48 protein-coding genes (2 of these 48 running past the window's edge) are annotated in these 57,671 nt (G+C 49.7%); 18 read left to right on the top strand and 30 right to left on the bottom strand.

Going from position 1 to position 57,671, the window contains the following annotated elements; genetic code table 11:
* The 5 genes from HH301_RS17035 to HH301_RS17015 all read left to right on the top strand — a co-directional run.
* Positions 1-195: the 3' end of an ABC transporter ATP-binding protein gene (locus tag HH301_RS17035; RefSeq protein ID WP_169570247.1), read on the top strand. It extends 522 nt beyond the left edge of the window; the window shows 195 of its 717 coding nt (coding positions 523-717); its start codon lies off the left edge, out of view; it ends in the stop codon at positions 193-195.
* Positions 196-354: 159 nt separating this feature from the next.
* Complete coding sequence (gene acs, locus HH301_RS17030) at positions 355-2,295, top strand: acetate--CoA ligase (protein WP_169570246.1); 1,941 nt, start codon at positions 355-357, stop codon at positions 2,293-2,295.
* A 196-nt stretch (positions 2,296-2,491) separates the two neighbouring features.
* Entirely contained in the window at positions 2,492-2,869 is a 378-nt protein-coding gene (locus tag HH301_RS17025; protein ID WP_169570245.1) for a response regulator transcription factor, read from the top strand.
* Positions 2,870-2,898: 29 nt separating this feature from the next.
* Positions 2,899-3,177, top strand: coding sequence for a hypothetical protein (locus HH301_RS17020; RefSeq protein WP_169570244.1), 279 nt, complete (start codon positions 2,899-2,901; stop codon positions 3,175-3,177).
* On the top strand, positions 3,167-5,923 hold the full coding sequence (locus HH301_RS17015) for a sensor histidine kinase (RefSeq protein WP_169570243.1): 2,757 nt from the start codon (positions 3,167-3,169) through the stop codon (positions 5,921-5,923). Before HH301_RS17020 ends, HH301_RS17015 begins: the two co-directional genes overlap by 11 nt.
* 6 nt (positions 5,924-5,929) lie before the next feature.
* Here HH301_RS17015 and HH301_RS17010 read toward each other — a convergent pair whose 3' ends face one another.
* Entirely contained in the window at positions 5,930-6,700 is a 771-nt protein-coding gene (locus tag HH301_RS17010) for a sulfite exporter TauE/SafE family protein (protein WP_169570242.1), read from the bottom strand.
* Between the two features lie 187 nt (positions 6,701-6,887).
* Here HH301_RS17010 and HH301_RS17005 point away from each other — a divergent pair, with 187 nt between their 5' ends.
* Positions 6,888-7,739, top strand: a complete 852-nt coding sequence (locus HH301_RS17005) for a fumarylacetoacetate hydrolase family protein (RefSeq protein WP_169570241.1) — start codon at positions 6,888-6,890, stop codon at positions 7,737-7,739.
* Between the two features lie 37 nt (positions 7,740-7,776).
* On the top strand, positions 7,777-8,997 hold the full coding sequence (locus HH301_RS17000; protein ID WP_169570240.1) for a serine hydrolase domain-containing protein: 1,221 nt from the start codon (positions 7,777-7,779) through the stop codon (positions 8,995-8,997).
* A 15-nt stretch (positions 8,998-9,012) separates the two neighbouring features.
* Here HH301_RS17000 and HH301_RS16995 read toward each other — a convergent pair whose 3' ends face one another.
* The 4 genes from HH301_RS16995 to HH301_RS16980 form a co-directional block, all read right to left on the bottom strand.
* Complete coding sequence (locus tag HH301_RS16995) at positions 9,013-12,195, bottom strand: PAS domain S-box protein (RefSeq protein ID WP_169570239.1); 3,183 nt, start codon at positions 12,193-12,195, stop codon at positions 9,013-9,015.
* Positions 12,196-14,136 (bottom strand): ATP-binding protein, encoded by a 1,941-nt coding sequence (locus tag HH301_RS16990; protein WP_169570238.1) that lies wholly within the window; start codon positions 14,134-14,136, stop codon positions 12,196-12,198.
* A gap of 116 nt (positions 14,137-14,252) precedes the next feature.
* A complete protein-coding gene (locus HH301_RS16985) occupies positions 14,253-15,278 on the bottom strand; it encodes a glycosyltransferase (RefSeq protein WP_169570237.1) in 1,026 nt (341 codons plus the stop codon).
* Between the two features lie 47 nt (positions 15,279-15,325).
* On the bottom strand, positions 15,326-16,528 hold the full coding sequence (locus tag HH301_RS16980; RefSeq protein ID WP_169570236.1) for a urate hydroxylase PuuD: 1,203 nt from the start codon (positions 16,526-16,528) through the stop codon (positions 15,326-15,328).
* 135 nt (positions 16,529-16,663) lie between these two features.
* On the opposite strand from HH301_RS16980, the gene HH301_RS16975 reads away from it, so the two are divergent.
* A complete protein-coding gene (locus HH301_RS16975; protein WP_169570235.1) occupies positions 16,664-17,569 on the top strand; it encodes a LysR family transcriptional regulator in 906 nt (301 codons plus the stop codon).
* Positions 17,570-17,578: 9 nt separating this feature from the next.
* Here HH301_RS16975 and HH301_RS16970 read toward each other — a convergent pair whose 3' ends face one another.
* The 10 genes from HH301_RS16970 to uraH form a co-directional block, all read right to left on the bottom strand.
* A complete protein-coding gene (locus HH301_RS16970) occupies positions 17,579-18,004 on the bottom strand; it encodes a group III truncated hemoglobin (RefSeq protein ID WP_169570234.1) in 426 nt (141 codons plus the stop codon).
* Between the two features lie 74 nt (positions 18,005-18,078).
* Positions 18,079-19,101 (bottom strand): adenosine deaminase, encoded by a 1,023-nt coding sequence (locus HH301_RS16965; RefSeq protein WP_169570233.1) that lies wholly within the window; start codon positions 19,099-19,101, stop codon positions 18,079-18,081.
* Between the two features lie 84 nt (positions 19,102-19,185).
* Positions 19,186-20,265: a BMP family ABC transporter substrate-binding protein gene (locus HH301_RS16960; protein WP_169570232.1), complete on the bottom strand. Its 1,080-nt coding sequence runs from the start codon at positions 20,263-20,265 to the stop codon at positions 19,186-19,188.
* 39 nt (positions 20,266-20,304) lie between these two features.
* The gene (locus HH301_RS16955; protein ID WP_169570231.1) at positions 20,305-21,231 is read right to left on the bottom strand and encodes an ABC transporter permease; all 927 of its coding nucleotides are present in this window, start codon (positions 21,229-21,231) and stop codon (positions 20,305-20,307) included.
* Complete coding sequence (locus HH301_RS16950) at positions 21,228-22,304, bottom strand: ABC transporter permease (RefSeq protein ID WP_206378398.1); 1,077 nt, start codon at positions 22,302-22,304, stop codon at positions 21,228-21,230. Before HH301_RS16950 ends, HH301_RS16955 begins: the two co-directional genes overlap by 4 nt.
* Positions 22,294-23,847, bottom strand: a complete 1,554-nt coding sequence (locus tag HH301_RS16945) for an ABC transporter ATP-binding protein (RefSeq protein WP_169570230.1) — start codon at positions 23,845-23,847, stop codon at positions 22,294-22,296. The genes HH301_RS16950 and HH301_RS16945 overlap by 11 nt, the downstream gene beginning before the upstream one ends.
* Positions 23,848-23,944: 97 nt before the next feature.
* Positions 23,945-25,009 (bottom strand): xanthine dehydrogenase accessory protein XdhC, encoded by a 1,065-nt coding sequence (xdhC, locus tag HH301_RS16940; protein WP_169570229.1) that lies wholly within the window; start codon positions 25,007-25,009, stop codon positions 23,945-23,947.
* Positions 25,006-27,342, bottom strand: a complete 2,337-nt coding sequence (gene xdhB, locus HH301_RS16935; RefSeq protein WP_169570228.1) for a xanthine dehydrogenase molybdopterin binding subunit — start codon at positions 27,340-27,342, stop codon at positions 25,006-25,008. The genes xdhC and xdhB overlap by 4 nt, the downstream gene beginning before the upstream one ends.
* Entirely contained in the window at positions 27,335-28,801 is a 1,467-nt protein-coding gene (gene xdhA, locus HH301_RS16930) for a xanthine dehydrogenase small subunit (RefSeq protein ID WP_169570227.1), read from the bottom strand. Before xdhA ends, xdhB begins: the two co-directional genes overlap by 8 nt.
* A gap of 44 nt (positions 28,802-28,845) precedes the next feature.
* Positions 28,846-29,199: a hydroxyisourate hydrolase gene (gene uraH, locus HH301_RS16925; protein WP_169570226.1), complete on the bottom strand. Its 354-nt coding sequence runs from the start codon at positions 29,197-29,199 to the stop codon at positions 28,846-28,848.
* 347 nt (positions 29,200-29,546) lie between these two features.
* Here uraH and HH301_RS16920 point away from each other — a divergent pair, with 347 nt between their 5' ends.
* Genes HH301_RS16920 through HH301_RS16900 form a run of 5 tightly spaced genes read left to right on the top strand, consistent with a single transcriptional unit; the run spans position 29,547 to position 33,265 of the window.
* Complete coding sequence (locus tag HH301_RS16920; RefSeq protein ID WP_169570225.1) at positions 29,547-30,287, top strand: GntR family transcriptional regulator; 741 nt, start codon at positions 29,547-29,549, stop codon at positions 30,285-30,287.
* Between the two features lie 9 nt (positions 30,288-30,296).
* Positions 30,297-31,211, top strand: a complete 915-nt coding sequence (gene puuE / locus HH301_RS16915) for an allantoinase PuuE (RefSeq protein ID WP_169570342.1) — start codon at positions 30,297-30,299, stop codon at positions 31,209-31,211.
* Positions 31,211-31,723 carry a 2-oxo-4-hydroxy-4-carboxy-5-ureidoimidazoline decarboxylase gene (gene uraD, locus HH301_RS16910; protein ID WP_169570224.1) on the top strand — a complete coding sequence of 171 codons (513 nt, stop codon included), beginning with the start codon at positions 31,211-31,213 and terminating at the stop codon, positions 31,721-31,723. The genes puuE and uraD overlap by 1 nt, the downstream gene beginning before the upstream one ends.
* Before the next feature lie 35 nt (positions 31,724-31,758).
* Positions 31,759-32,763, top strand: a complete 1,005-nt coding sequence (alc, locus tag HH301_RS16905; RefSeq protein ID WP_169570223.1) for an allantoicase — start codon at positions 31,759-31,761, stop codon at positions 32,761-32,763.
* A gap of 7 nt (positions 32,764-32,770) precedes the next feature.
* Positions 32,771-33,265: an ureidoglycolate lyase gene (locus HH301_RS16900; RefSeq protein ID WP_169570222.1), complete on the top strand. Its 495-nt coding sequence runs from the start codon at positions 32,771-32,773 to the stop codon at positions 33,263-33,265.
* A 3-nt stretch (positions 33,266-33,268) separates the two neighbouring features.
* On the opposite strand, the gene HH301_RS16895 is transcribed toward HH301_RS16900, so the two are convergent.
* Entirely contained in the window at positions 33,269-34,006 is a 738-nt protein-coding gene (locus tag HH301_RS16895; protein WP_169570221.1) for a GNAT family N-acetyltransferase, read from the bottom strand.
* A gap of 67 nt (positions 34,007-34,073) precedes the next feature.
* Here HH301_RS16895 and HH301_RS16890 point away from each other — a divergent pair, with 67 nt between their 5' ends.
* Both HH301_RS16890 and hrpB read left to right on the top strand, forming a co-directional pair.
* A complete protein-coding gene (locus HH301_RS16890; protein WP_169570220.1) occupies positions 34,074-36,206 on the top strand; it encodes an MMPL family transporter in 2,133 nt (710 codons plus the stop codon).
* Positions 36,207-36,248: 42 nt separating this feature from the next.
* Entirely contained in the window at positions 36,249-38,780 is a 2,532-nt protein-coding gene (gene hrpB / locus HH301_RS16885) for an ATP-dependent helicase HrpB (protein ID WP_169570219.1), read from the top strand.
* 5 nt (positions 38,781-38,785) lie between these two features.
* Here hrpB and HH301_RS16880 read toward each other — a convergent pair whose 3' ends face one another.
* From HH301_RS16880 to cobA, 4 genes are read right to left on the bottom strand one after another with little or no spacing between them, the layout of a single operon-like run.
* A complete protein-coding gene (locus HH301_RS16880; RefSeq protein ID WP_169570218.1) occupies positions 38,786-39,571 on the bottom strand; it encodes an adenosylcobinamide-GDP ribazoletransferase in 786 nt (261 codons plus the stop codon).
* A gap of 2 nt (positions 39,572-39,573) precedes the next feature.
* Positions 39,574-40,092 (bottom strand): bifunctional adenosylcobinamide kinase/adenosylcobinamide-phosphate guanylyltransferase, encoded by a 519-nt coding sequence (cobU, locus tag HH301_RS16875; protein WP_169570217.1) that lies wholly within the window; start codon positions 40,090-40,092, stop codon positions 39,574-39,576.
* Positions 40,076-41,419 (bottom strand): cobyrinic acid a,c-diamide synthase CobB, encoded by a 1,344-nt coding sequence (locus tag HH301_RS16870; RefSeq protein ID WP_206378397.1) that lies wholly within the window; start codon positions 41,417-41,419, stop codon positions 40,076-40,078. Before HH301_RS16870 ends, cobU begins: the two co-directional genes overlap by 17 nt.
* A complete protein-coding gene (gene cobA, locus HH301_RS16865) occupies positions 41,416-42,210 on the bottom strand; it encodes a uroporphyrinogen-III C-methyltransferase (RefSeq protein WP_169570216.1) in 795 nt (264 codons plus the stop codon). Before cobA ends, HH301_RS16870 begins: the two co-directional genes overlap by 4 nt.
* A 69-nt stretch (positions 42,211-42,279) precedes the next feature.
* On the opposite strand from cobA, the gene HH301_RS16860 reads away from it, so the two are divergent.
* Positions 42,280-43,368: a cobalt-precorrin-5B (C(1))-methyltransferase gene (locus tag HH301_RS16860; protein WP_169570215.1), complete on the top strand. Its 1,089-nt coding sequence runs from the start codon at positions 42,280-42,282 to the stop codon at positions 43,366-43,368.
* On the top strand, positions 43,358-44,113 hold the full coding sequence (locus HH301_RS16855; RefSeq protein WP_169570214.1) for a cobalt-precorrin-6A reductase: 756 nt from the start codon (positions 43,358-43,360) through the stop codon (positions 44,111-44,113). Before HH301_RS16860 ends, HH301_RS16855 begins: the two co-directional genes overlap by 11 nt.
* Here HH301_RS16855 and cobM read toward each other — a convergent pair.
* From cobM to HH301_RS16825, 6 genes are read right to left on the bottom strand one after another with little or no spacing between them, the layout of a single operon-like run.
* Complete coding sequence (gene cobM / locus HH301_RS16850) at positions 44,091-44,855, bottom strand: precorrin-4 C(11)-methyltransferase (RefSeq protein ID WP_169570213.1); 765 nt, start codon at positions 44,853-44,855, stop codon at positions 44,091-44,093. The genes HH301_RS16855 and cobM overlap by 23 nt on opposite strands.
* Positions 44,852-46,681 carry a precorrin-3B C(17)-methyltransferase gene (gene cobJ / locus HH301_RS16845; protein WP_169570212.1) on the bottom strand — a complete coding sequence of 610 codons (1,830 nt, stop codon included), beginning with the start codon at positions 46,679-46,681 and terminating at the stop codon, positions 44,852-44,854. Before cobJ ends, cobM begins: the two co-directional genes overlap by 4 nt.
* Positions 46,672-47,376, bottom strand: a complete 705-nt coding sequence (cobI, locus tag HH301_RS16840) for a precorrin-2 C(20)-methyltransferase (protein ID WP_169570211.1) — start codon at positions 47,374-47,376, stop codon at positions 46,672-46,674. Before cobI ends, cobJ begins: the two co-directional genes overlap by 10 nt.
* Positions 47,373-48,581: a precorrin-6y C5,15-methyltransferase (decarboxylating) subunit CbiE gene (gene cbiE, locus HH301_RS16835; protein ID WP_169570210.1), complete on the bottom strand. Its 1,209-nt coding sequence runs from the start codon at positions 48,579-48,581 to the stop codon at positions 47,373-47,375. Before cbiE ends, cobI begins: the two co-directional genes overlap by 4 nt.
* Positions 48,578-49,210 carry a precorrin-8X methylmutase gene (locus tag HH301_RS16830; protein WP_169570209.1) on the bottom strand — a complete coding sequence of 211 codons (633 nt, stop codon included), beginning with the start codon at positions 49,208-49,210 and terminating at the stop codon, positions 48,578-48,580. Before HH301_RS16830 ends, cbiE begins: the two co-directional genes overlap by 4 nt.
* An 8-nt stretch (positions 49,211-49,218) precedes the next feature.
* Entirely contained in the window at positions 49,219-50,268 is a 1,050-nt protein-coding gene (locus HH301_RS16825) for a sirohydrochlorin chelatase (RefSeq protein ID WP_169570208.1), read from the bottom strand.
* A gap of 111 nt (positions 50,269-50,379) precedes the next feature.
* Between HH301_RS16825 and cbiB the strand changes: the two genes are divergently transcribed.
* Positions 50,380-51,378, top strand: coding sequence for an adenosylcobinamide-phosphate synthase CbiB (gene cbiB / locus HH301_RS16820; RefSeq protein ID WP_169570207.1), 999 nt, complete (start codon positions 50,380-50,382; stop codon positions 51,376-51,378).
* Here the strand turns inward: cbiB and HH301_RS16815 are convergent.
* The 4 genes in view from HH301_RS16815 to cobW are tightly spaced (at most 2 nt apart) and all read right to left on the bottom strand, a layout consistent with a single transcriptional unit that may run on beyond the window.
* Complete coding sequence (locus HH301_RS16815; RefSeq protein WP_169570206.1) at positions 51,375-52,832, bottom strand: cobyric acid synthase; 1,458 nt, start codon at positions 52,830-52,832, stop codon at positions 51,375-51,377. The genes cbiB and HH301_RS16815 overlap by 4 nt on opposite strands.
* Entirely contained in the window at positions 52,832-53,467 is a 636-nt protein-coding gene (cobO, locus tag HH301_RS16810; protein ID WP_169570205.1) for a cob(I)yrinic acid a,c-diamide adenosyltransferase, read from the bottom strand. Before cobO ends, HH301_RS16815 begins: the two co-directional genes overlap by 1 nt.
* Positions 53,464-57,207 carry a cobaltochelatase subunit CobN gene (gene cobN, locus HH301_RS16805; protein ID WP_169570204.1) on the bottom strand — a complete coding sequence of 1,248 codons (3,744 nt, stop codon included), beginning with the start codon at positions 57,205-57,207 and terminating at the stop codon, positions 53,464-53,466. Before cobN ends, cobO begins: the two co-directional genes overlap by 4 nt.
* A gap of 2 nt (positions 57,208-57,209) precedes the next feature.
* Positions 57,210-57,671: the 3' portion of a cobalamin biosynthesis protein CobW gene (gene cobW, locus HH301_RS16800; RefSeq protein ID WP_169570203.1), read on the bottom strand. 576 nt of this gene lie beyond the right edge of the window; 462 of the gene's 1,038 nt are visible here — the last part of the coding sequence; its start codon lies beyond the right edge, outside the window; the stop codon is at positions 57,210-57,212.

The raw sequence follows: 57,671 nt of genomic DNA, 5'->3' as shown, positions 1-57,671 counted from the left end.
GAAGAAATTGAGCGCATCCTGATGGAAGTGCGGAAATTGGGCATCACCACGATTATTGTGGAGCAAAATGCGGTCGCTGCTCTTCAGCTTGCGGATAAGGCACTTATTCTTGATATGGGTAAGATCGCGTTTAGAGGAACAGCGAAAGAAGTTCTGGATGATCAGGAACTTCGCCATGAATATCTGGCAATTTGACAATTTGTCAGCAATTTCAAGGGTGAAGATAATCCTATTATTAATCCGGAGAGTTTGACAAACCATTTCGAATTGATACGAATAGACACTTAACAGGTCTAAAAATGCGAAAATCAGGGAGAACCTGAAGCGCGTTATAGGGAATCAGGGAAACAGGAAATGTCCACGAACGAAGTATATCCAGTGTCTGACGAAGTTGCCAAATCCGCCTGGATTGACAACGCTAAGTATGAGGAAATGTACAAGGCATCCGTTGAGGATCCGGAAGGTTTCTGGGCCGAGCACGGAAAGCGGATTGACTGGATCAAGCCTTATACGAAGGTCAAGGATGTGTCCTATGATGCCAAGGACCTCCATATTCGCTGGTTTTATGATGGAACGTTGAATGTCAGTGCCAACTGTATCGACCGCCATCTAGCAACCAAAGGGGACCAGCCAGCGATCATTTGGGAGGGCGATGAGCCAACCGATGACAAGACCCTGACATACAAGGAACTGCATCGGGAAGTCTGCAAGCTTTCAAACGCCATGAAAGCGCAAGGCGTCAAGAAAGGCGATCGCGTCACCATCTATATGCCGATGATCATTGAGGCAGCTGTCGCAATGCTGGCCTGTACCCGGATTGGTGCCGTTCATTCTGTTGTGTTTGGTGGTTTCTCCCCGGATGCATTGGCTGGCCGGATTAAGGACTGCGAATCCAATTGCATCATCACGGCTGATGAAGGTGTGCGCGGTGGCCGCATTATTCCGCTCAAGGTCAATACGGATGAAGCCCTCAAAAGCTGTCCTGATTGCACGACCTGTATCGTTGTCAAACGGACCGGGAATGATATCAACTGGGTAGAGGGGCGTGACGTCTGGTATCACGATATTATGGAAGCTGCCTCCGACGACTGTCCACCTGAAGAGATGAATGCCGAAGATCCGCTGTTCATTCTTTATACTTCAGGGTCAACAGGTCAGCCTAAAGGGGTGATGCATACGAGCGGTGGATACCTGGTCTATGCGTCCATGACCCATCAGTATGTGTTTGATTATCATGATGGGGATATCTACTGGTGTACAGCTGATGTGGGCTGGGTGACCGGGCATAGCTATATCCTCTATGGTCCGCTCGCTAATGGTGCAACTACCCTGATGTTTGAAGGGGTGCCCAATTACCCGAACATGTCCCGTTTCTGGGATGTATGCGATAAGCATAAAGTCAATATTTTCTACACCGCGCCAACAGCTATTCGGGCTTTGATGCAGGCCGGTGATGACCCTGTTAAAGCGACATCCCGAAAATCCATCCGCCTGTTGGGTTCGGTTGGTGAGCCAATTAACCCAGAAGCCTGGAGATGGTATTACGAGGTCGTTGGTGAGAAACGCTGTCCAATTGTTGATACTTGGTGGCAAACCGAAACTGGCGGCATTTTGATTACGCCGTTGCCAGGGGCGACAGACCTTAAACCAGGCTCTGCCACTCGGCCGTTCTTCGGGGTTGATCCCGTGATGGTGGATAATGAGGGCAAAGTCCTCGAGGGTGAATGCGAGGGTGTTCTGTGTATCAAGGACAGCTGGCCAGGTCAGATGCGGACTGTTTATGGTGACCATGAACGGTTTATCCAGACATATTTCTCCAACTTCCCTGGTAAATATTTCTCCGGTGACGGGGCTCGCCGCGATGCCGATGGCTATTACTGGATTACCGGCCGTGTGGATGACGTGATCAATGTATCCGGTCACCGGATGGGAACGGCTGAAGTGGAAAGTGCTCTTGTCGCTCATCCGAAAGTTTCGGAGGCAGCGGTGGTTGGATACCCACATGACATCAAGGGACAAGGTATTTACGCCTATGTCACGTTGGGTGTCGGTGCGGAGCCAAGCGAAGAGTTACGTAAAGAACTGGTAACTTGGGTGCGTCAGGAAATTGGACCTATTGCCTCGCCAGATCTTATTCAGTGGGCACCTGGCCTGCCGAAAACCCGGTCGGGCAAAATTATGCGGCGGATTTTGCGGAAAGTCGCAGAAAATGACTATAAGTCACTAGGAGATACATCAACACTTGCAGATCCTGCTGTTGTCGATGAACTGATTGAGAACCGGATGAACCGTTAAGAATTCCGGCTCAAATTCAAGCTTGTATGTATACTGATTGTATCGGGCTTGGCTAAACCTTGGATAATGAGCTACACTCGCACGCGTGTGAGTGTAGTGGCTTTTGGCTGACCGATGATTTGAGAAAATCCATTGGATGACAAATTGAGGTCAGATGGGGGTCATGTCGCTGTGTCTTGGGAGGGAACGCGACAGAATGTCAAATACAGTGCTGGTTGTCGAGGATGAGCCAAATATCGTCCTGTCCCTGCAGTTTATTATGCGCCAATCCGGATATACTGTGCGGGTTGCGTCTGATGGAGAGCAGGCCTTGAAGGCGGTGGAGGAATATGTTCCGGATCTCGTTCTCTTGGATATTATGCTGCCCAAGCGGGACGGCTTTGCTGTTTGTGAGGAAATCCGGAATAATCCAGCGTGTAAAAATGTGAAAATCATCATGCTCTCGGCTAAGAGCAGAGAGGCTGATCGAGACAAAGCAATGAAACTGGGGGCTGACCGGTTTGTGACGAAGCCGTTTTCAACGCGTGAATTGGCAGACACGGCCAAACAGCTGTTGAAGGTTGAACTTTCCTGACAGCGAGGCCGGACCAGGAGTAAACAGTTATGCAAAGGACGGGACGCAAAAAGGAGTGGGCCATTCTGGTGTTTTGCCTGTTCCTGCTTGGTATTTTCCCACCCTTGATTAAGGTCTTTGATCTTCCGGATCTGATTTTCAGTTATCCCCTCAGTTTTTTATATTTATTTGGCTTCTGGGCCTTGATGATTTTGTTTGTGGCCATTGGTGCGCGGCGACGCCAGCCAGAACCTACAACCCCTGTCGTCTTGCCAACCCCTTCTAACGATACATTGGACCAGCAGTCGGAGAAGCTGGATGTCCAGTAGTGTCGTTATTACCGCCTCTTTCCTCTATCTGGGCTTGTTGTTTGCGATCGCGCATTATGTGGATAGCCGGAGCAGCATAAAAAACGTCCTTTCTAGAAATCCTTATATTTATACCCTCTCTATCGCTGTCTTTTGTACATCCTGGACCTATTACGGTAGTGTGGGGCGGGCTGCGACCTCTGGTCTGGACTTCCTGCCGATTTACTTAGGGCCTACTCTGGTATTTGTGCTCTGGTCCTTTGTCTGGATCAAAATCATCCGGATTTGTAAACAGAACCGCATTACCTCAATCGCTGACTTTATAGCTTCTCGCTACGGCAAGCGTTCAGCCCTTGGCGGGCTTGTGACTATTATCGCTGTTGTGGGAACCATGCCCTATATTTCCCTGCAGCTGAAATCCATCGCGACCAGTTTTCGGATCCTGATCACCTATTCCGGTGGGGGGACTATTCCCGAAATTCCGATTGAACCGATCTTCTTTCTTGATACGACTTTAATTGTTGCGATTGCGCTAGCCCTGTTTGCGATCCTTTTCGGCACGCGCCACATTGATGCCAGCGAGCATCATGAAGGCTTGGTTGCAGCCATCGCATTTGAATCCGTTGTCAAGTTGGTGGCGTTTCTTTGCGTTGGGGTGTTCGTGACTTATGGCATCTTTGATGGATTTGCCGATATTTTCCAACGGGCTTCCGTGAACCCGGAGCTGAGGACACTTTTCACGGTATCGGATGATGCGGATTACAGCCTTTGGATCACCATGACGATCCTCTCCATGGCCGCGATTATCTGTTTGCCGCGGCAATTTTATATCACTGCTGTGGAAAATCCCGATGAAGACTATTTGCGAAAGGCCGCATGGTTGTTCCCGGCTTATCTGTTGGTCATAAATATCTTCGTGTTGCCAATTGCCCTCGGGGGTCGGCTAGCATTTTCAAGCGCTCCAGCGGATGCAGATATGTTCGTGCTGACCGTTCCGCTTTACTATGACAAGGGGATTATATCCCTGATCGCTTTCCTTGGTGGATTGTCCGCGGCAACCTCCATGGTGATTGTGGCTGCAATCGCCCTTGCGACAATGGTTTGTAATGACCTTGTGATGCCGTTGCTTTTGAGATGGCGCTGGGTGAATGTGACTAAAAATGCGGATCTGACTGGTCTGCTTCTCAGCATTCGCCGGGCCAGTATTCTGCTGATCCTGATCCTTGGCTATGGCTATTACCGATTTGCCAGTGAGTCCTATTCTCTCGTGACTATTGGTCTCGTCTCTTTTGCGGCTGCGGCGCAGTTTGCACCGGTGATCATTGGCGGAATTTTCTGGCGAAACGCCACCTTTAGCGGGGCCCTTGTCGGTCTGTCACTTGGCACTTTGGCCTGGCTCTATACTTTGCTGCTTCCCTCATTGGCGCAATCTGGTTGGTTGCCGATCAGCTTTATCGAGGAAGGACCGTTCGGGATTAGTTGGCTAAAACCCTACACCCTTTTTGGGCTGGACGGATTTGACCGACTGACACATGCCATGATCTGGAGCATGTTCCTCAATATTGGGGCCTATTGGGTGATCTCACTCCTCAGTCATCAGAGCACCATTGAACGCATTCAATCCCGATTGTTTGTGGACGTGTTCAAGCTAACGGAAAAAAGTGGTGATAGCAGTTATTGGAAAGGCACGGTAACCGTTGGAGAGCTGCAAGCCCTCGTCGGGCGGTTTGTTGGTGTCGGCCGCGTTGATGAAGCTTTTCGGGAGTTTGCAGACGATCGGATGCTGAACTTGCGTAAAAGCCAGGTCGTAGATCCTGCCCTTCTGGAATACGCAGAACGGTTATTGGCAGGGTCGATTGGTTCTGCGACGTCAAGGGTGTTGATCGGATCTATTGTTAAGGGGGACATTGTTAGCCTTGATGAGGTTTACAAGATCCTCGATGAAACCAGTCAGGTCATTGAATATAGCCATCAGTTGGAACAGAAATCTGCTGAGCTTGAGGAAGCAACACAGCAGTTGCAGTTAGCCAATGCCCGCTTGAAAGAGCTGGATAGCCTGAAGGATGACTTTCTATCCATGGTTAGTCATGAACTGCGAACGCCGCTTACCAGCCTTCGCGCCTTTGGGGAGATCCTGTCCGATAATCCGCAAGTCTCGGTGGAGGATCGAACCCGGTTTCTGGGGATCATTATTAACGAAAGTGAGCGACTAACCCGCTTGATTGATCAGTTGCTGGACCTTGCCAAGATGGAAGCGGGCCGGATGGATTGGTCCCTTGAGGATGTGGATCTTTCCGCGACCATTGAGGAGGCGGTTTTTGCACTTAACGGCCTGATCAAGGAGAAGGGGATTGATCTTCACATGGAGGTGGAAGAAGATTTGCCGGCTATTCAGGCCGATCGGGATCAGTTAATTCAAGTGATCATTAACCTGATTTCCAATGCCATCAAGTTTTGCAATCAAAACCAGGGTGAAATCATACTTAAAGCGGGTCATCAGGACGGGGAGGTTTGGGTTTCAGTTCAGGATAATGGGCTTGGAGTTCCGGCTCCCTTAAAAGAGAAAATCTTTGAACGCTTTCATCAGTCTGTCTCACCAATTGGTCATAAACCGCAAGGATCTGGTCTCGGACTTGCGATTTGCCGGCAGATCGTAACCTATCTTGGGGGGCGGATTTGGGCAGAAAATAGCAATGAAGGCGGAGCTATTTTCACCTTTACGCTGCCCATCGAGCGGGCAGAAATTCTGGCGGAAACCGGAGACTAAATCGGATTAAAAGCCGATTGTGGATCGATAAATCATTGAGATCCCAATTAACAGGATCAGGGAAAGAACAACTTTCCGAAAGAGATCCTGATCAACGCGTTTACGAAGCTGGGTTCCCACCCAGATGGCGATGACAATAGGGATCATGCCCAATATCCCATAAACCCCTTCCAACAGGCCGAGGTGATCCGTCCGTTGTAGACTGATTGCCAGCAACGTGCTGCCGGAGAATAAAAGCACACTAACCGCAGAAACGAAGCGGTCTTTCTCAATTCCAAGGGCCACTAGGAAGAAGATTGGCATGATGGCAAATAGGGATGTCATCCCGCCAATAATGCCGGAGAAGACTCCAATTGCAGGGGCGACAAAAGCTTCTTTGGTCTTAACAAAAGAAAGGCTGATGCCCAAAAGTTCCAGAGACGTTACAAGAATTAGAACTGCACCCAGAATAATGGACAGCGTGTTTGTATCTGCAGAGGACAGGAAATACACGCCAATTGGCAGAGTTGCCAGTACTGACAAGTAGAGGCTCCAGTGCCGCTGGATTGACCCTTTGATATTCCCTGAAATCATCATTTGATAAAAGTTGCTGAGGACGAGCGGGACAGCCAGTATTGAAATAGCCGTCGGTAAGGGCAGGGCAAAAATCAAGATTGGAATTGAAACCGTCGGCAAACCAAAGGAAGAGATCCCCTTGACCAGTCCGCCCAGACTAAAAGCGAGGCAAATCAGTCCGAAATGATAGACATTAAAGTCATTTATTATTTGATCGATCATGAGGTCAGTATCGCCTAAGGCTGGTTCTTTTCTTTTCTCAGAAGCCTACTCCAAACTTTGCTCTTCTGAACAGTCTTAATCTCAGAAGTTTTCACAAGGTGGGATGAGAGCATCTTACGCTGTCGTGAAATAGTGCTATAACGGATGGACAAAATTTGGTGGGGCCTGCAAAGAAAAGGAAGAACTGATGAAGTTATTGCGATATGGGCCAGTTGGCGCGGAAAAGCCTGGTGTGCTGGATGAAAATGGGGTAATCCGGAGCCTGGAAGGTATTGTGGATGATATCGACGGATCTGTATTGACTGATGAAGGGCTGGCCAAGCTCAAAGCAGTTGATGTGGCTGCATTGCCAGAGGTGAGCGGCGATCCTCGTATCGGTCCTTGTGTCGGCAGTGTTGGGAAATTCATCTGTATAGGATTGAATTATTCAGACCATGCGGCAGAAACCGGAAACCCGATCCCGAATGAGCCAATCGTCTTTATGAAGGCAACAACGGCCATTTGCGGTCCGAATGACGATGTAGAAATTCCTCGCAACTCAGAAAAAACCGACTGGGAAGTTGAGCTTGGCGTTGTGATCGGCAAGCGGGCCAAATATGTCTCGAAAGAGGATGCGCTGGATTACGTGGCTGGCTATTGCACCATCAACGATGTTTCTGAACGGGCATTTCAATCAGAGCGGTCCGGCCAATGGGTTAAGGGTAAAAGCCATGACACATTCGGTCCAATTGGCCCATGGATGGTGACCAAGGATGAGGTTGGTGATACAAGCAACATCCCAATGTGGCTAGAAGTGGATGGTCATCGCTATCAAAGTGGAACAACTGCCACGATGATTTTTGACGTTCCGACAATTATTGCGCATTTGACTGAGTTTATGACTTTGGAGCCAGGTGACATTATCTCGACAGGAACACCACCTGGTGTGGGAATGGGTATCAAGCCTGATCCAATATATCTGAAACCGGGTCAAACAATGACGCTTGAGGTCGAAGGCCTTGGACGTCAAACACAGAAAACAGTTCCTGCGAAGCCGTAAAAAGGCATAATAAAATAAAAACAAAGGGGGACTTCAGATGGAATTGACAGACAAACCAGAAAAACTGGGCTTTTCAAGTGCGCGGCTTGAAAACATCACTGACTGGATGCAGCGATATGTGGATGCGGGAAAACTTCCCGGTGCCCAAACGCTGGTCGCCCGGGGTGGGGAGACTGTCTATTTCAACTGGACCGGTAATCGGGATGTGGAGGGGCAAAAGCCTTGGCAAGGGAATACTATTGCCCGCTTTTATTCCATGACTAAGCCGATTACCTCCATTGCTCTGATGACCTTGTATGAAAAAGGGCTTTTCCACCTGGATGATCCGGTGGAAGCCTTTATCCCTTCCTTCAAGGATATGCGGGTTGTTCGGAAAAACGCTCAGTCTGTTGAGGATACGGAGCCTTGCCAGACACCGCCGACGATCCATCATTTGCTAACTCACTGCTCCGGCTTGACCTATGATTTCAATCTAGGCGTTTTGGAAAGCCTTTACGCAGAAGAGAAAATGAATTTCGGGCCCCTGGCGAAAGGGGGCTTGGCTGCTCAGGTAGACCGCCTGGCTGAAATGCCCTTGAAGTTTGAGCCTGGCTCACGTTGGAACTATGGCGTTTCCACCGATGTGGTCGGGCGCCTGGTCGAGGTTATTTCTGGGCAAAGTCTTGATCAGTATTTGCAGTCAGTCATCCTGGATCCTTTGGGCATGACAGACACATCTTTCGACATCAGTGCGGATAAACAGGCGCGACTTGCGAATAGTTATACACCTGATGAAAACGGTAAGATGAAGCTGGTGGATGCAGCTGAAAACTCCATTTATATGTCTGGGAAGGTTTCCTGCCTGTCAGGTGGTGGTGGCCTGCTTTCAACAGTTGGAGATTACCTGAAATTTGCCGATATGATCCGCCGCCGTGGACAAGTTGGAAGTGATCGTATTCTGGGTAGTCGCACTGTTGATTTCATCACCAGCAACCATATGCCGGGTGATTTAGCGTCTATGGGGCAACCTGTGTTTTCAGAGGTTTCATTTGCTGGCGTTGGTTTTGGCCTTGGTGGTTGGGTCATGCTGGAGCCCGCAAAAGCCCAGATGATGGGCTCTCCCGGTGATTTTGGCTGGGGTGGCATGGCAAGCACGGTTTTTTGGGTTGATCCGCTTGAGGATCTCGTGGTGCTTTTTGCCACGCAGTTATTGCCCTCTAGCTTCTATCCACTTCGAAAAGAGCTGCGTGCTCTTGTCTATCAGGCCATGGTGGATTAAGCGGATCGTCGATCTCTAGCTCGTAAAAGTCAGGTAACTGGGCAGGATAATCCGCGCACGGGTTCCTTTCCCGGGTGTACTTTGCATCGTGACCGTTCCATTTGATTGATGGGCAAAGCCATAAATCATGCTCAGGCCAAGGCCGGTTCCTTTGCCTACTTCTTTGGTTGTAAAAAACGGCTCAAATACTTTTTCAAGTGTTTCCTCACTCATACCCTTACCGCTGTCCTCAACTTCCAGCCAGCTATAGGTGCCGGGTTTCAGTTCTGAATATTCTGCGGCGGTGGTTTCGGTCAAGGTCATGGAACCGGTCCGGATTTCCAGCCAACCGCCATCGGGCATAGCATCACGGGAATTGATGCAAAGGTTCATCAGGGCGTTTTCCAATTGATGGGAGTCTGCAAAAACTGGCGGAATATCAATGGAGAAATGAGTGCTTATTCGGATGGTTTCACCGAGGAGCCGGTCAATTAGCGTCAGAATATCTTTAACAAGCGAGTTCAGTTGGATTTCGACAGGCCGCAGTTCCTGCTTTCGGGAATAGGCCAGCAGACGTTCTGTAAGCTGGGCACCCTTCAATGCAGAATTTTCAATTGCCCTGAGATGGCGGTTCAGCTGGGTGTCTTTCTCCAGTTTTTCATTGGCAAGTTCCACATTGCCAAGGATTACAGCCAGAATGTTGTTGAAGTCATGGGCAACGCCACCTGTGAGTTGTCCGATAGCTTCCATCTTTTGGGATTGGTGAAGTTTTTCTTCCATCTCACGTGCTTGCTCTTCAGCCATCTTCTCATGGGTGATATCTCGGCCAGCGCCCCGATATCCCTTAAAATTTCCGAGATGGTCATGTATGGGAATCCCACTGATGGAGACATAGAATATCTCCCCGTCTTCACGCGAAATGGAGTATCTGAAATCGCGGAATGGAAGATGTTTAAGGAGAGTTTCCTTGTGATCAGCGAGCTCTCCATCAAGACCAATTCTGTCAACTACACTGAAGCGCTGTTGTCCCAGAACCTCCTCCCGGCTGAGGCCTGTCATTTCAGTAAAGCGATCGGACAGATGGTTAAATCGGAGGTTTTCATCGGTTCCCCAAAACCAGTCTGAAGCAGAGGTTGCAAAAGCTTCGAACTGTTCTTCGCTTTTCCGAAGGGCAGTTTCGATCTTTCGTCTTTCCTGAATTTCAGCCTCAAGTTCTTCAGTTCTTTCCTGGACCCGTTTTTCCAGCATTTCATGAGATTCTCTCAAGACGGCTTCCGCTTCTTTGATTTGAGAGATATCGTTCAGCCAAAATACAATCTTCTTTTGATTGTCAATTTTGATCCCTGTCCAGCTGATCAGAACCCAGATAGGTTCACCAGTATAGCGCTGGATTAGCATCTCCTGGGGCTTAACTTTTCCTGTTTCCCTAAATTCCTTGACGAAAGCGTCCCTGTCTTCCTGGTTTCTCCAGAACTGGAAGGTGGTATTTCCAATCAGTTCAGCCTCAGGTATTCCCAGAAGACGACAAAGGCTTTCATTGACGAGAGAAATTTCGCCGGATTGCACATCTGAAATACCCAACGCAACGGGGCTGACGGCCAACATTTCGCGTAAAGCTTTTTCACTGTTTTCAATTTTTTCGAGGATCTGCTTTTCTTCTGTCAGATCAACGACCCAGAAAACGATATATTCCGCATCTTCGCGATCCAGGATTTTGCCATAGATTTTGCCAGGGAAAACTTCCCCGTTAAATCGGACAAGTTCAACTTCACTGAACTCAAAATTTCCATATTTTCGAATATTCTTAACGAAGATTTTTTGATCTTCTATGTTCTTCCATCGGTCGGTCGCGAGCTTACCTACTAGGGAATTTTCCCCTCCACCGAACTGATCTACCAGAGCCTGGTTTTCCATGGTAATGACACTGGACTTCAGGTCTGCAACCCCTACGCCAATGGGACTAATGGACAGGATTTCATGGATATTCTGTTCCGCTTGTTTACGGGTTTTGACCTCTTCAGAGAGCTCCTTGGTTCTCAGGTTAACCTGCTCTTCCAGATTATCAGCGGCTAGCTGCAGTTGATCTTCGGCATTCTTGAGATCCGTGATATCAGTTGCGATGCCGGCGACACCAATAATCTCATCATTTTGATCCAGAAGCGGAAATTTGACGGTCAAATAATGAATAGTTGAGCCTTGATAAGGAAGGTTAGTTCGCTCTGTGATTGGTTTCTTGGACCTTATAACCTCCTTATCATTCTCTATGAAACTTTTGGCGATTTCAGGAGGAAACAACTCGTCATCATTTCGGCCAACCATGACCTTAGTTTCAACATCGAGCTTTTCAACCAGTTCATCACTGGCAAGTTGATAGATACCGTTGAGATCTTTGATGAAAATATGGGCGGGACTGTGGTCGATGACTGCCGTTAGAAGGTTCTTTGTTTCTTCAAGCTGCCGCTCGACATCTTTGCGTTTAGTGATATCCAGACTAATTCCGATCAGTCCAAGTGGGTTCCCCTCACTGTCATTGATAACGGACTTGTGGAACATCACGTCGCAAACGACACCGTCCACTCGCTGTGTCTGGGTCTCGTATATTTGTCGGCCACCACGCGCAAACAGTTCTTCATCTGCCTCTCGAAAAACTTTTGCCATATTTTCCGGTGCAACCTCAAAAACGTTCTTCCCAATAACATCTTCACGTTTGAACCCATGGAACTGAAGAAACTCTTCATTGCAGGCTGTATAGATATGATTTGCGTCTTTACAGAACACGGGTGCGGGAATTGTTTCCAATAAGGAATGGACCAGGGCGGAAGAGCCAATCCCGCGAAACATGTCCTTTGTGATTTCAGCTTCTACATCCAATTTCAGGATGAAAAATTCCTGAAAAGCAGCCAGTGACGCTTCTCGTACATCCCATGTCTGTGTTTTGGCCGTAAATTTGGCATTTTGCACCGTGAGAGGGGCGTGGAGCTGCCTATTTTTAAGGTAAGCGTCGATTTTTGAGCAGGTTTCCGGATCCAGGAACTCTTGAACAGAATGGTTCTGTAATCCTTGCCCATTTGAATTTACGAGTGTTTCAAACGCAAGGTTTCCAGCTTCAATCTGCAAGTTGGGGGTTACCAGGCAGGCAGGGCTTGAGATTAGGTGGAGCAAATTATGAACTTGCTCAAGGTCTATTCCAGAGTGGGGGCGAACTGGGGACTGTGACATCTACTTGATATTCTCAGAGGTTTCTAAAGTTTCCGTATTAGTGAAAGTTTGCTCGTTGGAGGGGCGGGGATAGTCATTTGGTGACTTCGAGGGCAGATAGAGACTTATCTCTGTTCCCTTTCCAAGCTCACTTTTAATGCGAATATTCCCGTTGGACTGCGCCACAAACCCGTACACCATTGCCAGGCCCATACCGCTACCCTTACCAACGTCCTTGGTGGTAAAAAATGGTTCCATAGCTTTTTCAAGCGTTTCTTGATCCATGCCACATCCAGTATCTGCAACTGTTACCTCTGTGTAGGTACCGGATGGCATCATACCGGCTAGTCCCTCTATGGACCTTTTTAGCGTGTAGTTTTGTGTTTTGATCTTAAGGTGCCCGCCATCGGACATGGAATCCCTTGCATTGATCGCTAAGTTCAACAGGGCATTTTCAAATTGAGCCGGATCCACATAGCTTTCAATGAGAGAGCTATCCAGATCTGTTTCTATATCAACTGTTTCGCCGAGCGTTCTTTTTAGCATTTCTACCATTTCAGAGACTAACTCATTACAATTGATATAAGTTGGATTTAGCGATTGTTTACGTGAGAAAGCGAGCAATTGTTGGGTCAGGGTTGCTCCCTTCTCACTAGACGTGAGTGCCGCGTCGAGCATCTTGAGATAAGCCGGATTATCTTCCAACTGTTCTCTCAGCATTTCTAGATTGCCCATAATAACGGCCAGAAGATTGTTGAAATCATGGGCAATGCCGCCAGTTAGCTGACCAACCGCTTCCATTTTCTGGGATTGGCGTAAGCGCTCTTGCGTATCTGCGATTTCTTGATCTTTCAAATAGGACTGGGTGACATCCGTTGCGGTGCCAAGATAGCCTTTAAACTCGCCATTCTCAAACGCTCGGACAGTGCCATCAAAAGATAGAATAAGGGGGGCTTCATTTAAGATGAATTTGAGCTGGATATCTCTAAAGTCGGAGGGATTTTCCTTCAGAGATAAGAGGTTTGTTTCCTCAAGATCCATGGCATGCTCAGCAATCAAGTCAAAAAGTGAAGCTCCATTCAAACTGATCAATGTGTCCAGTTTTTCTGCCTTCGGATCTTGATAAGACAGAATGATCTTACAATCATCCTCTGTTTGCCAAAAAATGTCAGAACTGGTTCTGGCAAAGGATTTAAACAGCTCCAACTGATCAGCTTTTTCAATTTCAGCCTGACGTAGCTGGTGGATCGTTTTGCCAAGTTCCGTCAATGATGAATTAAATCCATCAACGAGGACGCCAAGTTCATTGGTTTCATGACCAGCAGGTTTGTCCAGTAATCCTTCCTGTGGTTTCAGCGGATTAATAGTTCGAACCTTCTGTGCCAAAAGTGAGATGGGACGCGTCAACGTCTGATAAAAAATCAGAACAAGGACGAATGCCAGGATCATGTTTCGGACAAAGCCAACCGTCAGAACCACGTAGGCTCGTTCCAAAAAATTGGACAATTGATAGTTTGGATTGATCCGAAGCTGCAAAATGCCGATGGGCGCTGTCTCTTCGGAGAGGCTCAGAGGAAGTTCATAAATTTTATTGTCATCAAATAGAAGGCGGGCGAGCCAGGAAATATCTTTATCGCTTATTTCTCGATCTTTCCTTGCCAGCAGTTCTCTCTCTCCACCGCTGAAGGTTGCATACAGGTACCCTTCCCGAATTTGTGGATTTTGAAAAATACCGTTCAATACCTTCATACCCAAATCATTGCTGAGATTGTAGCTTGCCGTCACAGCTGGGTCCTTCATGCTGTTCAGGATATGGGTGACAGATTTCTCGGTTCCTTCCCGTTCCTCGAACAGCTCATAGCTGAGTTGGGCTAGGCTGAAAACAACACCGACTACTACCGCTGCAACAAGAGCGATTTTTGCTTGCCGATAGGCTATGCTGCTTCGGATCCAATCCCGCATAAGTCAACTTAACTTCTATACCTGTGCCCAAGGAATTCTCTAATGTAGACTATAGTAGAATTTCTTTAATATGTCTTAAATTGCATCTATTTTGCGCAGATAAGGGGGCTTTTTGATTACTGACCAGTTACTAGGTTAAAAAGCTCTCGCCAGTTTTGAACAGCACGGTTTTCAGTATAGCGGGATTTAAATTCGTTTTGCCCGTTCACCTGGATCTCTGCATACAAGCTTTTATCATTGAGGATCAGGTACAAATTGGCTGACAAAGCGTCAACATCATCAATGTCTGACAATAGCCCGGTTTTGCCTTGTTCTATAAGGGAAACCGGACCTTCAGCACGGGTGGCGACCATTGGGGTGTTTGAGGCCCAACTCTCCAGAATGACATTCCCGAACCCTTCCTGTCTTGAGGGGAAGACAGTGATGTCAGCGGTTGCTAGCAAGGCTTCCTTATCTGTCCGCCAGCCCAGAAACCTGACCCTGTCGGTCAATTTCAGCTCTGCCGTCAGGGCTTCAAGTTCCGCCTTTAAGGGACCTTCACCGGCAATCCAGAGATAGGCATCAGGGACATTTTTTAACGCCTTGATCGCCGTATCAATACCTTTGACAGGATGAAGCCGCCCCAGCAGCAGAAGGAGGGGCGCATCGTTAGGTGTGTCAAAATCGGCGCGATTAAGAGCGGGTTTTGGGTGATAAGTCAGGAAATTTGGGATGTGATGGACCTGAGCTGCGGGCCAACCTTGCCGCACGATATAATCGCAAAGATCAGGAGTTACCCCAACAAGATGATCGCATCTTTGAAAATATTTGAGGTTATAATATCCCCCAAGCCGCGCCAGTTTGGGAAAGGGACCCGATGGGGTCATGGAGGCGGCGCGGCTCATCCAACTCAGATAAACATCCGGTTTGTAGCGTTTTGAAATCTGTTTCAACCGATAAGGTGTGACAAGATCCAAGGCGCCCCCAAACTTCAGGTTCTCAAAAGAGACGCCAGCTTCTTTTAAGGCTGCATCCCGAACTGGATGGGATCTGGTGACCACATGCTGGTCAAGGCCGCTTCGCTGAAAGGCTTGCGTTAGGTGAACGAAGAAATTTTCGGCGCCGCCGTGACCTGCTCCGCCGATGGCCTGCATTAGTTTCATAAAGAACCTCTGTTTTCAGACCTTATAGGCGAAGCTTGTTGGCATGGCTAGTCGATCTTGCCGCCTTGGGCAATCCAGCGACCGATAGTCAACCTCTCCTCTTCGGTCATCTCGGTGATGTTGCCAAGTGGCATGGCGTCACTTTCCACGACTTGTTGACGGATCCGGTTAATTTCCCGTTTGATCTCAGCCAGAGTTTCCAGCTTCACGGCTTTTGGGGCGGTTTCGAAGTCTTCGTTTGATGGTTTGGCCGCATGACAGCTGACGCACCGCTCTTCGATAATGGACTGGACTTCTGCGCTGGATACGGCGGGGCCGCCGGACAAATCCACTTTTTCAGGTGCCGCAAGATAAGCAATGACAAAGAAAAGCACGAAGGCAAGTGGCAGGAGAAAAGCACCCTGTTTGGCTCGTCCCTGGTTCTTCATATTGAAGTAATGCCGAACCATGATCCCGACAATGGCAAGACTAGCCAAAATCGCCCAGCCATATTCATGTCCAAAGGTCCCAGGGTAGTGATTGCTGATCATGATAAAAAGGACAGGTAGCGTGAAATAGTTGTTGTGCAGAGATCGCTGCTTGGCTTTTAAGCCAGGGGCTGGATCCGGAGCCTCTCCCCGCTCGGCAGCGCTAACAAGAGCCCGCTGACCCGGCATGATGATCATTAGAACGTTGGCGGCCATTATGGTGCCGATCAGGGCCCCAACATGAATGTAGGCGCCGCGACCGCTGAAGACATGGGACAGTCCCCATGCTGCAAGGGTGAGCAGGATAAAAAGAACAGCGCCAAAAACGGCCTGATTGTTAATTAAAGGCGTCTTGCAAAGGAAGTCGTAGACGACCCATCCGCCAATAAGGGTTCCAAGCCCGATCAGAATGGCGGCGTCTGTTGAGATATCTGCAACTGATTTATCAATCAGGTAAATTTCTGCTCCAAAATAATAGAGGACAGTGAGAAGGGCAAAACCGCTGATCCAGGTGAAGTAGGCTTCATATTTGAACCAGTGCAGGTGAGGTGGCAGGGCTGGTGGGGCGACCCGGTATTTCTGGACCTCATAAAATCCGCCGCCGTGAATGGCCCAAAGCTCACCCCCAACGCCGTCCTGATCTTTACGCCCGCCTTTTTCCGGTGGGGTCAGGTTCATATCCAGCCAGATAAAGTAAAAGGAGGCGCCAATCCAGGCGATGCCGGTAATAACGTGAATCCAGCGAATACCCAGCTGAAGCCATTCCATAAAATCAAATGCCATTAGTCCATCCCGCTTAACTGGCAGAAAAGCCCCCGCTTTTCCCTATTACTCAAGCTTTACAGTGTCGCGAATTTTTTGATTTCTGAATAGGCATATAATAACATATAAACTATCAAAAATAATTTGATAATTGAGATGGCGAATTTAACAGATATGGCCGCGTTTGTTGCGGTGGTGGAGCAGGGAAGCTTCTCTCAGGCCGGACGGGAACTCCGTGTGTCGACAGCCGTTGTTAGCGCGCGCGTGGCCAAGTTGGAAAAGGATCTGGGGGTAAGGCTTTTAAACCGGACCACGCGGCAGGTCGCGCCGACTGAGGAAGCCATCCAGTATTATGAGGATTGCAAGAAAATCCTGGCGGAAGTTGCCGTGGCAGAGGCATCTCTTTCCTCCCGTCAGCAATCCCCGAGCGGTAGTCTGAAGCTGTCAGCGCCAACGGTGTTTGGTCGGCGCTATATTGCGCCGCTCCTGGCGCAGTTTCAGTCTGATTACCCGGATTTACAGGTTCAGTTGCAGCTATCCGATAGTTTTGTTGATCCGGTGAAGGATGGGTATGATCTGATCATTCGGATCGCCCGTTTGCCGGATTCTTCTCTCGTCGCCCGAAAACTGGGTGATAGTCCGCGAATTTTGTGTGCTGCACCAGCCTATCTGGAAAAGGCTAGGTTGCCTAAGTCGCCAGAAGAATTGATGAAACACAATTGTCTCCTTCTTCGATTTCCAGGCTCCACCCAGTTTCAGTGGGAGTTTGTTAATCAGAAAGGAGACCGCCAAACTGTCCCGGTAAAGGGATCACTTGACAGCAACAATGGAGATGTGATCCGGGAATGGGCACTGGCAGGATATGGGATTTGTCTGAAATCCCGCTGGGAGGTTGAGGCGGAATTAGCGGATGGGCGTCTGATGGAAATTGATTTGGCGGGTCTAACGCCAAGCCCGGTTGATATTTATGCCCTCTATCCCGTTGGAAATATCAACCCGCCAAAAGTGCGTCTGCTCCTCGATTATCTGGTTGGGGTTTTCGCTCGTGGGTTACCTCAGTAAGATTTCTATCTATAGGTTTATCCTATGGGTACTAGCTGGATTATAGAACATGCCTAGAGATAGGCTCTGTGCAATATTCTCAGCTTTTTGATAAATGAAGGCCTGATCTTCCTCTTCAAACAGCTCAGAAAGTGTCTCCTGAAAGAGGGTCAGCCACTGCCCGAAATTTTCTGGTACGACGTTTTGTTGCAGGTTCATGTGGGCGGCCATAGGATTACCGCTATAGACCCCGCTGCTGTTTAAAACAGAGGACCAGAAGCGATACATTTTTTGCAGGTGATGGGGCCAGTTTTCCTGAATAGCACCATTGAAAATGGGGCCGAGCTCCGCATGACTTCGGACCTTTTCGTAGAATTGATCCACCATCTGAACGATCATGTCATTGGGAATTCGAACCGGGCGGGATTTCCGCTGTCCCTCAACTCTTTCCTGCATCACCTATCCTCCATCCACCTGCCGCCACTATATGCGGCAATAGATGCACCCGCCATGTGGCATAAGGTCTCGCTTCAAGCGACACCGTTCATCTGCAGATAGGAGTTCAGCTTGGCCATCAGGACTATTTTTTCATCCTCATCGCAGAAGCTCGCTTCGATCCCATTGCGGGCGAGGGTGGCAATCTCTTCTTTGGTAAGGTCCAGTGCATCTGCAACTGCCAGGTAATTTTCGGTCATATAGCCACCGAAATAGGCTGGATCATCAGAGTTAATCGTCGCCTTCAGACCAAGATCGAGCATTTTCTTAAGAGGATGCTTGGTCATGTCAGTGACCCCAGCAAGTTTGTAATTGGACAGGGGACACACGGTGAGAGCCATCTGCTCCTTAATCAACCGGGCCGTCAGGCCATCGTCCTCAAGGCTGCGATTGCCATGATCAAGGCGGTCTACATGTAAGAGATCGAGCGCTTCCTTGACGTATTCTGGTGGACCTTCCTCACCGGCATGGGCAACCAGCAAAAAGCCTTCGGATTTCGCCCGTGCAAAAACGTTTTGGAACTTGGAGGGAGGGTGCCCTAATTCAGAGCTGTCGAGACCCACGCCAGCGATCCGGGTCTTGAAGCTGAGCGCCGTGTCCAGGGTACGCTCCGCGGATAATTCATCGAGATGGCGCAAAAAGCACATGATCAACTTACTGGTGATCCCGTATTCAGTTTCCGCATCTTTTAGGGCGCGGGTAATGCCGTCGATGGCTGTTTCGAAGGAGACACCGCGTTCCGTGTGCCCTTGCGGGTCAAAAAAGATTTCGGTGTGTTGAACTTTTTGAGCGTGGATTTTGGTCATATAAGCCATGGTCAGGTCATAGAAATCCTGAACCGTTTGAAGTACGCCCATCCCCTGATAGTAAATGTCCAGGAAATCCTGCAATTCCGTGAACTGATAGGCTTTTCGAACCTCTTCGACAGACGCGTAAGGCAGCTTGATATCGTTCCGCTTTGCCAGCTCAAACATGAGTTCCGGTTCCAGACTGCCTTCAATATGCATATGAAGTTCTGTCTTGGGTAAGCCTTCAATAAAGCGCTGCATCTCTGTCATGAGTTCTCTCCTTGCCTTACAGATAAAATAAAACCCCCGTCGGAAGCTTCAAGTCCGACGGGGGCTTCATTCTGTTGGAATGCGTTACTTAGGCAGTTTGCCCTGTACGCCTTCTACATACCAGTCCATGCCCAATAGGGTTCCATCATCCAGAGTTTCCCCTTCTTTAACAGCAAGGGTGCCGTCCTGTTTCTTGATAGGACCAGCAAATGGGTGGATGGAACCATCGATGATGCCATCACGGGTTTCTTCGGCTAGTTTGATAACGTCCGCAGGGATCGCTTCGTTAAACTTAGCAAGAGTAACCATGCCATCTTTCAGACCTGACCAAGTGTCCATGGACTTCCAAGAACCATCAAGCGCGGCTTTAGTGCGAGCCACATAATATGGATCCCAGTTGTCGATGATTGCAGTCAGCTGTGCTTTAGGTGCGAAATGATGCATGTCAGATGCTTGGCCAACAGCCCAGACACCACGAGATTCAGCTACCTGCAGTGGGGCAGGGCTGTCAGTGTGCTGCAGGATGATGTCTGCGCCCTGATCAATCAAAGCTTTGGCGGCATCACCTTCTTTACCTGGATCGTACCAAGTGTTGACCCATGCGACTTTAACCTGAACGTCTGGGTTGACGCTGCGTGCTGCAAGGATTGTCGCGTTGATGCCACGAACCACTTCAGGAATTGGGAAAGAGCCAACATAACCGATGATGTTAGATTTGGTCATCTTGCCGGCAATTTTACCAACAACATAGCGGCCTTCGTAGAAGCGACCGGAATATGTGCTGACATTGTCTGCCCGTTTAAAGCCTGTTGCATGCTCGAATTTTACATTCGGGAATGACTTGGCGACTTTAAGTGTTGGGTTCATGTAACCAAATGAAGTTGTGAAGATGATCTTGTGACCATCTGCTGCCATTTGACGAATGACCCGTTCTGAGTCTGGGCCTTCTTTGACGCTTTCAACATAAGTGGTTTTGACTTTATCCCCGAGGGCTTTTTCAACAGCCTGACGGCCGATGTCGTGACGGTAAGTCCAGCCATGGTCGCCCACAGGACCCACATACACAAAACCCACTTTATCTTCGGCGGAAGCTGTGCCTGCCATCAAGGCAGTTCCGGCAACAGCAACAGCACCAAGAAGGGATGCAATTGTCTTTAATTTCATAAAGTTTCTCCTCTGTCGTGTGATTTGATTATGCCCTGATTATGCAGCCGGATGGAAGATTTTTCCGATGCAGGCAGGTGCATGTTTACGAATTCTGGACTCGTCCTTGGAAATGAGAACTAGAACAATAACGGTTGCAAGATATGGCAGCATAGAAAGGATCTGCGATGGCAGATCCAGGCCAGCCGCCTGTGCATGGAGCTGCAGGATTGTTATGCCTCCGAACATATAGGCGCCGACAAGTACTAGACCTGGCTTCCAGGTTGCAAATACAATAAGGGCAAGTGCGATCCAGCCCCGACCGGCAGTCATGTTTTCAGCCCACATAGGAGTGTAGGCAAGTGACAAATAAGCCCCGCCAATTCCAGACATGGCACCGCCAAACATAACGGCGAGATACCGTATGCCGATCACTGAATACCCAATGGAATGGGCAGCATTGTGAGAATCGCCGACTGCGCGAAGGATGAGCCCCGCCTTTGTTTTATATAAAAACCAGCTGACACCGATCACTGAAACAAAGGACAGATAGACAAGTACATCCTGACCAAACAGGATAGGTCCGATGATTGGAAGGTCAGTAAGGCCACTGATATTCAGTTTGGCAAGGGCAGCTACCGGAGTTCCAACATAGTCCTGCCCGATTAGCGAGCTTAAGCCCACCCCAAAGAGTGTGAGAGCAAGTCCTGTCGCCACCTGGTTTGCCATGAGGCTCAAGGTCAGTATGCCAAACAGAAAGGCCATAAACATTCCGGCCAGGGCACCCGTGAGAATGGCGATGAAATAACTGCCGGTTACTGTTGCTGCAACAAAGGCAGAGACCGCACCCACCAGCATCATGCCTTCAACCCCGAGGTTGAGGACGCCAGATTTCTCTGTGATTAATTCTCCGATCCCAGCAAAAACTAGTGGGGTTGCAGCGGTGATTACCGTTAGGATTACGGGTACCAACCATTCGTAACTCATCCTGCAGCCCTCCCCATAGACTTAAACTCGAACCGATAATTGACCAGCACATCACAGGCCAGTAAGTAGAAAAGGACCATTCCCTGGAACACACCGGTGACGGCAACAGGAAGGCCTAGGTTGATTTGCGCGGTTTCGCCGCCAAGATAGGTGAGCGCCATCAGGAGTCCCGCAAAAATGATCCCAACGGGATGGAGACGCCCCAAAAAAGCGACAATAATGGCGGTGAAGCCGTAGCCCGGTGAAATGGATGGCAAAAGCTGTCCTACAGGTCCGGAAACTTCAGAGACACCTGCGATACCTGCCATTGCACCCCCGAAAAGGAGTGAGAACCAAATGATTTTCTTTTGGCTAAAGCCTGCATAACCACCCGCTTTTGGGGCCGCGCCAATGACCTTAATCTGAAATCCGATGAGGGTCTTTGCCAGCATCAGCCAGGTTCCCAAAACCGCAAGCAAGGCCAAGATTGAGCCAAAGTGAAGACGTGTTCCCTCCAGAATAAGTGGCATTGTGGCACTTTCGCTGAACATCCGGGATTCCGGGAAGTTAAAGCCATCCGGATCCCGCCAGGGGCCGTGGATCAAAACGCTGAGAAGCAAGGTTGCGACATAAACCAGCATCAGGCTCGTCAGGATTTCATTGGCGTTAAATTTTGTTTTCAGGAAGGCTGGAATTCCGGCCCATAAAGCCCCGCCAACAGCGCCAAGGATAATCATGGCAGGCAGCAGAAAGATGCTGTCCACATCATGAAGATAAACAAACAGGCCACCGCCGAAAATGGCGCCAAGGGTCAACTGCCCCTCCGCCCCGATGTTCCAGACATTTGCCCGAAATCCGACAGAAAGACCGATTGCACAGAGGATCAAAGGCGTTGCCTTGACCAGTAATTCAGAAGCACCGTAGGCGTTATTTATCGGAACGATAAAGAAATTCCGTAATGCTTCGATCGGATCAACACCGAGTGCCGTGAAAACGACCATGCTGGTTAAAATGGTAAGCAGTAAGGCGTAAATAGGTGTGAGATAGACCATTGCGCGTGATGGCTCTGGCCGTTTAACGATTTTAGGCAACATGTTCAGCGCCCTCCCCCGAAGATGAGCCATGGGTTCCGCCCATCAACAGGCCGATTTCCTCGATTGTGATTTCCTGAATGTCGCGGGCAACGGAAAGACGACCCTCAGCGATAACAGCGATGCGATCGCTGATGGCGAATAGTTCATCAAGATCCTGACTGACCACAAGAACGGCGGCACCGCTTTCCGCCAGATTGATTATCGCCTGATGAATGGCAGCGGCGGCGCCCGCATCAACCCCCCAGGTCGGATGGGCAATGATAATGAGCTGCGGATCCTGCAGCATTTCCCGGCCGACAATAAATTTTTGCAAGTTACCACCGGAAAGACTGCTGGCCGTATGACTGACACCCGCGGTTCGAACATCAAATTTCTCAACAATTTCTTCGGCGAATTGGGTGGTTTTGCCCGTATCGATTAAGCCATTGCTGATCAGGTTTTTCTGGGAATATGCACTCAAGAAAGCATTGTTCACCAGGCTCATGTCCGGGACTGATCCATGACCGAGCCGGTCTTCTGGAACAAAGGCGATCCCAAGTTTACGTCGAGCAACGGGATTGAGTTTGCCGATCGGCGTGCCTTCCAGGATGAGTTGATTGGCATCAGGGCAGGGAACTTCACCGCTCAACGCTTCAAGCAGCTCAACCTGACCGTTACCTGCAACACCTGCAATGCCGAAAACCTCACCGACGCGGACTTCAAAATTGATCAGGTTCAGATCAACCCCAAACTGTTCTGGACTTTCGAGTGATAGGTTGTGGGCTTTCAGGCGAACCGGCCCGCGTTTTGGATCCTCTTTGTGTTCCGGAGCCGTCAAATTGGTCCCGATCATCATTTCCGCGAGGCTTTTAGCTGTTTCCTGGGTGGGATCGCATTCCGCAACATATTTGCCACCGCGAAGGATGGTTGCCTTGTGGCAGAGGGCTTTAATCTCATCCAATTTATGGCTGATATAGAGGATAGAAACCCCTTCGTCGGAGAGACGCCGCAGGGTTTCAAACATCTTGTCGGCTTCTTGAGGGGTGAGGACCGAGGTCGGCTCATCCATGATCAGCAATTTGGGGTTTTGCAAAAGGCAGCGGACGATTTCAATTCGCTGCTTTTCGCCCACCGATAAAGTATGCACGTAGCGGTTCGGGTTAAGCGGCAGACCATAATTTTCGGAGACTTCAACAATTTGCTTGGCAAGCTCGTTCATGTTCTGGCGTCCGGGCATGCCAAGGGCGATATTTTCAGTCACTGTCATGGCTTCAAAAAGCGAAAAGTGCTGAAAAATCATACCAATACCGAGTTTTCGGGCGGCTTGTGGATTTGCAATATCCATCACTTGACCGTTCCAGCTGATGGATCCGCTATCCGCTTTTAGAACCCCATAGATGATTTTCACCAGGGTACTTTTCCCTGCGCCGTTTTCTCCCAGCAGTGCGTGAATTTCACCGGGTAGTATTTTCAGGTCTATATTGTCATTGGCCAGAACGCCGGGATACTGTTTCGTAATCCCCTTTAGTTCCAGTCTTGGCTGAACCATCCCCGTTTCACTCATCCATCAACTCTCCCGCCCGGATTTACCTATCTCATCCGGTTGACTGATCCCTGTTTACGGCATGCCACTTTTGATCGCACGCCTTATTTTCATCCATCTATCGATTGACGACAGACAATCTTGACAGACTGTCATTGGCTTGCCTTGTCAGGCTTTCCAGATGACGTTGTCTCAATTGCAGGATTTCCGCAGCAACAGAAATCGCAATCTCGCTTGGATGTTTCCCCCCTGTACCTGCTATCCCAATCGGGCAGGTGATCCTTTCCAGATCAAATTTTGTGAACCCGGCTGCTTCAAACCGTTTGAAGAAGCGGTTTCGCTTGGTTTTCGATCCAATTAGTCCGAGATAGGCAGCATCTCTTCTTTGGAGAATTTCTGCTGTCAGATCAAAATCAAGCTGATGACTGTGGGTCATCACAAGAAAATACCCTGATGAAGCGGCTTTGTGAACCTCTTCCAACGGGTCTTCAGTGACTATTTTCTCCACATTGCGCAGAGTTGTGGCTGGAAATTCCTCTGCCCGAGGATCGATCCATGAGATCTTGATTGGCAATGGAGCCAACGTCTGGACAATTGCCCGGCCTACATGTCCTGCCCCAAAAACATAAAGATTAAAGGCTGCAGCTTGAATAGGTTCGGCCATCTGAAAATGACCGGAATATTTCTCGAGCTCCGCAAAAGCTACGTTTTGAGCGGCGAATTCTTCTGGCCGATAGAAGGACCAAGAGGTGTCTTCAAGATCACTGAGGCGCGCGGTCTCATGGCTGACTTCGGACCCTTGCCAGTCGGTGAGGAAGACATGATCTTCTGGCGCTGAAAGGGCAGTTTTTAGATCATCCAGCCAGCTGTGATCCGAAGCGGTCAGGCGTTCCAACATCAATTCTGCGTATCCCCCGCAGCATTGTAGAAGTTCAGGCCCCAGTGGGAGCTGTAGTAGCTCAGTTTTCGAGGTGGCCTGCGGCTGGAGGAGTTTGCGCGCCACTTCAATTGCCCGACATTCAAGCTGACCACCCCCAATGGTGCCAACAATCTGTTCGCTGGAAACCAGCATCCGGGTCCCGCTTTCCCTTGGGGTTGAGCCCCGGGCAATGCCAACCGTGACCAGAACCCAGTTGCCTGAGGTCAAGTCATCTTGTTGGAGGATAGCGGTCCAGTTGGTCAAGAGGCAGCCCCTTCCTGAGCAGATTTCATATGCATGACGGCTTTCAGTACCCGCTCTGGTGTTGCGGGAGCATCCAGTTCTGGAAAAATCTGATAGTCAGATGCGCTGGCAACTGCATCGGTCAGAGCGTTAAACGCCGAAATCGCCAGCATAAACGGCGGTTCCCCAACAGCTTTTGACTTATAGATGCTGTCTTCCACATTCTCACCGTCGAACAGCTTCATATTGAAGATTTCAGGCCGATCGCTGCAAGCCGGGATCTTGTAGGTTGAAGGCGCATGGGTTTTCAGGTTGCCAGCAGCATCGAAGAAAAGTTCTTCAGTGGTGAGCCAGCCCATTCCCTGAATAAAGCCCCCTTCGATCTGTCCAAGATCAATGGAGGGGTTCAGGCTTTTGCCTGCGTCATGAAGAATATCGACACGGCTGATTTTATATTCACCAGTGAGCGTATCAATGATCGCTTCAGAAACTGCAGCGCCATAAGCAAAATAATAGAAAGGACGGCCACTGTAGTTTTCGGCGTCATAATGGATTTTGGGAGTGCGGTAATATCCGGTTGCCGAAAGGGATATCCGGTTAAAGTAAGCCTGCTGTACGAGATCAGCGAAAGAGATGGTTTCGTTTCCAACGCGGACCCGGTTCGGCAGAAAATCAATATCGGATTTATCAACTGAATAATGATCAGCCGCAAATTGGGTCAACCGTTCCTTGATGGTAAGCGCCGCTGCTTCTGCCGCCTTACCGTTCATATCTGAGCCAGAAGAAGCCGCTGTTGCTGAAGTGTTTGGGACCTTGTCCGTCCGGGTTGAGGTGATTTTCACCCGTTCGATATCAATCTGCAGGGTTTCTGCCACAACCTGAGCCACTTTGATAAAGAGACCTTGCCCCATTTCTGTTCCGCCGTGGTTTAGCATGACACTGCCATCGGTATAGACATGGAGAAGGGCGCCTGCCTGGTTCAGGAAGGTAGTGGTGAAGGAAATGCCAAACTTGACTGGCGTCAGGGCAATCCCTTTCTTTAAAACAGGGCTTTGTGCGTTGAACGCCTTTATGGCGTCGCGCCGTGCAGAATAGTCCGCACTTTCCTGTAATTCGCCCATGATTTCAGCCGCGATGTTATCCTCAATCACCATGTCATAAGGGGTAACGTTGCGATCTGTTTTGCCATAGAGGTTGCGCTGGCGGACATTTAAAGGATCTAACTTTAAATCAAAGGCAATGGCATCCATGACCCGCTCAATAGCTATCATGCCTTGAGGTCCGCCGAACCCCCGAAATGCTGTATTTGAGACCGTATGTGTTTTGCAGCGATGAGATGTAATGCGGATATTGTTGAGGTAATAGCAGTTATCGGCATGGAAAATGGTTCGATCGTTAATCGCAGCAGATAGATCTGCGGATCGTCCACAGCGCGAGGCAAAGGTGAAATCAATCCCCTTAATGGCGCCATCCTCTTCAAATCCGACAGTGTAATTGACCACGAAATCATGGCGCTTGCCGGTCATGATCATATCATCGTCCCGATCAAGCCTAAGCTTGGCTGGGCGTCCGGTTTTTTGCACGGTTAGGGCAGCCATGGCCGCAAACCAAGCGCCTTGCGTTTCCTTGCCGCCAAACCCACCGCCCATCCGGCGCACTTCAACGGTTACGGAATGATCAGGGACGTCGAGGAACTTGGCAACATTATGCTGAACCTCAGTCGGATGCTGGGTGGAGCTGAAGACATGAACATCCCCATCTTCACCCGGATATGCCATGGCGACATGACCTTCCAGATAAAAGTGGTCCTGCCCGCCAATCTCCAGCCGCCCTTCAAGTTTTCGAGGAGCAGTAGCAATGGTTGCATCTGGATCCCCCCGAAGGAGTGTTTTTGTAGGCAGCACGAAGGATCCGGCTTCGATCGCTTGTTCCACAGTGATCAGCGCTTCTAAGTCTTCATATTCAATGGTTGCCAGCTTGGCGGCAGCCCTTGCGGCCTCAATCGTTTCAGCAGCGACAACAAACAGCGCCTGTCCAACATATTCCACAACATCTTCAGCAAAAACCGGATCATCTCCTGCGACGGGAGAGGCATCATTAACGCCAGGCACATCGCTAGCCGTGTAAACAGCAACAACCCCGGGAGCTTGTTTAACAGCTGTCACATCAAGGTTCAGAAGTTTGGCGTGTGCCTTGCTGCTTTGCGCTACATAGAGATGCAGCAGATCTTTCGGTTCCGCGATATCATCAATATATTCAGCTTCGCCAGAGACCTGTTTCAACGCACTGTCATGGGGAAGTTTCTTGTGAACCGCGCCGCGAATGACGGTTTCGCTGAGAGGAGGATTACGCATGGGCAATGCTCCCTTCTCCCACAAGTCGAGTTTCAATATCTGGGGATGTTGTCTCCAGATGGAATTTGCGAAGCAGATTTTGGGCGGCTTGCATCCGGTAGGATTGACTTGCGCGCATATCGCTAAGCGGTGTGTAATCTTCTGACAGCATTAAAACGGCTTGCTCGATAACCTCTAGGGTCCAGGCCTTTCCTTTCAGAAATGCTTCTGTCTTACCGGCGCGAAGAGGTGTTCCGGCCATGCCACCAAAACAAATGCGGATTTCATCTATAACATTGCCGTCTAATGTCAGACGAAACGCCCCGCAAAGTGCAGAGATATCCTGATCAAACCGTTTGGAGATTTTGTAGGTCCGGAACTGATGATTAGGGTGAAGTTTGGGGATCTCAACTGCTGCAACAAACTCCCCGGCCGCGAGGTCTTGCTTGCCATATTCAATGAAGAAATCCTCAAGCGGTAAAGACCTGATGCCATCCTCAGATTGAAGGTGCAATGTCGCGCCAAGCGCAATTAAGGCAGGTGGTGTATCCCCAATGGGGGAGCCGTTTGCAATGTTACCGCCAATGGTCCCTGAGTTCCGGATCTGGGTAGAGGCAACCCGGCGGATCAGTTCGCCCATGTCGGGAGACAAATTTTTAAGTGCGGGCCATGCATCTGAGTAGGTGACACCTGCGCTGATTAGGATCGTATCGCCCTGATCCTCGACGGATTGCATGTCTGCAACCTTGCCAACGGAGATGAGGATCGGAAGTTCTTTATGCAGCTTTGTGACCCAAAGCCCAACATCAGTTGCGCCAGCCAATAACGTGGCGTCGGGATATTTTTTGAGAAGACCGGCGAGTTCTGCTTTGCTATTTGGAGCAAAATACTTTTTGTCGCCTCTGTCGATCCCCAGCATCTCTTCATCTGCGAGCGTGGACAGTAGTTCCGCAGTCAGTTTGCTGCGGGTCGCAAGATGATCGCTATTGGCTTGTGTTGAGGCTTTTTTGGCCGCGTCGATGATAGTTCCATAGCCTGTACAGCGACAGAGGTTGCCGGCGAGGACATCATTTAAGCTTTGGGTGTCAGAGCGGTTTTCCCCCTGATGTTCTGCAAAGAGCGACATAACAAAGCCAGGGGTGCAGAACCCGCATTGGGTTGCGTTTGCATCGACCATTGCTTGCTGCACTGGATGGACATGCCCATCTGCAGATTTAAGGCTTTCGACCGTGATGAGTTCCTTGCCATCCAGCATCGGCAGAAATTGGATGCAGGCATTTACAGCCTGATATCTGACCGTACCGTCTTTAAGTTCACCGAGAACAACACTGCAAGCCCCACAGTCACCTTCCGCGCAGCCTTCCTTTGAGCCGGTTAGGGCTTTTTCATAGCGAAGGTAGTTTAAAAGGGTTGCTGTTGGATCCCAATCCTTCAGTTCCTGTATCTGGCCGTTATAAACGAACCGGATTGTATCGCGCATACGTGTCCTCAAAAGCTCTCTTAACGTCTATCTGTAAAGATAGGTCAGCTACCCCGATAAGTGGAGTAACTGTAGGGCGACATCAGAAGGGGGACATGGTAGTGTTCGGACGTATCTGGGACACCGAACCGCAAGACAATCTCATCCAAAAACTTCGGTTCTGGTAGGTCCATGCCAGCAGCATCGAAATAAGAACCTGCATGGAAAACAAGCTCATATTGACCTGCTTTCAAGGCACTTCCTTCTAGAAGTGGCTCATCGCACCGTCCATCTGAATTGGAAACAGTTTCTTTGACAAGATCCCAGCTGTCACCATTCAGAAAATAGAGTTGAATGGTCACATCTTTTCCAGGCTTTCCTGCGCTCGTATCCAGAATGTGAGTTGTCAGTTTTCCCATTTACGCTTTCCCTGTCTGAAGTCAGACGGCCCAGAAATTTCACTTCTTGGCGAGTGAATCTTGTCCGATCCGTCAACTTTACCAAAAAAGGATGCATGGATTTAGAATTATTGTCTACAGTTATTGTACGCTTTGTATGAAATATTAGAGTGTAAATTTGATTGTGTTGCGATGCACTATTGATATTGTTTTTTGTGTGCGCCTGCGAAAAATACTGATTTTTAAGATATATAAGAAAAATACTTTATAAAAATCGCCCAAGAGGACTCTATTTATTGTATACAATATAATAAATATTTGTAAAAATATTCGCTAACAATATTTCACTTTTCGCTAAAGGCAGAGAAATGCTGCACCCTGTTTCCGTTGATTCCTCTTCTGACAAGGGGAAGAGAATTTCGCAGGATGATCAAATATATGATCAGATGTTTTTGGCTATCTTGGAGCAAAAGCTTTTGCCCGGTACCAAACTTTCTGAGGATACGCTGGGTGAGATTTTTGGGGTAAGCCGTACCATTATTCGTAAGGTGCTTCAGAAGCTAGCCTATGAAAAAGTCGTCCAGATATTACCGAATAGGGGTGCGTTTGTCTCTGAGCCAACTCCTGAAGAGGCACGAGAAGTTCTCGAGTCACGACTGATCATTGAAGAAGCGATCATGCGAAAAGTCGTTTCCACTGCCAAAGAAAAAGACTTGCAGGTGTTGGAGCAAAATTTGGCAGCAGAAGCGAACAGTATTGATAAGGGGCTTCATAGTGATTGGGTCGCTTTGTCAGGTGATTTTCATATGCTGCTTGCGGAGATCGCTGGGAATGCAACTCTAGCAGAATTTTTGCGAGAACTTGTTTCACGAACATCTCTGATCCATGTGCAGTATCAAAGCGGAAAGTTAAACCAGGCGTCCTGCTCTTGTGATGAGCACGCAGATATTATCAAGGCAATCAGAGAGCAGGATGAAGATCAGGCTGTAGCCTTGATGCGCGAACATATTCAAGCGATTGAGAAATCCCTGAATTTAGATGGAAGGCAGTCGGTCAGTGATCTTTATGAAATTTTTGGTGCTTCTGCCAAATCCGGGAAAGAAGGGTAACGGGATATGATGACGGAAGACTATCCAAGAGACCTCATTGGTTATGGCGAAAATCCTCCCGATCCGAAATGGCCAGATGGTGCAAGAATAGCTGTTCAATTTGTCCTCAATTATGAAGAAGGGGGCGAAAATTGTATCCTGCATGGAGATGACGCGTCAGAAGCGTTCTTGTCAGAAATCGTCGGGGCAGACATGTTACCGGATGTTCGCCATATCAGTATGGAATCCATATACGAATATGGTAGCCGGGCAGGGGTTTGGAGACTGCTGCGCCTGTTCCGTGAATATGACATCCCCCTGACTATCTTCGGCGTGGCCATGGCAATGGAGCGAAACCCAGCTGTGGTTGAGGCTTTCCTTCGCGACGGACATGAGATTTGCAGCCATGGTTATCGCTGGATCAACTACCAGTATGTGCCCGAAGATGTCGAGCGGGAGCATATGGAAAAAGCGATCGAGATCTTCAAACGCATGACCGGTGAGCGGCCCCTTGGTTGGTATACCGGCCGGACAAGCCCAAATACGCGAAAGCTGGTGATTGAAGACGGTGGTTTCGTCTATGACGCAGATGCATATGACGATGACTTGCCATACTGGACGGAGCTGGGGGGACGACAGCAATTGATCGTGCCTTATACGCTGGATGTCAACGATATGCGCTTTGCTGCCCTGCAAGGGTTTAACAGTGGCGATCAGTATTTTGCCTATCTGAAAGACGCGTTTGATACCTTGTATGAGGAGGGGGCGACAAACCCTAAGATGATGTCTGTCGGACTGCATTGCCGATTGGTCGGACGGCCTGGCCGAATTGCGGCGCTGAAACGGTTTTTGGAATATGTGAAAAGCCACGACAAGGTCTGGTGTGCCCGGCGCATTGAAATTGCCCGCCATTGGCAGAAAACCCAGCCTGCGGAGGGAAGTTGATGGCAAATCTGAAGCATAGGCCAAGCCAAATGACCCGCGAGCAGTTCATCGACGTTTTTGGCGGTGTTTATGAGCATTCCCCCTGGGTTGCTGAAGGGGCATGGGACCATGGACTGACGGAAGACCATGATGATGCTGAAGCCTTGGCGGATTTGATGAGTTCAATTGTCGCCGCCGCTGATACAGACCGGAAAATGACTTTAATTAAAGCTCATCCGGATCTTGCCGGTAAAGCTGCTGTGCGCGGTGAGCTAACCGCTGAAAGCACATCTGAACAAGCCCGTGCAGGTTTGTCTGAATGTACGGAAGAGGAGTTTGCACGGTTTCAGGAATATAATGCAGCCTATAAACAGAAGTTTGGCTTTCCCTTCATCAAGGCGGTTCGAAACAGCAACCGTTTTGAGATCTTAAAAGGATTTGAAGAGCGTTTGAAGAATGACGTCAATACGGAGTTTTCAACTGCGCTTAAAGAAATTGATAAAATCGCGGCGTTCCGTTTGCAGGATCTATAAATCCTCAAATTCCGCCCTCATTGGAGATAAAGAGTATGAAGCCCCTTTCAGCAGACCAAGCTGATTTCTTAAATGGATATGTCAATCTGGCCCAACCTCAGCTGGGCGCAGAAGTAACTTTCGCAACTGACGATTTCTTTGCAGATAAGAGCCGCTTAATTGATCCAGCTGACCCTGTATTCATCACGGACAAATATGACGAGAACGGAAAATGGATGGATGGCTGGGAAAGCCGCCGGAAACGGGGCGAGGGCTATGATCACTGCATTGTCCGCTTGGGCCTTCCAGGTGTCATTGCAGGTGTTGATATTGATACCAGTCATTTCACAGGAAACTATCCACCAGCAGCCTCCATCGATGCTTGCTATGTGGATGGGGAGCCGGATGCGACAACTGAATGGGTGGAACTTGTGCCCTCTGTATCCTTAGGGCCAGATAGTCATCACTATCTAAAAGTTGAGAGTGACGGAACCTGGAGCCATTTGCGGCTGAATATCTATCCAGATGGCGGTGTTGCCCGTCTTCGGGTTTATGGACGGATAAACTGCAATTGGGACAATCGGGATCCAAACGAGGTTGTAGACCTTGCGTCACTTTTCAATGGCGCGCGCGCCGTTGCGGCAAATAACGAACATTATGGATCACCATCCAAAATTCTGGCACCGGGCAGAGGTGTCAATATGGGCGATGGCTGGGAAACCCGCCGCCGTCGTGAGCCAGGCAATGACTGGGCAATTATCGAGTTGGGGCATGCGGGTGTGATTTCAGCCGTTGAAGTTGATACTGCCCATTTTAAAGGGAACTTCCCCGACCGGTGCTCAATTCAAGGTGCGTATATGGTTGGCGGAACGGATCAATCAATTATCACCCAGAGTATGTTCTGGAAAACCTTGCTGCCGGAGCAGAAACTCAGCATGGATGCAATCCACAAATTTGAGGGAGAGGTTCAGGACATTGGACCGGTAACACATGTGCGTCTGAATATCATTCCTGATGGCGGCGTGAGCCGCTTGCGCCTTTTTGGCAAGATTTCGAAATAGGGTCGTGATGAAACTGGATTTAAAACCACTCACCAAGGAGGCGTTTGCCCCTTATGGCGATGTTATTGAAACATCGGGAAGTGACTATTTCCTGATCAATAATGGATCGACCCGCCGCTATCATGATCTGGCAAAGATAGAGATATTGGAAGGGGGACGCCCGCTTATAAATATCTTTCAGGCAACCCCATTAAGCTACCCCTTAGCAGTCAAGATGGTGGAGCGGCATCCGCATGGCAGTCAGGCGTTTATCCCGCTTGGGTCAAATCCGTATCTGGTTTTGGTCGCGAAAGCAGGTGAAGATGTCACACCTGAAGATCTGGAAGCGTTTATCGCAACCTCTGACCAAGGGGTGAATTATCACGCTGGAACATGGCACCATCCCGTTCTTGCGCTCGATGGCGTCAGTGATTTTCTGGTGGTTGATCGCGGCGGGGAAGGTCATAACTGTGACGAGTTCTTCTTTGCAGAAGATCTTGAAATCCTGCTCGATCGGAGCTGATATCTATCGTTTCAGATAATAAATGTAGTTGTACAGAGGACCGGAAAAGCCTTGGGTTTGCCAAAATCCGGTCCCTTTTTCATTCTTCGTGACGACCTGAAGATAGGCTGTACTGATCCCGTTCTGGATCCCTTGATTTACAAGGGTGTTCAAAATTCGAGTGGCCAGCCCCTGCCGTTGGTAATATGGATCCGTGGCAAATTCAAACAGCCCCATCAGGCCATCCCCATAAGTTGCCATGCCGACCGCAATCGCTTTGTCACCATCATAGATAAAGCCAAACAGGGTTTTATGGGGGATACGCTTCAGGTTTTCTTGATAGATCCGCGCCTTATCCACCGGTTTGTTTGTCAGGAGGCACAAATCTGCAAATTGCTTGTCATCTAGTTGAGACGTTAGAACGACAGTGGGATCCGCTGAAGGCGCTGTTTCCAGCTCCCGAGTTAGAATGCTGGTTTCATCCAGGGATCTGTATCCTCGGTCTTTCAGTAGTTCCACGAGTCCGTCATCTGCGAGCTTTGTCATGCGAAAGACAACGGGTTGGTTTAAGGATCTATAGACGGCCTCACAATGGTCGATCTTATCGGGCAAAGAGATCTGACTTTTCACTCTGCCGGGGAAGTTGACTGAATTTGCCCGTTTTGCAAGATGTCTGGATTTCCTGAGCAACCAGCCATCATAATCTTCTTCACCTTCGCTGGGTAAAGATTGAAAGGAATGCTTTTCAATAAGTTCAATCATGACGTGATGAAGTGAATGGGTTAAGCTCGAAAGCCGTTTAAAACTGACTAAGAAGGTAAAGGATACTGTGACACCGGTTCCACAATCAGTTTCAAGGATCTGGCTGGCAATAGCAATGCTATTGATGGGATTGATGGTCAGTTTGTTTGTTGGTTTTGTTGATTTAAAGCCGCAGGTCTCTCCTGATTTCTTTTTTGGATCTGATGACCCGGAGATGGCGGATACCCGTGAAATTGCAGAAAAATTTCCGGCAGAAGAATTTCTGATTTTGCGGATTTCTGGGCAATCAATATTTGATAAAGGGTATCTGAGAGAAGTCGAGAAATTGACAGAGCGTCTTTCGGATCTGAATGCCTTTCACCGAATCCTGAGTTTAAGCCGCGGACCTGAAACAGTAGAAGAGGCAGCGAATAGCCCTTTTTGGAGGCCGCTTCTGATTGATGAGCAGGAAAATGCCTCTTTCCTATTGGCCTTTTTACCTCGAGAAACACCTGATGGACTGATCGCTGCAGTGGAGGAAATCACAAGCGCCATCGAAACGGCCAGGTCGGTCGACCGCATTGATATATCCGGAATGCCGTTTATCGCAGAACATATTAAACGCAGCATTGTCCATGATGCGCAGCTTTTCAGTTTGGCTGGCATCGTTATTTTCAGTGTGTTGATTTTCTGGATTTATCGGTCTGCTATTATTGTTTTAGGTGCTGCATTTAGTGGTGTTCTTGCGGTTGTGACGGGGCTTGTGCTTCAACATTTTGCGGGCCAACCAGTGGGGATTTTGACTGCCAACCTTGCCATTATCATTTATGTGCTTGTCCAATCCCAGGTCGTGTATCTCACCAATAACTGGATTTCACTTTCAAAGAAGGATGGTGAGCGAGCTGTTTTCAGAGCATTAAAGATGACTTCGGTCCCTGCTTTTTGGTGCGGTGTGACAACCTTGCTTGGTTTTGTCAGTTTGTTGTTTGTGTCAGCTGAGCCCCTTCGGCAACTGGGTGTCGGGGGAGCGATTGGTGTTGGGGTCGCCCTTCTGGTGGCGCTGGGCATTTATCCCGCGTTCTTGATGAGGGCACCGATTAAAACCCCTCGCGCTCGGGTTGCCCTGAACGGGAAAGCTAATGGTCAGCTTATAAAAACAGGGCAGTTTTTAGTCGCCATTGGTATGTTGGCTGCGCTGGTTTTCGCTATTTTAGGAATAAGTCGCCTAGAGACAGATCCGGGTTTGATGGCTTATTTCTCTAAAGAGGGAGAGATCGGTCGGAGCCTTCAAGAGATAGACAAAAATGGGGGAAGTAGCCCCTTGCTGCTGGTTGTCTCCCGCAAAACTGGAGATCAATTGGATGCAGCGGATAGTTATGAAAAACTTTGGAAGCTGCATAATCAGCTTGCAGGTGAGAGAGAGGTTGGAACTGTCTTATCACTGCCTGCTCTCTTAGCCGAGGCCAATCGCCATCCTCTTGCTTTTTTAATACCCTGGCCGCAAATGGTCTCGCTGTTACAGCTGGAAGCCAATCAGCAGGTGGTGGATAGCTTCCTGACAGAAGACCGCCAAGAAGCGCTGTTTCTGCTCCGCATGAAGGAGGAGCTGCGCGAAGGAAACCGCCTTGATGTGATAAGCAAGATCGAAGAAATAGCATCCCAAAATGGATTTCATGCAGATCTGACAGGTGGGGTTTATGTTCTGCAAGCGAGATTGTCGGATCTGGTTGCAAGCAGCCTAGTTAGCGGCCTGATCGCCCTTATTTGCATATTTGCCGGTATTGCCGCGCTTCTGACACGTCAGGTAGGTTTATCTCTTGCGATGGTTCTGGCTGCAGGTGTTATGCCGCTGTTTCTACTGGGTGGGACGGGGGTAATGTCTGTCCCCCTTGATGTCATATCAGCGCCGGCGATTAGTGTGTCTTTTGGACTTGCTGTGGATGCCATCATTCATTTGGCAATGGCTGTAGTTCGCTCTGATAACAGGCTTGCTGTAGCAGAGCGATTGAAGACTGCCTTGGCAGAACAAGGGCGGGGAATACTCGTCGCAAATGGATTGTTAGCCCTGGGTTTTATGATATTTACCTTATCAGAATTTCCCCCAACTGTGCGATTTGGCGGCATGATTGTAGTGGGTGCGCTCATTGCCCTGCCAGCATCCACCGTACTCTTTCCACTACTGGCAGAGCTTTTTTCGAAACAGCGAAATTACCGTTCCTAAAATGGACTGTACAGGGGTTCCACTCACAGATATCAAGACACCATGGATAAATCGATCAAATTGACGGGCCTACCGGTTGAGGATGTGTTGCCTGAGCTTCTCTCCCATCTGGAGACAGGGAATGTAGCCGTGTTGCAAGCCCCGCCTGGGGCCGGTAAAACCACGCTTGTCCCTTTGTGGTTGATGAAGCTTTCAGGGCTTGAAGGGCGAAAGATCCTGATGCTGGAGCCGCGGCGTCTTGCTGCCCGGGCCGCCGCACGTCGGATGTCGGATTTACTCGGTGAAGAAGTGGGCGAGACAGTTGGATATAGGGTCAGGCTGGACACGAAGGTGAGCGATAAGACCTGCATTGAAGTTGTTACCGAAGGAATTTTGACCCGAAAATTGCAGCAGGATCCGGAACTGGTTGATACTGCTGTTGTGATTTTTGATGAGTTTCATGAGCGGAACCTGAATTCGGATTTGGGGCTGGCTCTGACCCGGCAGGCACAGGAGTTTCTTCGGGAAGATTTGAAGATTGTTGTTATGTCCGCGACGTTAGATGCGGGAGGCGTTGCCAAATTGTTGGGGGATGCGCCTGTTGTCACGTCAGAGGGGCAGATATATCCCGTTGAGACCCGGTTTATCGATCGAGCGCCGAAAGGTCGCTATGAGGCTGTCCTTGCCGATTGGATCGAACTGATTATTGGTGAGGAACCAGAAGGGGATATTTTAGTGTTCCTTCCGGGATCAGGGGAAATTAACCGGTTAAATAATTTAGTAAAGAATAAGAAGGCTTTTGCAGACATATCGGTTCATTCACTCTATGGCAATTTACCCCAGAAAGAGCAAGATCAAGCCTTGCGCCCCCGACCTGATGGCAAGCGAAAGATCATCCTTTCAACCGATATCGCGGAAACCAGTTTGACTATTGATGGGGTTCGCATAGTCGTGGATACGGGGCTTAGCCGTAAGCCCCGATTTGATCCAAATAGCGGCATGAGCCGACTGGAACTGAAACGGATTTCCAGGGCATCAGCAGACCAACGCCGCGGCCGTGCCGGCCGAATGGGCCCTGGCGTTTGCTATCGCATGTGGGCGGCGGCAGAAGATAAAGGGCTCATCCCTCATGGGGAGCCTGAGATTGCTACTGTGGATTTATGTTCGCTAGCGCTTGAACTTGCTAAATGGGGAGTGGAGGATGCAAGTGAGCTAACCTGGATGACAGCCCCGCCAGAAGGCCTGCTGGCACAAGCGAAGGATTTGCTGATTTCACTCGGCGCTCTTGATCGAAAGGGGCAGATTACGGCGCTTGGGGAGCAGATGGTGAAGTTACCACTTCATCCAAGACTTGCCGTCATGATCTTGCAAGCTGAGACGGATACGGAAAGAGCGTTGGCCTGTGACCTTTCTGCGCTGTTATCCGAAAGGGATATCATTTCTAAGGATCGGGACGCACCTAATTCAGATTTGAAAAGTAGAATAGAACTTCTGCATCGGGCTTTTAAATCGGGCGGATCGGCTCCTGCAATGGGGGCAGTCCTTCGGAACGCAAAAGACTTACGCCGGCGATTTAAATGCAAGGGAACATATGCTTCGGATATGCCGTTGGGTCCTATAGTGGCTCGTGCCTATCCTGACCGGATTGGTGAACAACGTAAATCAAATCCAAAAGCCTACAGGTTGTCCGGTGGCCGCGGTGCCGCTTTAAAACCCGGGGATCGCTTGATTGGTGAGCCCTATTTGGTGGTTGCTGAGCTTGAAGGAAAAGGGCGGGATGCGGAGATTAGATTGGCTGTATCTATTACCTATCAGCAATTAACTGAACAGTTCGCAGATCATCTGACGGATCGGATTAATATCCGATGGGAGGAAGAGAGGGACAGGGTTATTGCTGATGAGGAAACCTGTATCGGTGCGCTGGTGCTTGATCGAAAGAGAGTGAAATCCCCCGATCCAGAGGCTGTTGCTGATGTGTTGCTGGAGGTAATTGCCGCTAAGGATTTACGGCCACTTCCCTGGACAAAAGACGTCGAAGGCCTTTTGGGTCGCGCCAGGTTTTTGCTTGAACATTTTGGAGATAGTTTGCCAGAAGGCGCTGACGAACTTGAGCATTTGAGCAAGGATTGGCTGAAGAGTAATCTGGCCCAATGGTTAAAGCCATATCTGGCGGGTTGCAGTAGTCTGGCTGATTTGCAAAAACTGGATCTTTTACAAATGTTGACGTCGCTCTTAAGCTGGGATTTGCAGCAACTGTTGGAAAAAGAAGCGCCTGCCCGCCTGCGCGTGCCAACAGGGTCAAATATCCGACTGGATTATAGCGACCCGGCAAGTCCAGTGCTCGCCGTTCGTCTGCAGGAACTATTTGGACAAGCTGACCTGCCCCGTTTGGCAGGAGGAAAGGTGCCGATTACAGTTCATTTATTGAGCCCCGCTGGAAGACCCGCGCAAATTACAACAGATCTGGCCGGGTTTTGGAGCAACAGTTATGAAGCAGTAAAAAAGGACCTGAAGGGCCAATATCCAAAACATTATTGGCCGGATGATCCGATGCAGGCAGAGCCAACCGCCAGGGCTAAACCCAGAAAATCCTGAAGTGATCAGGCTATCATCGCAGATAAGGTCAGCAGAAAAGCAATTTCACTGACCTGCTGGATGGTGCCAAGGACATCCCCCGTTTGCCCGCCAATTTGACGAATTGCAATGAAGCCTGTGACCAAGGCAGCGCCCATACCGGCTAGCAAAGCAGCAGATCCAAAAAATGGTTCAAACAAAATTATTGGGACTAGTAGTCCCAGAGCAAGCGCCATGAGTGCTGCGGTAAGAGGAGGTTTGCCAGCACTAGCGCCAAGACCATCCTGCCGGGCAGGCGGCATCAGATACATGGCCAGGCTAATAAATGCGCGACTGGCAGCACCCGAGGCAACTAGTGCCAGAAACGCTGTGCTGGGGACCTCCAACGAAGCGAGAGCGCTGACTTTCAGTCCAATCGTCAGGATCAGGGCCACAACGGCATAGGTGCCGACGCGGCTATCGCGCATGATTTCAAGCTTTCGAACCTTGTCATGTCCGCCGCCAAAGCCATCGGCGACATCTCCAATGGCGTCTTCATGCAAAGCGCCAGTGACGAGAACCTGCACGGCGATGGCCAGAAAGGAGAGGACAAGAGGGCTTAACCCTGTCTCTGCCAAGCCTAAAAATACTGCGCCAGATAATCCGCCTACGATTACCCCTATCAGGGGAAAACATCGACTTGCAGAGCCGACGGCCGCCATGGAAAATTCCATCTTGAGCCGGAGGGGGAATCTAGTCAAAAAGACAAGCGCTACCAGAAAATCCTGATGCCAGTAACCTTTGTATTTTTGATCGGTGTCTGGGTTGCTCATTGTTATTTCAGCTTTTGTGGGAGGCCAGCGGTTACGAAATAAACGTGATCACACGAGGCAGCAAGGCGTTGATGCAAAAATCCGGCATGATCCCTGAAAGCCCTTGCCATCGCGTTATCAGGGACTATCCCTTGTCCAACTTCGTTTGACACGAAAAGGATGGTTCCATCTAAATTTGGCAATGCAACGACTAGGTCTTCAAAGGCTGCTTCAATGTCCGCTTCTGCCATCATCAGGTTGGTAATCCATAAGGTCAGACAGTCGACCAGTATTACTCTATTTGGAGCGCATGCCTTTTGCAGAGTTTCAATAAGGGCTAAGGGTTCCTCAATGGTTAGCCAGTCATCGCCGCGATCGGTTTTATGTTTTTTGACACGAACTTCCATTTCACTATCAAACACCTGACTGGTCGCCAAATACACCCGATCAAGGTTGGTATCGCGAGCCAGCTGCTCGGCAAATCGACTTTTACCGGATCGTGCGCCACCTAGAATTAAGGTAAGATCAGGCTTCTTGTTCATTCAATGCCTCCTGATCAATCAAATGCAGGAATGAACCAAAAGCAGATCCATCACACTCCCCGACAGAGCCTTTCGAAACACCGTTCGCATCAGTCACACTGAAAAGAGGTGTGGTTTTCAGTTCGTCTATCAGCTCGCTGGCGTAGTGAAATTCATGGGCCCTAAGTTTCTGCCCCACTGATCCAAATGGACTGTCCTTCAGAAGTCTCAGCTTCCGGTAGCCCAAGTGGATTTTGGGGGTTTCAAAGCTTGTCCGATGGGAAAGCAAACCTGTCATAGGATAGGCGAGGCCATCTTTTCCAATGATTTCCTGTCCCATGACCATATATCCCCCGCATTCTCCAAAGATGGGAATGGATTTCTTCTTTGCTGTTTGAAGAGCTTCCCTGAAGTGGTGTGCTTTTGCAAGCGCCTCCAGATGGAGTTCCGGGTAGCCGCCCGGCAAGTAAATGAAATCCGTCCGTGGATCAGGTGCTTCGTCTGCAAGAGGTGAAAAATAAGTAATGTGTTGTCCCGCTTTCCCTGATCTTTTGAGAAGGTGAGGATAGATAAATGTAAAGGCTGCGTCTTTTGCAATGGCGATATGAGATGCCTGAAAAAGCGGGCCAATCGCATCCTCGTTTGACGAAATTTTGGGAATTGACGCAAAAGATTGCAAACTGTCCAGATCCACTGAGGTGGTTATCAGTTCCGCAGCCTCTTCCAGAAAGCTCTCTAACTCTGGCATTTCACCAGCCTGAACCAGACCTAAATGACGGCTGGGCAAGGCGAGGTGGTCTTTCTTCGGGATCAGTCCAAGGCAGGGAATATCAAGATCCTCAGCCGCTTTTTTTAGAAACTCACCATGGGCGGGGCTGCTCACCTGATTAAAGATTACGCCTGCAATTTTTGTATTTTTTCGAAACTGGTTAAAGCCATGCAAAACAGCACCTGCGCTTGCAGCCTGTCCTTTGGCTGTCATGACTAAGATAATAGGGATCTGGTATTGGGCGGCAAGGTCAGCCGTGGAGCCGGTCCCATCCCGGGCACCATCGAAGAGGCCCATGACCCCCTCACCAATCACCAGTTCAGCATGTTTTCCAATATCATGGAGTGTGTAATCAAGGGTGGTATTCTGCATGCCCCATGGGTCAAGGTTCTGGCAGGGATGACCACTGGCATGATGGTGAAAAACTGGATCGATGTAATCTGGTCCTGTCTTGAATGAGGTAACCTGAACGCCTTTGTTTCGAAAAGCTCTTAACAGAGCCAAGGTCACAGTTGTCTTGCCCGAGCCCGAGGCGGGAGCTGCAATCATCAAAGAAGGCGTGTCAGTTTGGATTGTCATTCAGGACTGTTTGCTGTTTTGAGGTACCATCCCAGTTGGTTATGCAGGTCTACAACATGGCCAACGACGATCAGCGCTGGGGGCTCCAGGCCGCTATTCGCAAGGTCGGTAACGGCAGTTGCAAGGGTGGTCGTGACCATTTGTTGATCTGGCAGAGTTGCGTTGGCAATTATCGCCACAGGCTCATCCGGGCTTCTGCCATAGTTCATCAGCTTGGACGTGATCTCTGCAATATGCTTGACCCCCATATAAATCACAATGACGGGGGAGCCTTTTGCGATATGTTCCCAATTCACACTTGGGACAGCACCATTGGCATCATGTCCAGTGACAAAGGTGGCAGCGGAATTGGTCGTCCGATGGGTTAGGGGAATGCCTGCATAGGCAAGCCCACCAACGCCAGAGGAAATGCCTGGGATAACCCGGAACGGGATATTATTGGCATTCAAGGTCAAGGCTTCTTCACCCCCGCGGCCAAAAATATAGGGATCACCACCTTTCAGGCGGAGCACTCGTTTTCCTTCCTGAGCTAGCTGCACAAGGCGATCACTAATGTCCTGCTGCTTGGCGGATGGCTTGCCACCTCGCTTGCCCGCGTAAATTAACTCACAGTCCGGGTTTGTAAGGCTGAGGATCGCATCGCTTACCAGTGCATCGTAGACCAGAACGTCAGCTTGTCTCAGGCCTTCCACCGCGTAGAGGGTCAGGAGGCCAGGATCACCCGGACCTGCGCCTAGCAGCCAAACCGTGCCAGGGTCAAATGCAGGAATTTTCTTTAGGATATGGTCCATAATTTCCTTTTATCGGGCATTCAGTCATCCCGCTAGCCAACAAGTCTATGTTATGCCTATAAATAGCGGATGAACGGGACAGAGTCAGATAAAAAATTACGAACAGGGTGGACAACAGGCGCTTGTGCGACTGCGGCGACAAAAGCAGCCCTGTCAGCCCTGCTGGGGGATGGCTTTTTGGATCCTGTTACGATCACTTTGCCGAAGGGGCAAACCCCCGCATTCGCTTTGTCCAGCGAAGAAAAGAATGAGGATTTCTGCGAGGCCAGTATCATCAAGGATGCAGGAGACGATCCCGATGTCACCCATCTGGCGAGAGTTATTTCCTGCGTTCGTTTTGGAACCCCAGGAAGTGGGATTGTTTTTCAGGCTGGAGAGGGTGTTGGAACTGTGACCCGTGAGGGGCTTCCCGTCCCGGTTGGGGAACCGGCGATTAATCCCGTTCCGAGGCAGATGATGCGGGAGGTCATTGAAGAGCTGTGCGCGGCGAAAAATTTGCCTGCGGATATCGAAGTGACGATAGGGATCGAAAATGGGGAAGAGCTGGCCAAATATACCATGAATGGCAGGCTCGGTATTTTTGGGGGTTTATCCATACTGGGTACAACCGGGATCGTAACGCCTTATTCTTGTGCTGCATGGATTGCATCCTTGCATCGGGGCATTGATGTCGCGCGAGCTGCCGGGCAGGAGCATGTGATCGCATCCACCGGTTCGACGTCCGAAAAAGCCGCAAATGAGATTTATAACCTTCCAGATTATGCGCTTCTTGATATGGGGGATTTTGCCGGAGGGGTTTTAAAGTACTTAAAGAAAAATCCTGTTAAAAGACTGACTTTGGCAGGGGGATTTGCCAAAATCGCTAAACTAGCCCGTGGGCATATGGATTTGCATTCCGGCCGAAGCCAGGTCGATTTCAATTGGCTTGCCGATCAATTGGCAGAGCTTGGCGCTACAGAGATGCTAAAGGAACAGTGCCGAACAGCGAACACAGCGATGCAGGTCCTCCAGTTATGCGAGCAGGCTCAAATTCCAATCGCGGATCATCTGGCAAAGCTTGCGGCGCATGAGGCGCAAAAGATTGTGGCTGATAATGTGATCATCGAAGTGTTGATATTTGATCGCGCTGGGCAACTGGTGGGCAAATATGACATGTGAGGAGAAAACAATTCTGCTGCTCGGGGGGACTGGAGAGGCGGCTGAGCTCAATCAGCTACTTGCAGATGATCCAGCATTTCACCTCGTCACCAGTCTTGCTGGCCGGACAGACACGGTTACTGGCTTGAGCGGGGAGTTACTGCCAGAGGGTTTTCAAGCATATGGAGGGCTGGAAACCTTTTTAAAAGATCGCAATGTCAGGCTCGTAATCGATGCAACCCATCCCTTTGCAACGGATATGTCTGAGAAAGTTGTAAGGATTTGTAAGTCGCTTGAGGTTAAATATCTCCGGTTGGAAAGACCGAGTTGGCAAAAAGTTGAGGGCGATCACTGGATTGAAGTTCCGGATATGAGGGCAGCTGCTAAAGCTTGTGAAGCCTTTAGCCGGATTTTTCTGTCCGTTGGTCGACAGGAGTTAAACGTTTTCGAAAACTTGGTCGATAAGGTTTTGGTCGTTCGATCAGTGATGGAAACGGGCTTTGAAAATTTCAAATCTGAAATTATCTGGCTTCAGCAAAAGGGGCCCTTCAAGCTTTCCGATGAGACCCGGTTATTAGAGGATCATGCGGTTGAAGTGATCGTTTCTAAAAATAGCGGGGGGGCAGCAACTTATGCAAAGCTTGAAGCTGCCCGAACCTTAGGGCTTCCGGTTATTATGATCGGCCGAAAAACTCTGGAGACGAAGCCCCAGTTTACAACTGTTCAAGAGATCCTGTCTGAAGTCAGGCTTTTCGCTTCGGTCTGAGAACATGCACGTGATCTGCATGATACAAAGCGCTGTCCCTATAGTCTTTCGCTTCTAACACCCGACCCACAATGATGAGTGCTGTTCGGGTAATTTTTTCAGCGCGGACTTTCTCCTGAATATCTTCCAGTGTTCCGCGGATGATCTTCTCATCGGGCCAACTGGCACGGTAGACAACTGCAACCGGGCAATCCGCCCCATAGTGAGGTATCAATTCGCTGGTGACTTTACGAAGATTGCGCACACTTAAATGAATGGCGAGGGTTGCCCCTGATTTGCCAAGCGTATCCAGATCCTCCTGATTAGGCATCTCGGTTGCCTTCATGGAGGTGCGGGTGAGAATAATGCTCTGACTAATATCAGGTAAGGTCAATTCAGTTTTCAATGTAGCTGCTGCGGCTGCAAAGGCAGGTACACCAGGGGTGATCGTGTAATCGATATTCAGCTCTTCAAGGCGGCGCATCTGCTCCCCAATGGCCCCATAAATGCTGGGATCTCCAGAGTGAACACGTGCCACGTCCAATCCCTTGGCATCGGCGTCTTTAAACTCGGCCATAATTTCATCAAGAGTGAGGGGTGCCGTATCAATGATCCGTGCATCCGCAGGTGCGTGGGAGAGGATTTCCTCAGGCACCAGGGATCCTGCATAAAGGCATACAGGAGAGGCAGCAATCAGGTCGCGACCCCGCAGGGTGATCAAGTCGGCGGCTCCTGGGCCTGCCCCAATAAAATGAACGGTCATAGCTCTGTTTCCTTTTTTGTGACTTGCATTTTCCCGGCATAACCGCGAGGAGTGAAAGCCCAGTTTTTCAATCCTGAATTTGTACTTGTCACTTTGCTCTCGCTTGAGCCAACCATGACCAGCGTCAGCATATCGACAGTTTCTGGATCGAGCTCCTGCAAGGTGGTGATCTTCACCGTTTCATCGCTTCGCCCAAGATTTCGGGCAACGATAACAGGTGTTGTTTCTGGGCGTTTCTCGAGGAGAATAGATTTTGCAGCATGTAATTGGGTTCGGCGTTTCTTAGAGACCGGATTATAAAACGCGACGACAAAATCACCCTCTGCGGCAGCTTTCAATCGTTTTTCAATGGCTTCCCACGGGGTGAGGAGATCGGAAAGAGAGATAGTACAGAAATCATGCCCAAGCGGTGCACCCGCTCTAGCCGCCGCAGCCTGCAGAGCGGAAATGCCCGGCGTGACCTGAAGTTCAAGCCGATCCCATTCTCCTCGTTTTTCGATTTCGATCAGCTCATAAACAAGGGTTGCCATTGCATATATGCCAATATCGCCTGAAGAGATCAGCGCAACATTTTTTCCCTGTGCAGCAAGATCGAGGGCGTAGCGAACCCGATCCTCTTCTTCGCCAAGATTGAAATCATGGCGAACTTTGCCAAGCGCAGCCTCTTCCAGCAGGTCGATATACAGGCCATAGGCGACCAGATCAGTTGCTTCGCGAATAAGCTGACTGGCTTCCGGTGTGCGCCAGGGTTCCTGTCCGGGACCAATGCCGATGATGGATAGTTTGCCTTGCGGGACACCAATACGTTCTGGCTCAAGCGGAAGTTCTGCAATCGCAACTGCCATGGTTGTTCTTGCTGATTTGACCTTTGGCAGGATTAGCATCCCGGTTTTGCCAACGGCAGCCAAAGCAGCCCCTTCGGAAACGCCGTGACAGCCAACTTCTTGAAAAACCACGTCAGACGGGTTGACGAGCCTGTCAGTTTCCTGCTCCAGCCGTTCAGCATTAAAAAAGCGTGGCTGCAGTCCAAAATAATCTGCGAGGCTATGAACTGCATGCTCATCGGACTTCAAGTCAATGGATGCGATCGTGCCGACAGAGAGGGGGGAGAGTTTATTTTCTTTCAGATTCTCCCGAACATGCGTGATCAATTCTGATGGATCTGCATGACGTTCACATCCAACACCGATCGCGAGGAGCTTGGGGTGATAAACAAGTTTATCAGGTGAGCCTTTAATGTCCCGTGTGGTGACTTCAATTGTTAGCTGTCCTTCCTCCGCAAAAGGGAGGTCCGAATTGGAAAGCCAATCACTTTCACCAAGAAGCTTAACCTTTTGTCCTGCCAAAAGATTGCCGGTAAAGGTCTTCATATGCTCTGGGTTCGCAAGGTGAAGCCCGGGCGGTGGGCTATCAAGTGCAATGTTGTAGTGAAGATCGCTGGCTGTGGTTACCGCTGCCGTGCCGTTCAGATGTTCGGCAATGTCCCGCGCCATATCGTTGGCCCCGTGATGCCCCCCCAACAGGGGTACAGCAATAGACCCTATTTCTGAGACACTGACGACAGGTGGTTCCACAAGCTTATCTTTTAAAGCGGGTGCAAGGCAGCGAACCAGAATAGCAGATGCACAAATTCCAATGATTGGGGTTTGTGATTTAAAGAGTTCCTGCAAGTGCTGAGCCGTCTGCTGAAAGGTAATGTCGGCTCCTGAGACACGACCGGCAAGCCCATGGATCAGGGCCTCGGGATAAAGTGCCTGCAACTTGCGGGCAGTTTCCCATCCCCCTTCCGTGAGAAGAATGATAGCGGTTGGTGGTGTCAAATCCATGCTTGCCCCCGTTTGTGAATGAGGATCATGGAGAAATAGGGTGCGGCATCTTTCGGAACGTCCTGCAGCGGCATTATCCGTTGGTTTGCCATGCTGGCCCGTTCGATATAGCTGGCCTTATCCAACAAGCCCATTTCTTCGATCAAGTCCCGGACTTTTTCGAAATGGCGTCCAATTTTCATGATGGCAATGCTTTGGGCTTCCTCAATCCGGTCTTTTAACGTGGCCGGGTCGAGCGGGGCAGGCAGTACCGTCAGAATATCGTTTCGAGCGGATAACGGCATCTGCAAAGCGCCAGCGCAGGCTGTCAATGAGGAAACACCGGGAATGACTTCAATTTCATATTTTTCAGTCAATCGACCAAAGAGATACATGAAAGAGCCGTAGAAAAAGGGATCTCCCTCACAAAGAACGGCTACATCCTGTCCTGCGTCCAGATAGGTCGACAGCTCTTCCGCCGCGATGTCATAAGCAGCTTGGGCTGGCTCTCTTGCAACAGTCATCGGAATGTTGATAGTCACCTCAGTCTTGGGACTGTTCAGATGCGGCTCAATAATTGACCTGGCAAGACTGTCGCCACCTTCTAACGCCGGATAGGCAAGTACGGGACAATTTTGCAGGGCTTTCAGCGCCTTTACTGTAATCAGGTCTGGATCTCCGGGGCCGATCCCCAGTCCGTAAAGCTTGCCTGTCATATTTTTTGTAACCTTAACTGTGTAACCTGCCGGAAAGGCTTCCAGCTCGTGAAGCCACCAATTTTCATGGCCCTTGAAAAATTGAGCCGAGTGAGCTCGCCTCCATACGTGTCAGAAAGCTCAAAAGCAAGCTGTTCTCCTTCAACGGTGACCGTATTGGCAACTAAAATACCACCCGGCTTTAATGCATCCCAACAATCCGAAAAAAGATTGGAAGTGGTTAAACCGCCGCCTATGAAGATGCGGTCGGGTGCCTCCAAACCGGCCAAAACCTCAGGCGCTTTACCTGCCATGATTTTGAGACCTGGGACACCTAAATTAGTCTTGTTTACTTCGATCATATTGAGGCGATCTTGACGATGCTCGATCGCTATGGCTCGGTTTTGCGGATGCAATCGCATCCATTCAATCCCAACAGAGCCCGAACCCGCACCAACATCCCAAAGAAGCCCCCCTGGATAAGGTGTCAGTGCCGACAAGGTCGCAGCTCGGATTTCCCGCTTGGTAAGTTGGCCGTCCTGCATGAACGCATCGTCGGGTAATCCCGGGGCTATCGAGAGAGGTAAAGCCTCAGCTCCTGCTTTTAAGGTAATTGCGATGGTATTGAGATCTTTTGTGGGTTTCTGATCCCACAAACTTGCTATGCCTTGCAAGCACGCTTCCTGAGGTCCGCCCATATGTTCAAGGACGTTCATCTGGCTGTCCCCAAAACCACGCGATGTGAGGAGCTTAGCGACCTTGGCAGGCGTTGTCCCGTCGTCCGACAGAGCGAGAATTTGGGCGCCGTCAAACAGATGCGGCAATAGCAGTTCTAACGGGCGGCCATGCAATGTCATATTGACCGTTTTCGATAAATCCCAGCCGAGGCGGGCAGCGGCCAATGAAAAAGCCGACGGCGCGGTGTGGACCGTGAATTCTGATTTATCCAGATGTTTGCCAAAGGTAACACCGATCCCATAATGCATGGGATCCCCCGTCGCCAAGACCACAACCTGCTTGCCTTTGCGATTGAGGACTTCCTCAACCAGTTTGATAAGCGGACTTGGCCAACTCATCACTGGACGATCAAAACTGCGTGGGAGCATGGCAAGATGACGATCACCACCAATTACAAGCTCAGCGCTATTGATTAGCTCAAGTAGGTGGGTTGGAAGACTATCAAGTCCATCATCGCCGACGCCTATAATGTGCAACCAGGCTGTCATATTTTACTCCCCGATAGGGCAGCCGCATTGGTTGCCGCTGCAGCCATGGCGCTTCCCCCTTTTCGGCCGAGTAATGTGATATATGGGATATCCAAATCAGCAGATGCCAAAGCTTCTTTTGATTCAGCTGCGCCGACGAAGCCTACAGGAAAGCCAAGGATTGCTGCTGGTTTGGGGGCCCCTTTTTGCAGCATTTCCAACAAGTGGAAGAGGGCCGTTGGAGCATTGCCAAATACAGCAACAGCGCCCTCCATCTGATCTTTCCAAAGTTCAATTGCCGCGGCAGATCGGGTCGTGCCAAGCGTATTCGCGATCTCCGGCACGCTAGGATCGTTTAACGTACAGACCGTCTGTTCTGGCGAATGCAAAAACCGTTGAATAATTCCGTTTCTGAGCATTTCACAATCACAGAGGATAGGCTTACCTGCCCGAATAGCCTCTCCAGCTGCAGTTGCAACTGTGTTTGTAAAGCGAAGCTCGGGTTTGATCTCTGGCATGCCGCAGGCGTGAATGACCCTAATGATCATCTCAGCCAGGTCATTTGGCAGGCCACGCAGGTCGGTTTCCTCGCGAACTGTCGCGAAGGATTTTTCATAGATGGCTGCTGGATCTTTCAGGTAATCATACATTCGCTGGATTACTTCTTCTTCATGGTCACAGGTCCAAGCGGATGATCTGCGTGTGGATAGGGGTGATGGTGGTGATCATGCCCGTGATCATGTCCATGGCTGTGTCCATGATCATGGCTATGACTGTGGGAATGGTCGTGACTGTGATGGTGAGAATGATCGTGGTCATGGGAATGGGTCCCTGTTCCAATTCCTTCCACGTGATGGTGGTGGCTTTCCTGGATCATGCCAACTTCGTCCTCAAATCCGAGTGCCTGTTCGCGGTATTTGCAAAGGCCGCAGTTCATATTATTGGTTCCGTCCAAGATTTCCAGAACGCGGTCTGCAAAGCAATCAAGCACAAGAGGATGGTCGTTCAGGTAAGGCGCCTTAATGAATTCAATATCAGGATGCTGGGCAGCCACCTTATCAGTGTAATCGTAAATCCGGTTCACGAGAATGCCTGTGAAAAGGAAATACGGAAAAACAACAATTCGTTTGTAACCAAGCCGCGCGGCGTGTTCCAGGCCCGGCTCAACAAGCGGGAAGGTAACACCAGAATAAACGGTTTCACCCCAGCCAAAGCCAAGGCCTTCCCAAAGCATTCGCATGACTTTGGATACGTTGGAGTTAGCATCGGGATCAGAGGCTCCGCGGCCAACAACGACCAGCATAGTCTCATGCAGGGGGACTTCTTCTTCGGCTTCGTTAATGGCTTGCATGATGCGATCACCAGCAGCGCGGATCATCTTAAGATCAATGCCGAGTTCCCGCCCATAAGAGATTTTCAGCCCTTCTTTTTTAGCAGCATAGGCATTGAGAACTGAAGGGATGTCATTCTTTGCATGTCCCGCCGCAAAAAGCATTCCCGGGATCGCAAGGATATGATTATGACCACTTTCCACAAGATTATCCAATCCATCGCGGATAATGGGTGTCGCAAACTCGAGGAAACCAGAATCCACTTCATATTGTGGCAGGCGTTCTGCAATTCCCTTGGCCACCGAGCCGAATTCACGAACGGCGCCTTCGTCCCGGCTGCCATGCCCACAAACCATCACTCCGATTTTTTCTTTCATATCTAGCTCCATTTATCGGCTGACGTTCAGCACAGTATTTTGGCACCTTAATTCGATGCCTGAGTTTAGAATCCGGTTGACCGGATATGGTTGCCATATCATTTTGGCGAAATGATAGATCTCGTTACTCAATTGACCGATGGTATCCCAACGCCGCTTGCTCTTGGCTTTTTGCTGCTGGGGTTTGATCTGTTGATTGGCGATCCTGCTTGGCTTTACAAACGTATTCCCCACCCGGTAATTCCCATTGGAAATCTGATCGGTTGGCTGGAAGCTCGTCTGAACCGATCGAAAGATCATCGCATTCAATTTGGGGCAGGACTTCTGACCAGCATTTTGGTTGTCATCCTGGTCGCGTCGGTGGGAATTGTGATTTCTGCCCTTTTGGATCAAGTGCCGTTCGGCGGAATCCTGCTTGCAATTTTGGGAAGTAGTCTGATTGCCTGCAAGGGCTTGTATCAAGCCGTCGCCAATGTGGAGGCCGGCTTGAGTACATCTTTGCAAGAGGGGCGTAAAGCCGTTAGCCACATCGTTGGACGGGATCCAGATAGCCTGGACGAAGCGGGGGTTGCCCGGGCAAGTATTGAAAGTCTTGCCGAAAATTTTCTTGATGGAACGGTATCGCCGCTTTTCTGGTTTTTGATTGCGGGATTGCCTGGATTGCTCGTTTATAAAGCCGTTAATACGTTGGACAGCATGATTGGTCATCGCAACGATCGCTTTGAATATTTTGGTAAATTTGCGGCCCGACTTGATGATGTGATGAACTATATCCCTGCAAGACTGACGGGTTTGCTGATAGCGGGAAGCAGTCTTTTCCTGAGAAATGCAGATTTTCGAGCCGCTTTTCAGGTTTTGTTCAAAGATGCCAGGCTGCACAAGAGTGTCAATGCAGGATGGCAGGAAGCGGCTATGGCCGGTGCCCTTGGTATTTCCTTGGCAGGTCCCCGTCAGTATGGGGGCAGGCTGACTGAGGATCACTGGATGAATAGCGCTGGGCGAAAAGATGTTACGCCTTTGGATATTCGGCGTGCTTTGACACTCTATCAGGTGACCACTGCCTATCTGTTTGTCCTGCTGGTTATTATTGCTGTTCTGTCTGTGCGCTAGCATCCGGCAATCTCCATCAACTGGTTCATGTCCAGATGTTGCTTCAGATGAGCGGCAAGTCCATTCAGGCTTTCTTCCACTTCATGCTCAAACTGACGAAGTCGTCTTTGACCCGGGCGGAGCTGGTTCAAGAATTTTTGCCGGAACTGATCTTGTTGGAAAAGCCCATGCAGGTATGTTCCCATGACCTGACCGTTTTCGGACACACACCCATCATCACCAGAGCTCAGGTTCAGGAATGGTCGGGAGAGGGCAGGGCCGACGCATTTTCCAAGATGCATATGATAGCCAGATACCTTTGTTTCACTTTCCAGATGGATGCCTGTTTCTTCCAACAAAGTCTTGGCGGGATGCATTTCGGTTTCAAAATCGAGCAATCCAAGTCCTTCAATCTCTGGTTGGCTGCTTTCAATTCCCATCGGATCCCGGATCATGTTTCCCAACATTTGATACCCCCCGCAGATCCCAAGGACTGACCCGCCCTGCCTGAGGTGAGCCTTAATGTCGATATCCCATCCTTGCGCGGTCAGGAATTTCATGTCATCGATGGTTGATTTTGATCCTGGCAGAATGATGAGGTCCATATTGGGGGGGATGGGAGTGCCAGGTCTGACCATAATCAGATTTACATCAGGATCGGTTGCCAGTGGATCAAAGTCATCATGATTGGATATGCGAGAAAGCACGACGACCGCGATATTGACTGTGCCTACTTGCTCCTGCGGATTATAGACTGAAAGGGCATCTTCTGGCGGCAGTTTATGCGCATCCTTGAAATAAGGTACGATACCCAGGCTATTCCAACCTGTTTTTTCCGTGATGATCTTAAGACCATCGGAAAAGAGAGAAGTATCGCCCCGAAACTTGTTGATGATAAAGGCCTTCGTTCGCGACGTCTCTGACGGGGAAAGCAGTGCATGTGTGCCCACCAACTGGGCGATGACACCGCCCCTGTCAATATCGCCCGCAAGCACCACTGGAATATCAGCAGCTTCTGCAAAGCCCATATTGGCAATGTCGTTTTTACGAAGGTTAATTTCGGCCGGACTTCCTGCGCCTTCTACCAACACGATATCTGAATTAATTTTTAACCGGTTAAAGCTATCTAATGCGTATGGCAGAAGTTCTTGTTTGATATCTTGGTATTGTCGGGCAGCAGCCTGTCCCCAGACTTTCCCTTGAACGATGATTTGAGCCCCTGTCTCGCTTTGAGGTTTCAGGAGAACCGGGTTCATGTCATTCAGCAAAGGCGTACGAGCGGCTCTTGCTTGAAGGGCCTGTGCGCGCCCGATCTCTCCCCCTTCAGAAGTCACAGCCGCATTATTTGACATGTTTTGTGGCTTGAACGGCATGACCTTCAGACCCTGATTGGACAAGGCACGGGCGATGCCAGCGACAAGCAATGACTTGCCGACATCAGAACCAGTGCCTTGGATCATCAGGGCTGCGCTCATTAGAATTCAATCCCAACCTGAGCTTTAACACCGGAGCGGAAGGGGTGTTTGATCTGGGTCATTTCGGTTACCAGATCCGCTATTTCAATCAGCTCTTCTTTTGCATTTCGACCCGTGACAACCACATGAAGGTTTTCAGGTTTGTTTTTCAGAAATTCAACGACCTCCTGCAGATCCAGGCTGTCATAGCGCAGAACAATATTAAGTTCGTCGAGGACGATCATATCAAAAGCCGGATCTTCACCGCGGCAGGCTTCAATCATCTCTTTTGATTTGGCCCATGCTTTTTCAGCTGCACGAATATCCCTTTCCCGATCCTGGGTTTCCCATGTAAAGCCTTCTCCCATGGTATGGATTTCAACCTGGTCAGGGAACGCTTCCAAAACTTTTCTCTCTCCCGTTTCCCATTTGCCTTTCACATACTGAACGATACCAACTTTCATGTCGTTGCCGATAGCGCGGGCTGCAAGACCAAAGGCCGCGGTAGATTTGCCTTTGCCTTTACCTGTGTGGACGATTAGCAGACCCTTTTCTATGGTTTTAGTGGCCAGCATTTTGTCCCGGGCAGCCTTTTTCTTGCGGGCTTTTTCGTTGGCTCTGGCCAGTTCTTCCGGGCTGAGTTTCTTATCTGTCATGCCACAATCTCCCCTCTGAGTTCCATCAGATCTGTCTTTAGGCTGTTTCGGCGTGGTTGCCACATACCTCTGTTTAAAGCTTCTTCAAATCTATCGAGCATTTCTTTGAGCGCATCAGGATTATTTTCCTCCAGGAAATTCCGAACAGATTCATCCATGATGTAGGCATCGTAAAGCATATCGAAATGATGATCTTTAACCGCTTTGGCGGTGGCTGCGAAAGCAAATAGATAATCGACAGTTGCACTCATTTCAAAAGCGCCTTTGTAGCCGTGCTTCATCACACTTTCGATCCATTTCGGGTTTGCTGCCCGGGCGCGGACGATCCGACCGATTTCATCCTCCAACGTTCTGATTTTTGGACTTTCGGGTCGGGAGTGATCATTGTGATACACGTGAGGCTGTTCACCTTTTAGGTGGCGCACTGCAGCGGTCGCACCCCCTTCAAACTGGTAATAGTCATCACTATCCAGAATATCATGTTCCCGGTTGTCTTGATTGTGAATGACAGCATCCATGGATTTGAGGCGCGTTTCAAATATGCCATGTGCAGCAACACCGTCAGATTTCGCCCCATAAGCGTAGCCGCCCCAAGCGACATAAGCCCGAGCCAGATCGGCCTCAGTCTCCCAGCCTTTTTCATCAATAAGCGCTTGTAAACCAGCTCCGTAGGCACCCGGTTTAGATCCAAACAATCTAAAGCCGGCTTTTATGGTGGCTTCTTCTGCTGAAAGTCCTTCCTCAATTAACTGATCGCGGTCTTTTTGAACCCTGGCCGCAAGAGGATTGGTTTTTTCATCTTCATCAAGTTCCGCGACAGCCCGTACGGCACTATCAAAGAGAGCCATTTGTTGGGGGAAGGCATCGCGGAAGAAGCCAGAGATCCGAAGAGTGACATCTACCCGGGGTCGGTCCAGAAGGGAGGATGGCAGGATTTCAAACCCTACAACTCTATTTGAGGCTTTATCCCACCGTGGCCGAACTCCCATAAGCGCAAGGGCTTGAGCAATATCATCACCGCCAGTCCGCATGTTGGAAGTCCCCCACGCACTCAAAATCATCGTTTTGGGCCAGCTTCCGTTTTCCTGTCGATAATGCTGGATCAGTCTTTCAGCAGACTTCCAACCGAGTAACCAGGCCGTTGGCGTTGGGACAGATCGACTGTCAACAGAGTAGAAATTTCGTCCCGTAGGCAGAACGTCATTGCGCCCACGCGTTGGTGCGCCAGATGGACCAGGGGCAACAAACTCACCGTTAAGGCCAGAGATGAGACCTTGCAGCTCCTGATCTCCGCAGGAGATCAGCATGGGCCGAAGGGTCTCCGTGATATAATTTAGAACTTTTTGTGTCGCGTCCCATCCTGGGGCTGGACTGGCTTTTCCATCAACCAGCTGGCTGGCGAGGATCTCAAGACGCTCAACAGTGTCGCCATTGCTCCGCCATGTGCCTTCAGTTTTCAGAGGCTTCGGTTTTGGCCCTTGCCACAGGGAACCCATCTCACAATCAAGAGGATCAAACTCTTCGCCGAGTTCCAAGTCACTCGCAAGTGCGCGGATCAACGACTGATTTTCTCCGATGCCGTCAAGGCGTGGAATGCGGACCAGGGCAACAAGTAGATCGGTGAGAGATTGACCACGAGGTGAGATGCCAAATATATGAAGGCCATCGCGAATTTGCAGCTCTTTCAACTCACACAGATAATTGTCCAGTTTGGAGAGTTGTTCATCTTCGGGGTCGATGGGATCGATCCCGCAGTCCTGATCAATCCCACTGAGTTGAGTAAGTTCCAGGATTTGCTGACGAAGGAGTTGTAGGCGGCGAGGATCGACCCCAGCCGCTTCATAATATTCATCCACCAGTCGTTCCAAATCAGCAAGCGGGCCATAACTCTCAGCGCGGGTCATAGGGGGTGTCAGATGGTCGATGATGACAGCAGCAGCTCTGCGCTTGGCCTGCGTTCCTTCCCCAGGATCATTCACAATGAAAGGATAAAGATGAGGGATAGCCCCAAATACAGCCTCTGGAAAACAGCTGTTGGAGAGGGCTAGCGCCTTGCCCGGTAACCACTCCATATTGCCATGCTTACCCATATGAACGATGGCATGTACATCTTTAGTTTTCCGAAGCCAAATATAGAAGGCCAGATAACCGTGCGGTGGAACCAGATCTGGGTCGTGGTATGTTTTAACAGGATCAATATTGTAGCCGCGCGCGGGCTGAATACCCACCAATACATTTCCAAATTGCTTCAATGAAAGATGAAAATCTCCGTTTAAGAAGAAGGGATCTTTTTCAGGCGCTCCCCATTGGTCGGTTATCTGCTGTTGAACATTGGCCGGAAGGGATCTGAAATGAGTAAGATATTGTTCGAGGCTCAGTTTAATCTCGCTGATCTGAACCTTGTCTTTCCCGCGATCATTCGTGGGACCGCTGAGCAAATCCTCGACTAGTTCGTTACCGTTTTCGGGAATATTTCCTGTCTCATAACCATTGCTTTGGAGTGCCTCTAGAACGGCGATTGTGCCAGCAGGTGTATCCAAGCCAACCCCATTTCCAAGGCGTCCGTTTTTGTTGGGATAGTTGGCGAGGATCAGCGCCACTTTTCGTTCTGATGGATCTGTCCGTTTCAGGCGAGCCCAACTTGCAGCCAACTCAGCCATAAACTCAATTCGATCAGGAACAGATTTATACGCGACCCTGTTGGTCTGGGTTATGGGGTCAAAACCTGCATCGGCCTTAAAGGATACTGCACGGGACAAAATCCGGCCATCAACCTCCGGCAAGGCAACATTCATTGCAATGTCGCGGGCGGATAACCCGTTTAAGCCATCTCGCCAACCTTCTTCATTGCCGCCAGAAAAGATGACCTGAAATACCGGGCAATTTGCGGAATCGAAGGGGCTTTCCTTTTTGACCCCTCCAGGATTGCTGACCGCGAAACCAGTGCAGTTGAGAATGACTGACGGGGGATGATCCGCGAAATGAGTTTTAACAATTTCAGCTGATATTTTGTCTTTCAGGCTGGAGACATAGAGGGGTAGGGGATTAAGCTGCTTTTCCTGCAAGGCTTCAATCAGATCATCCACTGGCCCTAAATTATTCGCCTGAAACAGGGCTCGATAGAACACTAGCCCGACAACTGGCGCGCCTTCGACCCAATGTTTTTGTATATTGCTGAGGCTGGCTGATGGTGATTTTGGCCAATACACGCCAGCGTTCAGAAGAGGTCTCGGTTCCTGCCAGTCGGTATTTTGATCGAGCAAGTACTGCGCATAGCTCAGGAAGGATTGATAGTTGAGAGCACCTCCCTGAACCAAATATTGCCAAAGGCGATGTGAGGCTTCCCGCGGGAGAGTGTTGAGACCGGTTAGCTCTTCATCCGGTTGATCATCACCCGGAAGAAAGGCAAGAGGAATGTTGTGCTTACGGCAGCAATTGGTGATTTGCTCAACCCCGTAAGGCCAGTAACTAACGCCGCCTAGCAGGCGGATGATGACCAGTTTGGCGTTGCTGACAATATCTTCCACATAGATATCAACGCTGAGATTGTGAGAAAGCTGCATCTGATTGGCAAGGCGAAGGGACGCCGTTGGGGACTCCATTTCCTCATAGGCCAGCGATAAACTTGTGAGTTCACTGTCAGCCGCCGATAGAAACAGGATATCACCCGGCTTTTGGCCAAGGTCGACCGCTTCAGAACCGTCTGATATCCCACCAGGTGTCGCCGCCAGTAGATGCATAACTAGCCTTTCAACAGCGCAGTGATTGCGGCTTCATCAAGTCCATGTTCACCAATAATGACCAGTCGACTAACTTGCTTTTCGCCCTCCCGCCACTCACGGTCGTAGTAATGCTGGATGCGATTGCCAACCGCCTGAACAACGAGGCGCATGTCCTTGCCGGCGACTGCGATGAAGCCTTTCGCACGGAGAATTCCATGAGTTTCAATTGCATTGCTTAAGCGGGCCAATAATTCGTCTGGTGAGTTTGGATTGGGTAGATCAACTACAAAGCTGTCGAAATCATCATGCTCATGATCATCAGCGCTATCATGATGAGATTTCCGAACGTCCAGATCATCTTCAGCGGCTGCGCCAATTCCCAAAAGGACGCTTGCTTCCAAATTGCCATGGCTCGTTTTGACAATTTTCACAGAAGGGCGAACCTGAGCCCTAATTTCACTGGAGGCTTGCTCAATTGCCTC

The organism is Sneathiella limimaris, from assembly GCF_012932565.1.
GTDB lineage: Bacteria > Pseudomonadota > Alphaproteobacteria > Sneathiellales > Sneathiellaceae > Sneathiella > Sneathiella limimaris.
This window is presented reverse-complemented; position numbering and strand designations above follow the sequence as displayed.

Excerpts from the sequence above, each read along its gene's own strand:
- cobN (WP_169570204.1), bottom strand. The coding sequence starts at position 57,207 with ATGCATCTACTGGCGGCGACACCTGGTGGGATATCAGACGGTTCTGAA.
- HH301_RS16870 (WP_206378397.1), bottom strand. The coding sequence starts at position 41,419 with ATGACAATCCAAACTGACACGCCTTCTTTGATGATTGCAGCTCCCGCC.
- xdhB (WP_169570228.1), bottom strand. The coding sequence starts at position 27,342 with ATGCGTAATCCTCCTCTCAGCGAAACCGTCATTCGCGGCGCGGTTCAC.
- HH301_RS16960 (WP_169570232.1), bottom strand. The coding sequence starts at position 20,265 with ATGAAATTAAAGACAATTGCATCCCTTCTTGGTGCTGTTGCTGTTGCC.
- HH301_RS16880 (WP_169570218.1), bottom strand. The coding sequence starts at position 39,571 with ATGAGCAACCCAGACACCGATCAAAAATACAAAGGTTACTGGCATCAG.
- cobM (WP_169570213.1), bottom strand. The coding sequence starts at position 44,855 with ATGACCGTTCATTTTATTGGGGCAGGCCCAGGAGCCGCCGACTTGATC.
- cobO (WP_169570205.1), bottom strand. The coding sequence starts at position 53,467 with ATGACAGATAAGAAACTCAGCCCGGAAGAACTGGCCAGAGCCAACGAA.
- HH301_RS16990 (WP_169570238.1), bottom strand. The coding sequence starts at position 14,136 with ATGCGGGATTGGATCCGAAGCAGCATAGCCTATCGGCAAGCAAAAATC.
- cobA (WP_169570216.1), bottom strand. The coding sequence starts at position 42,210 with ATGGACCATATCCTAAAGAAAATTCCTGCATTTGACCCTGGCACGGTT.
- HH301_RS16825 (WP_169570208.1), bottom strand. The coding sequence starts at position 50,268 with ATGAAAGAAAAAATCGGAGTGATGGTTTGTGGGCATGGCAGCCGGGAC.
- HH301_RS16975 (WP_169570235.1), top strand. The coding sequence starts at position 16,664 with ATGGCGAATTTAACAGATATGGCCGCGTTTGTTGCGGTGGTGGAGCAG.
- cobU (WP_169570217.1), bottom strand. The coding sequence starts at position 40,092 with ATGAACAAGAAGCCTGATCTTACCTTAATTCTAGGTGGCGCACGATCC.
- HH301_RS16945 (WP_169570230.1), bottom strand. The coding sequence starts at position 23,847 with ATGAGTGAAACGGGGATGGTTCAGCCAAGACTGGAACTAAAGGGGATT.
- HH301_RS17005 (WP_169570241.1), top strand. The coding sequence starts at position 6,888 with ATGAAGTTATTGCGATATGGGCCAGTTGGCGCGGAAAAGCCTGGTGTG.
- alc (WP_169570223.1), top strand. The coding sequence starts at position 31,759 with ATGAAGCCCCTTTCAGCAGACCAAGCTGATTTCTTAAATGGATATGTC.
- HH301_RS17010 (WP_169570242.1), bottom strand. The coding sequence starts at position 6,700 with ATGATCGATCAAATAATAAATGACTTTAATGTCTATCATTTCGGACTG.
- cbiB (WP_169570207.1), top strand. The coding sequence starts at position 50,380 with ATGATAGATCTCGTTACTCAATTGACCGATGGTATCCCAACGCCGCTT.
- HH301_RS17015 (WP_169570243.1), top strand. The coding sequence starts at position 3,167 with ATGTCCAGTAGTGTCGTTATTACCGCCTCTTTCCTCTATCTGGGCTTG.
- xdhA (WP_169570227.1), bottom strand. The coding sequence starts at position 28,801 with ATGCGCGATACAATCCGGTTCGTTTATAACGGCCAGATACAGGAACTG.
- HH301_RS16955 (WP_169570231.1), bottom strand. The coding sequence starts at position 21,231 with ATGAGTTACGAATGGTTGGTACCCGTAATCCTAACGGTAATCACCGCT.
- cobJ (WP_169570212.1), bottom strand. The coding sequence starts at position 46,681 with ATGGATTTGACACCACCAACCGCTATCATTCTTCTCACGGAAGGGGGA.
- HH301_RS16900 (WP_169570222.1), top strand. The coding sequence starts at position 32,771 with ATGAAACTGGATTTAAAACCACTCACCAAGGAGGCGTTTGCCCCTTAT.
- HH301_RS16895 (WP_169570221.1), bottom strand. The coding sequence starts at position 34,006 with ATGATTGAACTTATTGAAAAGCATTCCTTTCAATCTTTACCCAGCGAA.
- uraH (WP_169570226.1), bottom strand. The coding sequence starts at position 29,199 with ATGGGAAAACTGACAACTCACATTCTGGATACGAGCGCAGGAAAGCCT.
- HH301_RS16985 (WP_169570237.1), bottom strand. The coding sequence starts at position 15,278 with ATGAAACTAATGCAGGCCATCGGCGGAGCAGGTCACGGCGGCGCCGAA.
- HH301_RS16965 (WP_169570233.1), bottom strand. The coding sequence starts at position 19,101 with ATGACAGAGATGCAGCGCTTTATTGAAGGCTTACCCAAGACAGAACTT.
- HH301_RS17000 (WP_169570240.1), top strand. The coding sequence starts at position 7,777 with ATGGAATTGACAGACAAACCAGAAAAACTGGGCTTTTCAAGTGCGCGG.
- cobI (WP_169570211.1), bottom strand. The coding sequence starts at position 47,376 with ATGACAGGCAAGCTTTACGGACTGGGGATCGGCCCCGGAGATCCAGAC.
- hrpB (WP_169570219.1), top strand. The coding sequence starts at position 36,249 with ATGGATAAATCGATCAAATTGACGGGCCTACCGGTTGAGGATGTGTTG.
- acs (WP_169570246.1), top strand. The coding sequence starts at position 355 with ATGTCCACGAACGAAGTATATCCAGTGTCTGACGAAGTTGCCAAATCC.
- HH301_RS16970 (WP_169570234.1), bottom strand. The coding sequence starts at position 18,004 with ATGCAGGAAAGAGTTGAGGGACAGCGGAAATCCCGCCCGGTTCGAATT.
- cbiE (WP_169570210.1), bottom strand. The coding sequence starts at position 48,581 with ATGACAGCCTGGTTGCACATTATAGGCGTCGGCGATGATGGACTTGAT.
- HH301_RS16920 (WP_169570225.1), top strand. The coding sequence starts at position 29,547 with ATGCTGCACCCTGTTTCCGTTGATTCCTCTTCTGACAAGGGGAAGAGA.
- puuE (WP_169570342.1), top strand. The coding sequence starts at position 30,297 with ATGACGGAAGACTATCCAAGAGACCTCATTGGTTATGGCGAAAATCCT.
- HH301_RS16860 (WP_169570215.1), top strand. The coding sequence starts at position 42,280 with ATGAACGGGACAGAGTCAGATAAAAAATTACGAACAGGGTGGACAACA.
- HH301_RS17020 (WP_169570244.1), top strand. The coding sequence starts at position 2,899 with ATGCAAAGGACGGGACGCAAAAAGGAGTGGGCCATTCTGGTGTTTTGC.
- HH301_RS16950 (WP_206378398.1), bottom strand. The coding sequence starts at position 22,304 with ATGTTGCCTAAAATCGTTAAACGGCCAGAGCCATCACGCGCAATGGTC.
- HH301_RS16855 (WP_169570214.1), top strand. The coding sequence starts at position 43,358 with ATGACATGTGAGGAGAAAACAATTCTGCTGCTCGGGGGGACTGGAGAG.
- uraD (WP_169570224.1), top strand. The coding sequence starts at position 31,211 with ATGGCAAATCTGAAGCATAGGCCAAGCCAAATGACCCGCGAGCAGTTC.
- HH301_RS16815 (WP_169570206.1), bottom strand. The coding sequence starts at position 52,832 with ATGAGCGCAGCCCTGATGATCCAAGGCACTGGTTCTGATGTCGGCAAG.
- HH301_RS16830 (WP_169570209.1), bottom strand. The coding sequence starts at position 49,210 with ATGTATGATTACCTGAAAGATCCAGCAGCCATCTATGAAAAATCCTTC.
- HH301_RS16995 (WP_169570239.1), bottom strand. The coding sequence starts at position 12,195 with ATGTCACAGTCCCCAGTTCGCCCCCACTCTGGAATAGACCTTGAGCAA.
- HH301_RS16980 (WP_169570236.1), bottom strand. The coding sequence starts at position 16,528 with ATGGCATTTGATTTTATGGAATGGCTTCAGCTGGGTATTCGCTGGATT.
- HH301_RS17025 (WP_169570245.1), top strand. The coding sequence starts at position 2,492 with ATGTCAAATACAGTGCTGGTTGTCGAGGATGAGCCAAATATCGTCCTG.